The following is a 57,671-nucleotide window of genomic DNA, read 5'->3' as shown; positions in this document are numbered from 1 at the left end:
AGCTGGAAAGCAACGCTCAGTCCTACCAGGCGATGTATGACAACTTCCTCCAGCGCTACATGGAGAGCGTGCAGCAGCAGTCGTTCCCGATCACCGAGGCGCGTGTGATCAGTGCCGCGACGACGCCGTTGATCAAGAGCTATCCGAAGTCGCTCATCATTCTCGGTGCGGCCTTGTTCGGGGGCCTTCTTGTTAGCTTCGGTGTAGCGATGGCCCGTGAATTGACTGACAAGGTGTTTCGGACCACGGGGCAGGTTGAAGAGGAGCTCGGGACCAATTGTGTTGCCATCCTGCCGGCTCTAGCTGCGCCGGCTTCGGTCGCGTCTGGTCCCATCAAAGTTGGGAAGAAGAAGAGCAACCCCGAGCCAGATTTCCTGCGTTACGTGGTAGATAATCCGTTGTCGCGCTTCTCCGAGGCGGTGCGCTCGCTGAAGGTGGCGATCGATCTCAACTCCATAGTTCGCGAAAACCGGGTGTTGGCGGTGACGTCGACGCTGCCGAACGAGGGGAAGAGTACGCTCTCGACCAATCTCGCACAGCTGATTGCCCACGGCGGCGCTCGTGTGATCTTGGTCGATGCCGATCTGCGTAATCCTTCGCTGTCGCGCGCCCTGCGGCCAGACGCGAAGAGCGGCCTCGTCGATCTGGTGTCGAGCAAGGCTCAACTCGATGAAGTGGTTAGTGTCGATCCGCAGACCGGACTGACGATTCTGCCTGCGGGAATTACTTCGAAATTGCTTCACACGAATGAGGTGCTCGCGTCCAAGCCGATGCGTGATCTCGTCGCGCTACTGCGTTCCAAGTATGACTACGTCGTGTTGGACATGCCGCCCATGGCGCCGGTGGTGGATGTGCGTGTCACTTCGTCCTTCGTCGATTCTTTCGTGTTCGTCGTGGAGTGGGGCAAGACCAAGATCGACGTCGTTCGCCACAACCTGCGGGGCGCGCCAGAGATCCAGGACAAGCTTCTTGGCGTCGTCCTGAACAAGGCCGACACGAAGCTCTTGGCGCGCTATGAATCCTATCACGGTCGCTACTACTATCAGAAGTACTACGCCCGGTACGGGTATGTGGAGTAGTGTTAGGCTTCCGCTCTTTGCGCTCGGCATCGCCTGCACTGGCTGGTGCCTAACCGCTCTACCAATTCTCCGCTCCACCGCGCCGGTCCGTGAAGTGACCGAACGTATGATGGCTGACCGGCGGTTCAAATCCGGTGTGCTCGCCCAGGTGGCGGCGGGGTTGGAGCGAGAGCCGAGGAGACTGGTGGCGCAAGCGACCTTCATCCGTGCACAGGCGTTCGTGAATCTTGGAGTGGCCGAGGGAACGATTGGCCAGGGTGCTCTAGAAGAGGTGGATCATGATATGGCTACGGCCCAGGAAAGAGTACGCTCATCGCTGATGATGAATCCGCGAGACTCCTTCCTGTGGTTGATGCTGTACTCATTGGTGACGGCGCGAGAAGGGGTTGGGGCTGACGTGCTCAGATATTTCGATCAGTCGTATGCGACCGGCCCGTATGAAGGCGGGATTGCAATGCGACGGAACCGGCTCTCGCTTTCTGCGTTCCCGTTGCTCGACGAAAGTCAGAAGGATCGCGCGGTAGCGGAATTCGCGAGGATAGTGGATAGCGATCTTACCGTAGAGGCAGGATTGATCTTGACTGGAGTCGGCCGGCAGTACAGCTCCCAGCTTACAAACGGCTTGGAATCTGTCGACGTCGGTTCTCGGCAGGACTTGTCGAGGTGGTTGTCGGACAACGGCTACAAGATGCAAATTCCTGGTGTTGAACTACCCGATAGGCCTTGGTGATGACAGCCGTCGAACTCGTTAGATCAGTACTCCTGGCAGCAGGAGTATGTGCTGCCCTGAGCATTGCCGGTCCTGTGAGTGCTCAAGCGCCTGGAGGCGCCAGCTCCTCGTTTACTCTTCAAGGGCCGGCCGAATCGTCTTCAAGCCTCCCCGCCGCAAACGTGCGGGATTCGCTTGGTCGATTGTGTTATGAGACTTACGCAGTCGCCCGAGCTCATGTCGTAGAGCCAGACGTGTACGACCATATCATCAGTATCAAGAACAACTGCACCAAGCCATTGAAGTTGAAGGTCTGCTATTTCAATTCGGATAGATGCACGCCGGTTGATCTGCGGCCCTATATGCGCACGGAAGTTATTATCGGAACGATGAAGAACGTGAGGTTCTTCAGGTATGTTATACGTTGAGCTCGGCCTAATTCGCGGCTATCACCGCGCATAGTTCGGCGAACTCCGTCCTGCTGATCTCCGCGGCCCTTTCAAATTCGCGTCGTGACTCAATGGCTGCGCGAACGAGCAAGTCGAGATCATTGCAGTATCTGAGCAGCTCCCTTGTTAGTCGGTTACGGATTTCCCGATCGATTTGAACGATCGTTCCAGTGCGGCCAAGCATCTCTGGGATGTAGCCGGCATTCGTGGAGATCACGGGCAGTCCGTAGCTCAACGCTTCGTAGATTACGAGCGGTTGAGCTTCGTATCGATATGTGGTGGGAAATAAGAAGACTTGCACATATCTGAAGAAATGATCCTTTTTTGCCTTGTCGACAGGGCCCCAGACCTCCAGAGCTTCGCCCAAAATGCTAAACGCGCGGGCTACACATTCTTCTGACGCGGTTCCCATCAATGGGCCGGCAAGTACCAACTTCGCCTTTGCTCCCTTCTCGCGTGCGTCGATCACCGTATCGATCGCGAGTTGGAGGCCTTTTTCCGAATTGAGATTTGCGAGCAAGCCAACGACCAAGTCGTCGCATATCGGCACGGTTTCCGAGAGCGGAGGAGACGGAATGTGGCAGGCATTGCCACTGACGAGCGTTCGCCCCGTGAGGCCATAATGCTGTTCCATGTCACGAGCCATCTGGTCGGAAAGAGCGACGTGAGTAGTTCGTTGGCCACAGAGTCGAGCAAGCAAAGCGAACATCGGAAGACGTCGGAGTGTGTGCGCCGATGAATGATGATGTAGTACAATCGCAAAGCCCGTTAGCCGTGCGACAAGAGCTAAGAAAAGGTTGTAAACGATGCCGTGGCCAGCCTGAAACGGCATGTACAGTGTTTTTGCGTGCCGATGATTACATTTGGCCAGCGCTACGGCGGCTCTCAGGACGCCAGAGATCCTCCTAAAGTGATACGCAATGCTTTTCTTTGCTTTTCCTGGTGATGTATCGATAATGGAAAGGTAAGCCGGCAAGCATTTTAGGCCTTCGGCAACAGCGGCATTCACCGCGGCTTGACCGTGCATCGGTGGAGGAAGCGCGCCGACAACGACTACACTCGACTTTTCGGCTTCTGACACAGTACTATTCCTTCTCGACTCGCGAGAAGAGCATATCAGCTTGAATCGGCCGATCGGCACCGTCGTGAGCGACGTTGAAGACGCCCGCCAACTGATAACCTTTCGCATGAAGATAGCTGATCACTTCGGACGCCAGCGGCTGTCCTCGATAGAGTTCAATGAAAGAGAGCTCCGCATAAATGTGCTGAACTCGTCTGAGCAACTCTTCGCTTCCTTTGAGGACTTCCAGTTCAAAGCCTTGGGTGTCGATCTTCAGCAAGCATGAAGCTGGACACTCATCTGGAGCGATAAAGGCGCAGAGTCTGTCTGTTTTGATCGTAAGCGTTGACGCAATGCTGGAGCCGTAAAGGCGCTGGTGTTCCTCACCTAACGGAAGCAGCGAAGATGAATCGTCTTCCCTGGTGACGTTGATCGTCGAACTCCCGGTTTCGGTCGATACCGCAGCTTCAAACAGTTTAAAACGCTCGTCACCGACCATCGCCTTCCTGCAGATCGCATTGGGCCCAGGTAAGGGTTCAAACGACGTGATATAAGCAGCGGGCCAAAGATGGCGAGCGAGCAGGGCAAATTGCCCGCGGTTCGCGCCAATATCAATTACCAAGCCCGGCGTGAGGTGACGTAAAGCATACGTATGCTCGACGCCCGCCAGAACCCCAGTGCGTAGTGCTCGTCGGAAAAGTGGCACCCGCAAAGCGTAGCTGAGCTTTCGCGCGCGCAGTGCAAACAGATCGAAGCTCATTAGATTGTCATCCTGTAAAGAAAAATGTCGTCTAAGGAACGATGCTTGGAGCATCTTGCATATTTTCGGTGAATCGAGTTGGCGATGTGCGTCCAGCCCGCGAGCGGATCTCTTCGACAGCTTGCTGTATTTTCGTTGGCAAGCCGGACGAGGATTGTGTGGCTTTGCCAGAGATGATTTCGTTGTCCGCGAACACGTAGGATCGGTCGGTGCAGACACCGAAGAACGGAGGCGCGCGGTCTGATTCTAGGGAGTTGTTCTTGAATACGACAGATGAGCCCTTCGAAGGGCGCGTGCAGCGAACGCCGGCTTCTCCATAATCGAGAAGATAATTTCGCTCGAATAACAGGTCCGTCCCGTAATGGATATGAATGCCCGCGTGAGAAACGCTCATGACGACATTATTGCGAAACGAAAACCCAGCGGTTCCTGCATCCGCGTAGAGTCCGTGGCCGCCATACTTACGAGCCTTACCTCCAAGAATGAAGTTGCCTTCAACGAGCGAGTTGGCTTGACGTCCAAGTGTATAGATTCCGCCTAGATCGGAAAGCACTCCTTGTCCGAAGTCGGAGACCACATTGCCGACAATCCTGTTGTCGTGACTTAAGCTCGGGCCATACTCCCACGTCCATCCTACCGAGATTCCCGTATAGTAGAGGTCGCGAATCTCGTTTCGTTCCACCAGAATGTGGTCCGCTTGGCCAATCCATACACCTACCGCGGCGAAGTGAATTCGACCCACGGAAGCAATAAGATTGTCCGATACTCTCACGTCACGGGTCGGAGACAAGCTACTCTCGCCTTCGTTCCAGGGCGTTCCAGGAGCGGGTCTGCGTTGTTCGGAGCCGATTGCAATCCCCGTGCCGCCAAGATCCCGCAGTTCTCCCTGGCTGATTTCGACGTCGAAGCAATTTTCTCGAATGCGGATGCCAGTAGCGCCGGTATGAACCAATGCAAAGCGCCTGAACTTTATGGCATTCGCGTTCTGCATTTCGATCGCGCCGGGCAGGCCGACTTCCGCCTGCATGGCTGCCCAGCCATCATTAGGTAGGCGCCACGCCGTCGTCGAAAAATACAGGTCCTCGAAATGAAGATCATGAACGCTTTGTGTCTTGCTTCCTTCGATGGATATCAGCTTCGTAAGTCGCGGAACAACGGCTTCCTCGGCAGAAAACGCCTCATTGTTTGCCGGACGATATCTAATTTCAAGCTTGCCTGCATCGCACTGCCACGATCCCTCGGTAAGCGGTCGATCCCGATAATTCTCGATGAAGTAGGGGAGGCCCGGCGTCATGTCACGGTGGACTCCGTGACCCGCGAACTTGCCAGAAAGCCCGAGGATTTTCGATGATGGGTCGTAAGACGTTGGCCGCATGCGAGACGCGGTCCACGCATCGAAGATGACGATTTCAGTGTCTGTGAAACTCCTGAGATCCAGTGGCAGATCCCCTTCCCCTGCAATGAACCGATCGTTCAGCGGCCGCGCTTCCTTTGGAAGGCTCTTGATTTCTAGTGTGCCCGTCGCAGGCAGGCGCGGCCGATAGCGCCTTTCTCCTCCAACGAATAATTGCTGAGGGCAACCTGCCGGCGATAGTGACGAAGGGTACTTAACTGACCAAACCCCATCCTGTCCAAGATGCCAGCTTTTAAGGCGCGTGCTACCCTCGAGGCGAGCCAATTCGTTTGGATAAGAGCGATAAGTAGTCGGGGCATCAGAGGAACCGGAGTCCTCCGGTCGGAAAACCAGTGGACTCTCCAGCTCGTATTTACCCCCCCGGAGAAAAACGGTAATCGCCTTCTTTCCGACCTGAGGTTGATTGGCTCTCAATCCGCGAACGAGCGAGACTGCTTTTTCGATGGTCCGGAGTGGACCCTCTCTTCCCAAGGGATTCGGCTCGGGCCTCAGTCCATCTGCATCGTCTCGCCCCTCGGGGGATACGAATATATTGATGTCATCCCTGGGTCCGTTAGCCTCTACAGGCTGAGGAAGAAGGTAGACCCCAAGCAGCAATGATAAGGCAAAGTGCGTCCTACGCATGTGGCTTCTATGGAATTAGGTGAGAACGCAAATCAGGGATGGTATCGGCCAAGTTCGAAGCCACCAGCGCGGAGACCGCCTCCGCACCGCTTCGATTCAAATGAGTATAGTCTTGCGTATATCTTCGACGTGGGTCGTCCTGCGGAGTTTCAGGAGTGATCGGTGTTGATTTCGGAAGCCTGGGCTGCAGTGTGTTGCCAGCCTCTGCTGCTTTCCTTTCCGGTTCGGATGGCGCCACGGCCGAGAATTCGGCAGAAGCGACCGCTCCGAGACGCTGAATGAGTACTGCGCTGCTTCGGTTTAATTCGACAACCGGCGTGTTGAGCTCTTTTCCAACCTTCTCGACTTCTAGAGCCCAAGGTAGCAGCGTGTTGTTGATCTGCCCGCTCTTAAAGTGACGAGTTGCTAATGGGGTTACCAACACTGGTATGGCACCTAACGCACGAAGCTCCTGCACGAACCGGCGCAGATTACTCGGAAATTCGCCCTTGAGGTCGGTTCCGACTGCGGGATCCATAGATTTATCGTTGTGGCCCATCTGAACTAGTACAAAGGTCTTCTGGTAGCTAGAAATCTGAACTTCGCTTTTGACGATGTCCCAAAAGCCGTCCTCCCTGTACGTTCGGGTGCTGCGACCGCCTCGGGCCAGATTGAGGCAAGCGACATCTTCCTTCACGTGTAGTGCGCAAAAGAGCCCGCCCCATCCAGTCTGGGGGGCTACGGTTGAATCTCCAATTAGAATAATGCGCAAGGTTTCCCTGGCGAATGCCCCCGATGGAATATTGGCAGCTATAGCTGAGCCGGTGAGAAATAAATGTGCTGCCAAGAGTAAGGCACGTTTGATTGCAATAACCCCGGCTACTTTCGCCACGCTCATGTTGTGTCTTTCCCAAACTCCCAATCCACCGTTGCCGAAGGAGCAGCGCGGCGCTCTCTCCAGCGATCTGGATGATCGCGCAGGCTATCAACTCTCTGTGCGGGATTGCCAAACATGATGGAGTCCGACGGAACTCGTCCCCTCACCACACTGCCGGCACCAATAATTACATTGTCTCCAATTTCTGTTCCGGGCAAAATCACAGCATTCATTCCGATGAATACATTGGCGCCGATCTTTATCTCTCGCTTCACCGCAATATCTGTAGGAGGCGGTTCTCCAATTGCAATCAACGCGGTAGTCAACGAATAGTCGTGCGTCAGGAGAATCACGTATTTGGAGATGACGGTCCGTTCACCGAGCGTGATGTAGTTGAAGTCGTCAAATCTAGCTCGAAGAGAAATGTAGCGCGGGAAACCGTTCAGACGTATTCCGTATGCGGAAAGAAGCGGGACGTACAGCTTCATGTACGTCCGTGGGCTGAGGTTCTCGATCGGCGCAAGCGCAATCTTGAGCGCGTGAAGAACTATGCGTGAAATTGCCCGCCGTGTCCTGCTCATTCGATGTTCCTTACCATAGACCTAAAGGAATTGGCGTATGACGCCGCAATCTTCTCAGGAGTCATATTGGCAATTCTCGATATCGCGAATTCCATAGCATTGCTCGGCCCCGATAGAAGGGCCATTTCAACGATATCCGCACAAGCGATAGGGTCATCCCGGTTGCTAACGTAGAACGGGTAGTCAGGCCCAAGCAGCTCACGATGTTCGGGAATGTTCGAAGCCACGATCTTTGAACCCGCCGCGACACTCTCTAGCAACACGTTCGGCAGGCCTTCGTGATGGCTCAAGCTCACAACCACGGCCGCCTTCGACAGATAGGCGGATATGTCTTGGCGAAATCCGAGGAAATCTATCCGATCGCTCAATCCGGCGCGCAAGACTATGCCTTGGAGCTCGCTCCTAAGGCTGCCATCGCCAAGGATGGTAAACCTGAGGTCGGGACGACGTTTGGCCAACGCGCAGAAGGCTTGGACAACGATTGGCACATTCTTCTGAGGCTCAAGTCGGCCGGCATACACCACGGAATTAGAAGCAATCGAACTATCGATAAGGGCATGTGGTTGCACAATATTCGGTATCACGAAGCAAGGCCGTGCCGCACCTGCTTCAATCCAGTATAGTTTTCCTTTTTCAGAGTTTGCGATAATCCCATCAGCAAAGACTCCGAGACGGCGCCGAAGCCAATAGCGAAAGTCAGGCGGATACTTTGAGTCTCTTTCTGTCATGATCCACGTCAGCCCAGCCGTACCAAGCCGAACGAAGAAGCTGTAAGCATCGCACGCGTGTAGCCAAGAGAGAAGAATGTCTGGTTGTATCTTTCTGATCAGGGCGCGAAGGCTCAGGATGTTTCTCGGATCGTAGTTCGACCTAACGGGAATCCTATGAATCTTCAGGTTTATGTTCTGAAGTAGATGGTCATGCACACCAGTGTAGAAGTGGATGAGATGCAACTCGATGTCATCTCTTTTCTGAAGCTCGTTCAGCAAGTAGATGCATTGCTTTTGCGCCCCACCGTCTGACATGGCTTGTATGAGAAAGCAGACGCGAATCGGTCTCATAGTCAATCGGTGGCTAACGTTTACTGTTGAGAGGATTGCTCAAGCGAGCAACGGAATGCGACGCTGGATAACTTCTTGTTGCCCTCTTCTTCATGGGAATGGCTCGGCCCCGCATCCACATGAGCAAGTCGTAGGCTTTAAAAAGTATATAGGTCCACGTGAGCATCCTTACCGGAAAATCGAGGGTATACCGTGAGAGTTCGGCAAAGTTTCCGAGCACAAGGAGATAGAAGGTAATTGTGCGCGTCGAAAAGGGTGTCACTGCCGCGCGCCTTTGAACCGTCCCGGCAAATAGTCCAGCCAGCAAAATCAATCCCGGTATGCCGAGCGGCCCGAAGTCCATATACGCATCTGTCAGCAGATTTGATCCGACACTCCAGCCTGCGTTGGGGCCGAGCATATAGTTCGAGAGAACCTCAGCTGTGTTGGTCAAGTGAGCGTCGCTGCCCAGTAGGAAGCCTCGGACTAACGGAATGATTCCGGCGAATCCAATTAGCTTGTACTTACCGTATCCGTAGTCTAGCCGCTCGGGGACGATGTCGAAAGTCGCTCGTAAGGTGGCTGTCGTTATGCCGAAGCTGCTACTACGATTTGCTTCCTGGCTCGGCCGATCTTCAAACATCTTTTCGATCAGGCCAGAAAAAGACCGATCCTGCGACATTCGTACTGTTTCGATCGCAGTGTAAAGTGCCAGTGAAGCGAAGACGCAGGCTGCCAACGCGACCCATGACGTGCGTCGAATAAACGTGAAAAAGCCGCCTCCTGCAGCGATTGCAATCAGGAAGAATGAATTCCGGTCTCCATGGAGAAGTATTCGCGCAGACCAATAAGCTATAATCGGAAGGCAAAGTAGAATCGGAAACTCTAGAGCTTTCCTCTGTGCGATCAGGGCAATAGCGCGCGATCCTGCAACGATGCAGAGCATCGTGATGATTAGATAGATGCCGTCCGCAATTGCGCCGCCGCTCGTTACCTTTGTGTACCGCCCCTCGTCCGCGCTTTGGAGGCCTGCTCCTTCATAAATTAGAATGAATCCGGCGAGGAGGATCAGAGCGAGGTACCCAAAGGTGACATAGTATTGTCCTTCGTTCGCTGCGTTAGTTGCCGAGGGCAAGTTCGATTTTGATCCAGTGGCAATGCTCAACCCAAGATGAAATGCAACGAAGCCGAGCGCGGAAGCAACAAGGGCTTGGTTCGATCCATTCTCGTACACGAAGGGAAGGTACGAGTTGTTGCGGAGATCGGAAAGTCCGAGAAAGTGCAACTGATAAGGATTTATGAATAGCAAGAAATAGAACATCAAAAAGAGAGTTTCGATCGAAGTATAAACGGGGATGCCCGGTCGAATGCGGACTGGCGAAAGGAACGAGCGCGTGAAGTAAGCATAAAATAGAATGATGACAGGCCATGCGACGTAGGCGTCATTTCCCGTGGGCACAGCGTATAGAGCAAACGTCAAGCAGCCCAGTAGTAGCGCTTGGCCCAAGAGTGACATTTTGTGGGGAATTGGACGAGTAGGATTCATTGCGTCACCCTTTCGCGAACGGCGAAGGTTCGTCCAAAGATAAGCGATCGCGTCTCGCGAGAGACGATGAATGCAAGGGCAATTCCGGTTAGCACTACGAATGCCATTGCGGCTGTCAACAAAAGAGCAAGCCAGCCGTGTGGATTAACGAAAGGTGCGGCGAATATCGAAGCGGCAACAACCATGGCCAAGACTCCGATTCCGCGCCAATGATAGGCAGGTATCGGAACAAGACCGGAAACGAGCCGGGGCAGCAGTATAGAAGCGAGCAAACGGCCTATGATTAGGCCGAGATAGATGCTCTCGAGCGAGCCAAATACAAGGAAAAGCAGGCCCGCCAATAGCAGGCTCACCACTGTGGCCGCGAGTGCGACCAGAACCTTCTTCGAAATGTTCAGTCCGACGTCCTGAATCTGGGCTTCCAAGCGTATGTGTGAAAGTTGAAGAAACGCGATCACCATCAAGGCATTGAGTGCGTCACCCATATAGTACTCGGGTCCGATCCATACCGAGACAAATGCCTTGTTCAACAGCAGAATGCCCGCTCCACTCACGGTCATAACGGCAAGCAGGATCTCGCGGGTTTGACGAACCAGCTTTCCTGCTCCGGTGAAATCTGCGCTTCCTATCAGCGCGCCCAGACTTGGTGTGACTGCGCTGCCAGTCATCAGACAAATCGATAGAGCGAATTGAATCGAGTATGAGGTGAACGTGTATTCTGTGACGGCGACCGGACCTGACATGGCGCTGATCAGTAGAAGTTCGCTCGAAAGCAAAAGCAACTGAACGAGCGCCCAAACCAAGGTCCAATTACTGAAGCCAGCGAAGCGGCTAACATCGCTGCGCATCGGCTTGGCAATTCCCCACCATTTGACGCGCTTGCGGGCAACCCACCAAGTGAACGTACCGTTTAGAACCGTACTACCCAAGGTAATCAGACCCAAAGTAGGCAGTCCAAAGTCGGCACGCGCGGCAAGAAGCATCAGTCCGTTGCTGATGACTAGAAATGTAGTCGTCAGAACGATGGACCGGTAACCTTGGTTCGTGCCTATCAGAACCGCGTCCGGGATGCCGAGGAGGGCGCTCAGAATCACGTTGATTCCAAGCGCCAGCGCTGCCCATCTCGCCAGTGTAAGATGATCGGCGGTAACGCCATTGATGAGTGAGGGTAGGAGGTAGATGACTCCTGAAACTGCCAACAGAAGTACTGGAAGCCAAAAGAGCCACATCAGGATTGCTGCTGCGACTGCGCGCCGCAGGGTCAGGTCATCATCCTTTCTCGATCCGTGGGCGACGATCCATTTCAGGGCTTGCGTGGCTCTGCCGTCAGCAACCCCGGAGAGGTCGAGCAGGCGCAATAGAGATTTCCAAATTCCGAAGTCAGTCGCACCCAAGCTTTGGACAAGGAGCGGATTGATGGCAAGTCCCAGCAGCGCCATCACAACAAAGTTCGCATATAGCGCGATGGCATTTAATTTTGTTTCGTTCATAAGGAGTGGTTGTTAGCCAATGGATCACGCGCAGGGCGAATTGTTAATAGGCTTTATGCTGACGAAAGGCGGTGAACGCCGTTCCGACAACTATCTTGAGATCCAGCGCCACGCTCCAATTATTAATGTACCACAGATCATACTCCACGCGCTTCTGCATCAGGTCGAGCGTGCGGGTTTCTCCGCGATAACCATTAACCTGGGCCCAGCCGGTGATGCCGGGCTTGACGTGGTGGCGGAAGGCGTAGTTGCCGATGATCTGCTCATATTCGGTGTTGTGGGCGGCCGCGTGCGGGCGGGGGCCGACCAGCGACATGTCGCCCTTGAGCACGTTGAAGAGCTGCGGCAGCTCGTCGATCGAGGTCTTGCGCAGCCATTTGCCGATTCCCGTGACGCGCGGGTCGTTCTTCTCCGCCTGCACGATGGTCGGGCCGTCCTCCAGCACGCGCATGGTGCGAAACTTGAAGATCTTGAACGCGCGCCCGCCGAAGCCGTGGCGGGTCTGGCGGAAGAACACCGGGCCCTTCGAGCTCAGCTTGATCAGGAGTGCGGTCACCAGCATCACCGGCGCGAACACCAGCAGCGCCAGGCTCGCGCCGACGAGGTCGAGCGTCCGCTTGAGCGCGCGCTCGTTCCAGGACAGCGGCGCGCGGCGCAGCTCGGCGGTGAACGTGTTGCCGGTGCTCACCAGCGGATAGCGCAGGAACCGCGCGGCGTTGGGGTCCGGCACCAGATGCACGGGGATGGGCAGGATCTTCAGCGCGTCCAGAATGCTGTCGATCGCGTGCTGCCGGCTCCAGTTCATCAGCAGGAAGACGTGCTCGATCCGGTTCTCGCGCGCGAAAGCAATCAGCTCCTCGAAGCGCGGCGCCAGCTGTGACAGCAGCAGCGGCGAGGCGAGGTCCTTGGCCGGGATCTCCATCACCCGCATCAGGCGGTAGCCGTGCTGGCCGAGGTCCTCGACCGCGTTGGACGAGGTGGCAAGGCCGAACTCGGCGATCATGATCGCGCGGCCGTTGGCGAAGGCGCCGGTGCGCAAGGCATGCGCGGTCCAGCGCGCCGCCGCGATCTTCCAGGCGAGCAGGACGGCAAGGCCGACCAGATAGAACGAGATCGTGGTGCCGCGCGAGAACTCCTCGCTGACCTTCATCGTGAAGGCGATCGCCAGCAGCGCCCCGAACAGCCCGGTCCACGTCGTCAGCGTCAGCCGGAACGTGCGGGCCAAGTTGGTGAAGTTCTTCAGGCGGTAGCCGTGCTGCACCACCGTCAGCAGGACGAAATTGATCGCAACCAGCACGCTGGCCGCCGCATAGACATCCGCCTTGCCGAGCGTGCCCGCGGTGACGATGTGATAGCCGGCCGCGCAGCCAATCCCGCTGACAACGATCAGCGCCGCATCGATCACCGCCATCAACCGCTCGACAACCACAGGGCGCATCCAGCTCGGCGCAAACCCTGCAGCTGTGGCGGGAGCCTGCTCGACCACGCCAATTTTCGCCGTAGAATCAGCGACGGGCACCGGCCGTGTGGAAAGAATTGTCATCCTGCCAAACTCATTGACGCAAAATTCATTATCCGAAGCACGGCGTGCTATCGGTCAAAATCGCTGTTAAAACAAGGCGAAGGAAAAATTAACCTTACCCCACAAGCTGCATTGTAGCCCATCTCGCCTCGACTGATATGTTAAATTTCACAACCCGTTAGGAAGATCTCGTTGCCTCGAACCCAGTCCCGGCGGCGGACCCGGCCGAGAGGGAAGCGCACCCTCGCCATTGGCCTTGCTGCCCTGGCCTTGGTCGGAACGGTGCTTCTCCTTCTTCGCCCCGATGCAGCCCCCGTACGAGCTCCGACGACTTCGGCGGCCGTCGCAGTCAAGCTCCTCCTTGACGGGCCATTTGGCGCGCGGTTTGCCGGCGAGCTTGCTGCATCGAGGCAGGGGTATTTCTCCTCCCGCATTGAGGTGTCGGCCCACCCTGAAGACCCTGACTTCGTCCAGACGATTGCACGCCAACATGCCATCGGCGTGACGAGCGGCCAGAAGTTCTTGCTGGCGAGCTGGCGCGGCGTCGCCGTCACCGCCTTCGCGGCCAGCTTTCTCGATACCTCCGTCGCGATCTTCACACTCGAAAGCTCGGGATTGCGGCGGCCGGTTGACCTGGTCGGGAAGCGGGTCGGGTATCGCAGGGCGAGCGAGGGAGAGGTCGTCTTTGATGCCATGATGGCGCAGCTCGGGCTTCCCCGCAGCCAGATCACCAAGGTCCCGGACCGTGACAGCTTCGAGGCTCTGAAGGCCGGGGCGGTGGATGCGATCGTCGCCGCCATCGACGAGCAGCCCGGTCCCTCCAGTCCGAGTTTCGTGAAGCTGAACGTCATCAAGCCGCAGGACTACGGCATCCATGTCCCAGGCCAGGTCTATTTCGCGAGCAATGATCTCATCCATGACCAGCCGTCCGCAATCGCTGACGTTCTTCAGGGCCTCATCCGAGGATGGCAATTTGCCTACGCGGACTATGCACGGAGCGTGCCCGTTCTCGCCGGCGCCGCCCCGGCCAGGCTGAATTCCGAACGGCTGCAATTCGAGTTGCAGCAGCAGCGTCCCCTCGTGCTGCCGACGGGCGGCCGTATCGGCGACTACGACGAAAGCCGCTGGCGGACGCTCCGGGATATTCTCATCTTTGCCAAGCTCGGCGAGGAAGACGTGCCGCTGGCTCAGACCGTCAACTACCAGTTCCTTCGGGATGTGTACCGCCGTTCACCCGACCTCGCTGCCCCCGGCGCCTGGAGCGAGGAAAAATAGGACCAAGAAGCCACACTTGTGCGCCATGTCGTCCCAAAAGCCTCTAAGCAGCCCGGCATGAGTTGCATTTCGGCCGGTGGCCTTGGTAAACTTCGGTTCACTATTTGGGCTAGTCGCGGAGTGGCTTTACAGACTGTGACGTTGGTCGGCTGGGGTCTGACAAGCGCGGTCGGGGATCAAATCCGCAGGGGCGAGGAGCTTTTTGGATGTTTAAGACGTTGATGCGAGCGGGCTTTTTGGCCGCGACAGTCTCCCTCGGTGCTGCGAGCGGAGCAAGCGCCGCGATGCCAATGCCGGCGTCGGCGGCCTTGCTCGCGGGCGAGAGCCAAGTGACGCCCGTTACCTTCTGGGCGCAGCCTTATCCCTATCGGTATGTGCCGTCGCGCCGCTGCCCGCTGGTGCGGGTCGAGACGCCCTATGGCTGGTACATGGATCGCGTTTGCGTGCCTGTCGGTCCTGTCTTGCGCCGGGCGTACTGAGGTTGAGCTAACCGGCGGCGGCTGCCGTTTTCCAACGATGTTCAAAGGCAGCCGCGCAGCTCATGCGGCTGCCTTGCTCGTTTTTGTTTCATTTTCTGATGACCTTTTGTGCGCGCAGCGCAGGTTCACCATGAATATCTTTGGAGGGCCGGGACAGGCTATCGCATGGTGAAGATTGTGTTACCAGTTTGGCGGGGCTGCATCGGCAGCGTGATTGCGTAATGCGGCGGTAGCCGGATCTCGCGGGAGCGATGCTCCGGCGAACCGGACGCTGATAGAGGATACGATGACAGGGGTTTCAACCTTCGATCTTTCCGGCAAACGTGTCTTTGTCGCGGGTCACCGCGGCATGGTGGGATCAGCTGTCGTCCGCAGGCTTGCGTCAGAGAATTGCACCGTACTGACGGCCGACCGGCGCGAGCTGGACCTTACAAAGGAAGAGCCCACGCTGAAATGGCTCGAGGCCAATCGTCCAGAGGTCGTTGTTCACGCCGCTGCGAAGGTTGGCGGTATTGCAGCCAACAACAATTTTCCGGTCGACTTTCTCTGCGACAATCTTGCGCTGGAATTGAACGTGATCCGTGCAAGTCACACGGTTGGTGTGCGGCGCTTGCTGTTCCTCGGCTCGTCCTGCATCTATCCCAAGCACGCCAAGCAGCCGATCGCCGAAAGCGAGTTGTTGACCGGTCCCCTGGAGCCGACCAACGAGTGGTATGCAATCGCAAAGATTGCCGGCCTCAAGATGTGCCAGGCCTATCGTCGTCAGTATGGCGATGATTTTATCTCGGTCATGCCGACCAATCTCTACGGCCGCGGCGACAATTATCATCCGGACCACAGTCATGTGCCGGCGGCGTTGATCCGCCGCTTCCACGAAGCCAAGCTGGCCAAAGCACCGAGCGTTTCCGTGTGGGGCACCGGCACGCCGCTCCGCGAATTTCTCAATGTGGACGATTTTGCAGATGCCTGCGTCTTCCTTCTGAAGAGCTACTCGAGCGATCTTCCGATCAATGTCGGCAGTGGCGACGAATTGTCGATTGCCGAATTTGCGACGACAGTCGCGGACGTCGTGGGCTACGGGGGCAAGCTCGCTTTTGATACGTCCAAGCCTGATGGAACGCCGCGTAAGCTGCTCGATAGCTCAAGAATTCGAGAGCTTGGTTGGCGGCCGAACATCGCTCTGCAGGCCGGCCTGGCGGCCGCCTACTCGGATTTTTTAGAGGGCTACGGACGTCATCTGGAAGTCAGCGCAACGCGCTGAGCAGATAATTTAGATTGCAAGAAACTTTTTTATTCCGAACTTTGCGTTGGGCGGGGCTTTATGCGCGTTCTCCTGGTTGGCATCAACTATGCGCCCGATCTGATCGGCGTGGCGAAATACAACACCGAGCTCTGCGAAAGCTTGGCCGCCGAAGGTCATGAAGTTAAAGTCATCACGGCGCCTCCCTACTATCCGGCCTGGAAGATTCCCCCGGAGTTCAAATCGTCGTATTTCAGAGCGAGAGATATCAACGGCGTTCGAGTAAGACGTACGCCGATTTATGTGCCCGAACATCCCTCGGGCTCAAAACGGCTGGTCCACCACGCTTCATTCGCGCTCACGAGCGCCGCGCCGGTCCTCTTTGAGGCGCTGTCCTGGCGACCGGACGTTATGATCGCTGTGGCGCCATCGCTGATGTCAGCTGCCGTCGTCTCGTTTGTCGCTCGTCGCGTCGGTGCCAAATCATGGCTTCATGTGCAGGATTTCGAGGTGGACGCCGCATTCGATCTTGGTTTGCTGCGCAATCCGTCTCTACGTAAGTGGATGCTAAGGGCCGAGGCGGCGATCCTCAAATCGTTCGACCACGTTTCAACCATCTCTCAAGCGATGGTGGAACGGTTGAGGATCAAGGGGCTGGGTCTCGACAAAACAACGGAGGTGAGAAACTGGATTGACACCAAAGCGATCTGCCCCGGTTCGCGAACGACCAAATACCGTCAGGAGCTGAATCTGAGCGAGGGCGATATCGTTGCACTCTACTCCGGAACGATGTCCAACAAGCAAGGCCTTGAACTCGTGATCGAGGCCGCGATTGCGTTAGAGAAAAGCCATCCTCATATCCACTTCATCCTTGCAGGCGAGGGACCTCATAAACCGAGACTCGAGCAACTCGCGGCCGGATACTGCAATATCCATTTTCTGGGGCTTCAGCCCAACGATAGCTTCAATCAATTGATGGCCACGGCCGATTTTCATCTGATTCCGCAGAAAGCCGAGGCCGCCGATCTGGTGTTGCCTTCGAAACTTGGCGCGATCTTCGCGTCCGCTCGCCCGGTTATTGCGATGGCTGAAGAAGGTACGGGCCTCGCGGCAGAAGTCACGGGCGCGGGCTTTGTGATTCCACCGGGAGATTCGTCTGCTCTCGAGCTTGCAATTTGCCAGCTCAGTGAAACGCCGGCCCTCTGTGAGCAGTACGGGGAAGAAGGAAGAAGGCGGGCCCTTGACCGTTGGGACCGACGCACGATCGTGCACCGGTGGTCGGAAGCCATGGCAGGGCAGGGCAGTGCAACAGGGCAGAAGAATGTCGGCCTGAAGGACGCTACCAGCGACATTGGGCTTCCGGTCGAGGATGCCGTTCGGTTGCCGTGAGTCGCCCGATCTCAATTGATGCGGTGATGCCGTTCGGAAAAAATGAGCGCCGCGATGAGCGCTCATTTGCTTGGTCAGCTCGCCTTGCTGGGTGATCTACAAGGGCTACTCGTGCCGCGGGAAATATCTAAATCCGTGCTGCTTGATGAGCTCATCTCGCTTCGCAGACTCGAGGTCTTCCTTCATCATCTCGCGGACGAGGCTGTCGAAGGATGTCTGGGGTTGCCAGCCGAGCTTTTCCTTCGCCTTTGAAGGATCACCAAGCAAGGTGGCCACTTCTGTTGGGCGGAAATAGCGCGGGTCGACTGACACTACACATTTGCCATTTGCGACATTGTAGCCTTTCTCGTCGACGCCGGAGCCTTCCCATCGAATCTTCATGCCGACTTCGCTGGCGGCCACGTTAACGAAGTCGCGCACCGAATGCTGAACGCCTGTTGCGATGACGAAATCCTCTGGCTTTTCTTGTTGCAGCATCAACCACTGCATCTCGACATAATCGCGGGCGTGTCCCCAATCGCGCAATGCGTCGAGGTTGCCGAGGTAGAGTCGTTCCTGCAGGCCCAAATGGATCCGTGCTAGAGCGCGTGTGATCTTTCGAGTCACGAAGGTCTCTCCGCGGACGGGAGATTCGTGGTTAAAGAGGATTCCGTTGCAGGCATACATTCCGTAGGCTTCGCGGTAATTGACCGTGATCCAATAGGCATAGAGCTTGGCGACCGCATACGGCGAACGGGGGTAGAAGGGTGTGGTCTCCTTTTGAGGGATTTCCTGAACCAAGCCGTACAGTTCGGATGTCGATGCCTGGTAGAACCTGGTCGCCTTTTCCAGCCCGACAATCCGCATCGCCTCGAGAATTCGAAGGGTGCCGAGGCCGTCGGAGTTCGCTGTATACTCGGGTTGCTCGAATGAGACGGCTACGTGGCTCTGTGCGGCGAGATTGTAGATCTCATCCGGCTGAACCTGGCCGACGATACGGATCAGACTCGATGAGTCCGTAAGGTCGCCGTAATGCAAACGGAACGCTGGATTCGGCTCATGAGGGTCGAGGTAGAGATGATCGATACGATCGGTGTTGAATAGAGAGGTCCGGCGTTTAATGCCGTGGACTTCATATCCTTTTCCAAGGAGCAATTCAGCGAGATAGGCGCCGTCTTGACCGGTCACGCCAGTAATAAGTGCACGTTTCTTTGTCATAATAATCTCTAGGTTCGGTATCCCGTTCGTACTCGAAAACGGAAGGAATAGGGAGATGGGCCGGGCCAAAAAGGCAAGCTTAGATTAACGGCTTTTGAGGTCCGCGGAATAGGCAATGGATTGCTTTGCTAGGGTCAGTGCAGAGCATCTCGCCGCGATCGGCATCGAGCCGGGATCGGCATCGGGGCCGACGTGATCCTCGAGCCGATGCGACGTGATTCAGGACCTGCGATCGCCGCGGGCGCGGCGTTCGCGCAGAACCGCGCCAGTGAGGCCATTGTGCTCGCGCTCGCCGCCGATCACGTGGTGCAGGACAATGCCGCTTTCATCGCCGCCTGCCGGGAGGGCCTTAACGCCGCGAGCCACAGTTTTTCCCGGCCTAGCCCATTTGGGGGTGGCGCAGCCAACGGACTTTGGCATATCGCATTCCGCGGCTCTCCATTGCACGGCAGCGTTCTTGCCCCGTGTAGGACAAGGTGCCGGCAGGTCGTTAAGTCGCGAAATGACGTCAAACTCGTTGGGAGACAATGTCGTGGGCTTGGACGACTTCTCGTTCTTCGAGCTCGAGATGCGCAAACGTTCGCGGAGCTGGGAGTGGAGTATTGGCTCCCGCGACCGAAAAGCCATCATGCGAGGAAGAGCCAGGAAACGCGTGGTGGCGAGGTACGAGGCGAGCAGCGCGTTGTTTCTCTTGCTGATGAACGTGTCCGTGGCGGCTCGGATCCGAAAATGAAGGTGGAGCGCGAACCACTGAGGCCGCCACCCTTCAGCTGAAGGGCCGAAAAGGTCGAGGTTCTTTCGTGCTCGGGCGAAATCCGTAAGCTACTGCGGGCACAAACCAAATGCTTACCCCAACTGCGAAACCAGCGTGACCAGCTCCGACTGGCGGTGCGCTCCCGTCTTCGAGAAGATCGACTTGAGATGGTTGCGGGCGGTTTCGCGGGAGATGCGCAGGTGTTCGGCGGCGCTGGCGAGCGATGCGCCGGTTGCCAGCAGCGCGGCCAGTCGGGATTCCGCCGGGGTGAGATCGAAGGCCTGGCCAATCAGTACCGGGTCCGGCGCCACGCGCGGGACGAGGTTGGACAGGATCAGCATGGCGCGCGCGCCGAGGAAGACCGAGCGCGCCGCGCCGTCCACCGGCAATGTGCGCAAGACCACCGGTGGCTTTGTCGTCCGGCGGATAAGGATTGGAGAGGCGGGGATGGCGGCGGCGTCGGGGGTCGATCGGATCATGCTGATCAGCTGATCGAGTTTCGTCATCGCCTGCTTGTCGCGGAGGACGAGACGCCGGTCCCTGATGCGAATCTCATCGTCGAATCCACGGTCTGCGACCGCGTTCGTGCGCAGGACCATTCCGTCCCGATTGAGGACCAATGCCGGTTGTCGAACCCGGTCGAGGACGTCGGTCATCGAGGTCAGCGCGGCCCGTCCAATCGCTGTCGCGAGCGTGGCGGTCTCGGTCAGGCGCGGCGCCAATTGGGCGAGCAGTTGCTTGTCGCGCGCCTCGAATGCGCCTTCGCGGCCGGTGCGTTGCAGTGTCAGCGCCCACGCTGCGCTGTCCGCCCAGAAGCCGATGCCGGCAAACCACCGGTATCCGAATGGAAACAGCACCTCGTTGTACATGGGATCGGCGCGTATCTGCTCAGGGCTCATCACATCGAGGTCGGTCACGACCTCCCCCGCCATCATGCGCGGAAAGCCCTTGGCGCGCGGGTCCCTCAACTGCCAGTTGTTCCTGAAGTAAAAGTCGGTCGCTTCGGCGATCGATTCCGTACGTGGAACGTCAGGGGTCCTGATATCGCTCTGAAGGAGTAGGGCTGCTGACGCTCCGACCGCCTTGCAGATGTCATCCATGATGTCGTGCCAGGCTTCCGGGTTCACGGCAGCCTCGCCAAGCCGATTGAGGACCTTCGACAGTTCCTCGCCGTCGATTTGATTGGCCTTCACGAGCGGTCCCCCTCCGCTGAGCTGGTCATCGCTGCAAGCCAACGCGCGTTTGCGCTGAATGCCATGCAGACACCCCCCCTGACATTGGGGACTTTCCGACGCGTTTCCCTGACCGTGATGCTTCGCGAGCAGGCGGCGCGACGCAAGCCCCCTTTGCCTGTTTTTCCTGAAAAATGGCGCTCGACCAAAGTCTAACGACATAGTCCCGGCGGAGGGGGCTAGCTGGGCCCGGATGACCCATTCGGGTCATGCGTCAAAACGTGCCGGCGCTATTCCATGGAGGAGGAATAATCTTCCTTCCGGGAATCGAGATGACGTTGCTCTGCGCGAGCCAGGTGAGTTTCGGTGTTGGTTTTCTCCTCCCGATGTCGATCCGCGGGGAAATCTGGATGCGTCAGAGTGTCGCATGTGACTCAGCGCGACGAGCCTCAAATCCTGAACCGATGCTATCAGCGGTGGTAGCTCATTTGCTCGGCAGCTTGGGCGATCTCGTCGGGACGAGCCTCACGGCCAGGGCGATCGCTTCGTTCCAGCTCTTGTTGTGCTGCAGTCCGGCAGAGCACCGACTCCCCGGTTTGCTGAAATCGCGCCCGATCGCAGATCGGGGACATGCGCTTTCGCAGCTGCACCGTTCGGTTCACATCCAGCTTAAGGTTAGCAGCTGTGCTGCCTTGACGCAGTCGCGCAACAATGGAAACAATTTGCAATTATCAGAAAAGTTTTTCCGACGGTCGGAATTTCGTCTTCGAGAATTCAGGCGACGCCTGGCAACGGGGCAAGGCGTCGCACAATAACAAGACCACATCATTTCAAACTCGCGCCGTTGGGCTGACGGCGAACCTGAAAAATCGACAAGGTTACGGGAGGGGGCTCACCATGAGCGACCGCACGACGTCACGCGTCGCGTCCATATCGCGTTCCGCTTTCGACGATTGAAGATTTCTCCATCCGCACAACGCAAGCCGCTTCCGCGCGCTCGCGAGCAATGCCTGTTGCCATATCGAGAAAGATGAATCTCCATGATCATTAACGGCACCAATGCAAACGATCAAATCACCGGCACCGGTTCGGCTGACATCATCAATGCAAGGAATGGCAACGATACCGTCGGCGCCGGGGGAGGCAATGACCTCATTCAGGGCGGCAATGGCAACGACAGCGTAAATGCCGGTGCGGGCAACGACATCATCGACGCCGGCAACGGCAATGACACGGTAGATGGCGGCACCGGTAACGACATCATCCTCGGCGGCAACGGCAACGATACGCTGCTCGGTGGGGCGGGCAACGATCTGATCGCCGGCGAAAACGGCGACGATATCATCGATGGCGGCGCCGGCACCGACATCGTCAGCGGCGGCAATGGCAACGATATCCTGATCTACCGCGTTTCGGAGAACGTGGATTCTGTCGATATCTACGACGGCGGCAAGGGCCAGGACACGCTTCGCCTCGTCGTCACGCAGGAGTTCGCGAACTCGGCTTCGTTCAGGTCCGATCTTGCGGCAATCCAGGCACTTATCGCTCGATATGGCAGCGCAAACTACGCGTTCAGTAGCTTCGATCTGGCCGTCGTCTCGATCGAAAAGGTCGAGGTCGTCATCGAGGGCCCGACCAATCACGCGCCGGTTGCAGTCGCGGATATCGCCTCCCTCAAGGAGGACGTGACGACCGTTGCCAGCGGCAATCTGCTCGCAAACGACACGGACGCCGATGCCGGCGACACCCACACCGTGTCGGCCGTGGCGGGAGGCACGGACAACGGCACCACGATCACCGTGGTCGGCACCTATGGAACACTGGCGGTCACCAAGGCGACCGGCGCCTACACCTACACGCTCAACAATTCCAGCGCGTCCGTGCAAGCGCTCGCCGCAGGCCAGCAGGTGACGGAGCAGTTCACCTACACGAATGCCGACAACCACGGAGGAACGGGCTCGTCGACGCTCACCGTGACCATCACCGGCAGCAACGACTTGGCCACGATCACGGTGTCCGGGAGCCAGGATATCTCGGTGACCGAGGCCGGAACCGTGGTCGGCGATCCCAGCGCGTCGGGCCAGCTTGCGGTGCACGACGTCGACAATAACCAAAACCATTTCGCAGCTCCGGCCTCGCTGGCCGGCACCTATGGCAATTTCACGTTCAATGCGGCGACCGGCGCCTGGACCTATACGCTAGATCCCGTGAAATCGAATCCGCTCGCCGCAGGACAGCAGGTCACCGACACCCTGACGGTTGCCTCGGCCGACGGTACCGCTACCCGCGATATCGTGGTGAACATCACGGGTACCAACGACGCAGCCGTGATCGGCAATCCCGCCCAGCACGACGTCACCGAGGACGGCGTCCTGACGGCGTCGAGCACGCTGTCAATCAACGATGTCGACCAGAACCAGAATTCGTTCCAGACCGGCGTCGTCTCGGCGCCCGGCAATCTCGGGACGCTGACGATCGGCACCAACGGCGCCTACAGCTATTCGGTCGCCAACGGCCTCGTGCAATATCTCGGCCAGGGCGAGACCCGCGACGAGGTCTTCACCGTCAAGGCTCTGGACGGCACCGCCAAGGACGTGACGTTCACGATTCACGGCGTCAACGATGCCGCCGATATCGGCGGTCTCACCCAGCACGATGTCACGGAAGATGGTCAGCTCACCGCATCTGGCCAGCTCGCGATCAGCGATGCCGACCAGAATCAGGCGGCGTTTCAGGCGGGCCAGATCACGGCACCCGGGAACCTCGGCACGGTGACGCTGCTGGCCGATGGCCATTACAGCTATTCGGTCGACAACACCGCAATTCAGTATCTCGGCGCCAACGAGGTCAAGACGGAGACTTTCACGGTCAAGTCCGTCGATGGCACGACCAAGAACATCAGCTTTGACATCCATGGCGCGCAGGACGCGCCTCATCTGAGCGTTCAGGACTCATCGGGCGCCGCCGATCAAAACATCACCCTCCATATCGCGGCGAGTAAGATCGACCAAAGCAGCGCCTTGTCGCTGAAGATCGAGGGGGTGCCGTCGAGCTTTACGGTCCAGAATGGCGCGGCGATCGGAGAGGGCACCTGGCTGGTGACGGGCGACTCAATTCAGAACGTCGTCCTGATTCCGAACCATGCCGTCGGCAGCCCTGATCCGATCACACTGAAAATCACCGCGATTTCCGACGACGGCCTTCATCAGGCGGTGAGCTCGGCCGAGCTCTCGCTGGCCGTGACGCCCGGTGCCAACGAGATCAACGCGCTTGATATCGACGGCTATATCGGCGGCGCGACTGTTTTTGCCGACGCCAACAACAACGGAATGCTCGACGCAGGCGAGGCGTTCACGACGACGCGGGCTGACGGCAGTTTTACCTTAGCGGGCGGGTCCGGTCCGCTTGTGAGTATCGGCGGTGTCGACATCTCGACGGGATTGCAGGTCGCCGGCGTGCTCAGGGCGCCGGAGGGATCGACCGTCATCACGCCGCTGACGACGTTGATCGTCGCGCTGGTCGACAGCACGGCAAACGGTGCGACTCCCCTCACCGTGGAACAGGCCATCAGCGCCATTGCGGCCGCTTTCAACGTCGATCTCGCCGTTGATCCCCAAAACCCCATTGACCTGCTGTCGTACGATCCTGTGCCCGCTGCCGTAACCGGCAATGCGACGGCGACGGCGGTGCTTGCTGCGGCCATCCAGGTCCAAAGCACGGTCGCGCAGGTGTCAGCGGTCGGCGTGGAGCCGGATGCGGTCATTACAGCCATTGCAGGCGCGATTACCGCGTCTCAGACCGTTCCCAACGCGCCGACCTTCAATCTGGCGTCTTCCGATACCGTTCAGAGCGTTGTCACGCTCTCCGGCGTCAGCACTGCAGCTGTCGCGACGGTCGTGGGGGTCGTTGCTGCCGCGAACGACAGCATTCAGTCGGCCACGAACGTCACTGAACTGGCGCAGGCCGGTCAGGTCGCCCAGGGCGAGGCCGCCACCCAATTGGCCGCGACGGACTTCTCCGACCCGGATTCGGTGACTGAACTCACGACGCTCTACGTCGACAACCTCGACCAGCAGGTCCAGGATGCCGTGCTGACCCCGGTCGGTAACGCCTTGTTCGGCTCGCTTGGCGATGACGTGCTTTCGGGCGGAAGCGGCAACGATCTGATCGATGGGCAGGACGGCAACGATCGTCTCAGCGGCGGTGACGGAAACGACATCCTCTTTGGCGGAGCCGGCAAGGACTATCTCAGCGGCGGTTCCGGCAACGATATCCTCGACGGCGGCCCGGGCTTCGACCGCGCCGTCTATACCGACGCAACCGGCGGCGTCACGATCAACCTCGCAATGGGGACCGCGTCCGGCGCAGGCGTAGGGACGGACACGCTCGTCAACATCGAAGCGGCCATCGGCAGCGACTTTGCCGATACGTTCAACGGAGCCGGCTTCACCGGCGATGCCCATGTTCCGGGGAGCCCCGTCGGCTACAACGAGTTCGAAGGCAAGGGCGGCGACGACACCATCATCAGCAACACCAACAGCCAGGGCGCGGAGCTGACGCGCGTTTCCTATGTCAGCGCCACTGGGGCGGTGACGGTGGATCTCGCCGCTGGTTATGCGCAGGGTGATGCATCGGTGGGCCACGACACGCTCGTCGGGTCCGGCTTCAACGGCGTATGGGGCTCTGCGTATAACGACACGATTCTGGGCAGCAACAATCCGATGTTCACCGCGGAGGTGTATGCGGGTCTTGCGGGCAACGATTATATCGACGGTCGCGGCGGCTACGACCGGGTCGATTACAACGTCGATCCGAACACGACGACGGGCATTACCGTCAATCTCGCCGCCGGATCTGTGACGGGCGATTCGACCGTCGGGACGGACACGCTGCGCGGGATCGAGGCGATCCGCGGCACCAACTTCGCCGATACCTACAATGCCGCCGGTTTCGGCTCGGGCAGCGTCAACGCCGGCTCGAACGGGACTTTCAATGAGTTCACCGGCAATGGCGGCGACGACACCATTACCGGCAACGGCTTTACCCGGCTCGGTTTCAACAACGCAACGGCCGGAGTCCAGGTCGACCTCGTCACCGGCATTGCCACCGGCGATTCATCCGTCGGCACCGATCACTTCACCGGCGTCAACGCCGTCCAGGCGTCGATGTTCGACGACACGCTGCTCGGCGGCGCAACCAACGACACGTTCACCGGCCTTGCCGGCAACGATGATATCGACGGCCGCGGCGGCTTTGACGTGGCATCCTACAACAACATCTTCTTCACCACGGGAAGCATTACCGTCAATATGGCGGCCGGTATCGTCACCGGAGATGCGTCAAACGGCACGGATACGCTTCGTTCGATCGAGGGCATTCAGGGCACCAACTTCGACGATATTTACGATGCGACCGGTTACGGCGTGGCCGGGGCCAATGTCGGCAACAACGGCACGTTCAACCAGTTCGACGGCCTCGGCGGTGACGATGCCATTACCGGCAACGGCAATACGCGCCTCATCTTCGCCAACGCGACCAGCGGGGTGACCATCAATCTCGCGGGCGGCACTGCCAGCGGCAACGGCTCGACGGGTCACGATACCTTCACGGGTGTCAACAGCGCGATGGGCGGCAATTTCAACGATGTCTATGACGCAACGGGCTTCACCGGCCCCAACGCGAACTTCAACTCATTCCAGGGGCAGGGTGGCGACGACGTCATCAGCGGCAACGGAAACACGCAGATCCAGTTTGGCAACGCGACTGGTGGTGTGAATGTCAATCTCACTGCAGGCACGGCCGACGGCGACGGCTCGGTCGGCCACGACACCATCACCGGTGCCGTGTTCAACGTTCTGGGGTCGAATTTCAACGACACCATCATCGGCAGCGCCAGCAACGACAGCCTCTCCGGCAGCGTCGGTAACGACACTCTGGATGGTCGCGCCGGCAACGACTTCCTCAGCGGCGGCGCCGGCACGGACACTTTCGTCTACGCGACCGGTGGCGGATTCGACTTCATCCAGGACTTCGTCCATGGCCAGGACAAGATCGATCTGACCGGTGTGTACGGCATCTTCAGCCTTGCCGATCTGCAATCGCATGCGGCGCAGATCGGTTCCAATACCGTCATCACGTTCAATTCGGGCGACGGCCTCACACTTCAGAACGTCAATCTGAGCAGTCTGACGGCGAGCGATTTCCTGTTCGGGACGCCGGCGGCGCCGATCGTCGGCGACGACAACCCGAACGATCTCGTCGGAACCGCGAATGCCGAATCCATCAGCGGCCTCGGCGGCAACGACCGTCTCCAGGGCCTCGGCGGCAGCGATTTCCTGGATGGCGGTCTGGGCTTCGACCGCGCCATCTACACGGATGCGACGGGCGGCATCGCCGTCAACCTCGCGGCCGGCACCGCCTCGGGACCCGGCGTCGGGACGGACACGCTCGTCAACATCGAGGGGGTGATCGGCAGCAATTTTGCCGACACGTTCAATGCGGCCGGGTTTACCGGCTCGACCGGTCTGCCCGGCGCCGCCGCCGGACAGAGTGAGTTCGAAGGGCGTGGCGGCGACGATATTGTCATCGGCGATCTCAACGCCCTGGGGCAGGCCGTCACGCGGCTGTCCTATCTGAGCGCAACCAGCGCGGTCACGGTCGATATCGGGGCGGGGACCGCGGATGGCGACGCCTCCGTCGGCCACGACACCTTCTCCAACGTCTCGACGATCTGGGGTTCTGCCTCCAACGACACGTTCTACGGCAGCGACAATGCGTCCTTTACGTACGAGACCTATGAAGGCCGTGGCGGCGACGACTATATCGATGGCCGCGGCGGCTACGACCAGGTCACCTACAATTCGGACACGACGACCACGTCGGGCATCTATGTTCACCTGGCCGCGGGCACGGTGAACGGCGACGCGACGGTCGGCACGGATACGATTCGCAACGTCGAGGCCGCTCGCGGCACCAATTTCGACGATACGTTCGATGCGACCGGGTTCGGTCAGGTCGGCGCGACCAATGTCGGCTCCTCCGGCACCTTCAACGACTTCGCCGGCGCCGGCGGCAACGACACCATCATCGGCAACGGCTCGACCCGCTTGAACTACCAGATCGCCGCCTCGAGCGTCAGCGTCGACCTCGAGACCAGCGTCATCGGGACCACGAATGCGGTCACGGTGGTCGGCAGCGCCACGGGTGCGACCGAAGGCACCGACAGCTTCACCGGCGTCAATGCGGTGCAGGGGTCGACGTTCTCCGACACCCTGCTGGGCAGCAGCTTCAACAACAACTTCACCGGTCTTGGCGGCGACGATGACATCGACGGCCGCGGCGGCTTCGACGTTGCCATCTACAACAGCCTCAGCACGGTCACGAGCGGCGTGTCCGTGGACATGGCGGCGGGCACGGCAACCGGCGACGCTTCGATCGGCACGGATACGCTGCGCTCGATCGAGGGCATTCAGGGCACGAGCTATGCCGACACCTATGTGGCGACGGGCTACGGCCAGCTAGGTGCGCTCAACATCGGCAACAACGGCAGCTTCAACCAGTTCGAGGGCCTCGGCGGCGATGACCAGATCACCGGCAACGGTAACACGCGGCTGCTCTACACGAATGCAACCAGCGGCGTCACCATCAGCCTGAACGCCGGCTCAGTTACGGGTGACGCGTCGGCGGGGCACGACGCCTTCACCGGCGTCAACAGTGTTTATGGCAGCAATTTCGCCGACACTTATGACGCGACCGGCTTCATCGGTTTCAATTCCTTCCAGGGCCTTGCCGGCAACGACGTCATCACCGGCAACGGCAGCACGCAGATCCTGTTCGCCAACGCCACCGGCGGCGTTGTCGTCGATCTCGCTAGCGGCAGCGTCAGTGGGGATGCCTCGGTCGGGCATGACACCATCACCGGTGGCGTGCACGGCGTGTCCGGATCGGGCTTCAACGATACGCTGAAGGGAGGCAGCGGCGCCGACAATTTCCTCGGCAACGGCGGTGCGGACACCTTCATTTATGTCAGCGGCGGCGGGGCCGATTTCATCGGCGACTTCTCGCACGGGCAAGCCGACAAGATCGACCTTTCGGGCGCAGGTATCTATAACCTCGCCGACGTCCAGGCGATCGCCTCGCAGCAGGGATCGAACACGTTCATCAATTTCGGCAACGGCGACAGCCTGACACTGCAGAACGTGACTTTGGCGAACCTCACGGCTGCCGACTTCATCTTCGCCCCGGGCGTTCACCTGATCGGTGACGCCAGCGCGAATACGCTGGTCGGCACGGTTTATGCTGACAGCCTGAGCGGCCTCGGCGGCAACGACCGGCTGAAAGGCCTCGATGGCAACGATCTGCTCGATGGCGGCCTTGGCTTCGACCGCGCCGACTATATTGCTGCAACGGGAGGCATCACCGCCAATCTCGCAGCAGGCACTGTGACCGGTGCGGGCGTCGGCACCGATGCGCTGACCAATGTGGAAGGGATCGTGGGCAGCGACCATGCCGACACGTTCGACGCGACCGGCTTTGCGGGCGATACCGGCATTGCCGGCACCAATGTGGGCTTCAACGAGTTCGAAGGTCGCGGCGGTGACGACAATATCACGGGAGCTACCAACAGCCTGGGTGCGCTGTTGACCCGTATCTCTTATGTCAACGCGACGGGCAGCGTGACCGTAGATCTGGCCGCGCATTCGGCGACGGGCAATGGTTCGGTCGGCACCGATACCCTGGTGGGCTCTGGCTTTGCCGGCATCGTCGGCTCCGGATATGCCGACCAACTGCTCGGCAGCGCCAATGGCCCCGGGACCGTGGAAGTCTTCGAAGGCCGCGCGGGCGATGACTTCATCGATGGGCGGGCCGGCTTCGACCGCGCGGACTACGCGCTCGATTCGGCCGCCGTGGGCGGAATCAACGTTCAGCTGGCCTCGGGAATCGTAACGGGCGATGCTGCGACAGTCGGCACCGACACGCTGAAATCGATTGAATCCGTGCGCGGTTCGAACGCTGCGGACACGTTCAACGCCGCCGGTTTCGGTGGGGCCAGCACAAATGCCGGGTCGAACGGCACCTTCAACGAATTCGTCGGCATGGGGGGCGACGACAACATCCTTGGTAATGGCAACACGCGCATTGCGTTCACCAACGCGACTGGGGCGGTGGTCGTCGATCTGCTGGCGGGGACGGCCAGTGGTGACGCATCAACGGACAACGATACGTTCAGCGGCGTCAACGCCGTGATGGCTTCGATGTACAACGACACCATCCGCGGTAGCAATATCACCACGGCTACGGAGACGTTCACCGGCCTTGCCGGCGACGACTTCATCGACGGCCGCGGCGGCTTCGACGTCATCAGCTACAACAACCTCTACTTCTCGACCGGCGCTGTCACCATCGACTTCACAGCGGGCACCGCGACCGGTGACGGCTCGATCGGCAATGATACGTTCCGCGGGATCGAGGGTGCCCAGGGCACCACTTTCAACGATGTCTTCACGGCCACGAATTTCGGCGCCGTTGGCTTCCAGAACGGCGCAACCAACAACGTCGGCAACAACGGAAATTTCAACCAGTTCGAAGGCCTGGCTGGCAATGATACGATTACCGGCAACGGTAACACCCGTATCATCTATTCCAGCGCGACCGATGCCGTGATGGTCAACCTGCAGGCGGGGACGGCGACCGGCGGCAGCTCGATCGGCACCGACAGCTACGTCGGCGTCAATAGTGCGACCGGCAGCAGTCTGAACGACACCTACAATGCCGCGGGCTTCACCGGCGTGACGTCTGCCGGCTCGTTCGGCACCTTCAACCTGTTTGAAGGCCTGCTCGGCAACGATACCATCACCGGCAACGGCAATACGCGGGTCTCGTATTCTCAGGCGAGCGGCGGCGGCGTTTCCGTTGACCTATCGGCGGGAACGGTGAGCGGTGCGGCCGGCGCCGACATCATCACGGGCGGCGTCAACAGCGTGCAGGGTTCCAACCAGGTCGACACGCTGGTCGGCAGCTCGAATAACGAGTTCTTCTTCGGCGGCGGCGGTGGCGACACGATCAACGCCGCTGGTGGAAATGATGGCATCACCGGCCAGGGCGGCGATGATATGATCGACGGAGGCACCGGCACCGACATGGTGATCTTCTCCGGCACGCAATCGCAATACAACGTCACGACGTCTGGGACGATCCAGGTTCAAGACACTGTTGCGAATCGTGACGGCACGGACACCCTGACCAACGTCGAAGTGCTGCAGTTCAGCGATGGCATCGTTTTGCTGTCGTCGGGCACGTCCGGGAGTCCGATCGATCTCTCGACGCAACAGTTCTCCAACGCCGCACCCGTGCTCGGAACGGCCGGCGACGATTATCTTCGCGTCGGATCCAATATCTTCGGGCACGTTCTCAATTTGGGGGCGGGGACGGGCGACACCGTCTTGCTCAACAACTCTTTCGGCAACGGTTACACGCTCAATCTCTCTGGCGTCGAGAACCTGATCGGCAGCGGCAAGGACGAGTTCGTCAATCTCACGGCGAATGCCAACGGGCTGGTCGTCAACCTCGCCGGCGGCAACGATCAGCTTAGTCTCGCGGGTGGCGCCAACACGCTCAGCCTGATCGGCGTCGAGGGAATCAGCGGCTCCGATTTCGGTGCGACGCCCGGCGTCAACGACCTGCTCACGTTGACGACGACGGTCACGGGCCTGAATATCAGCCTCGGCAACGGCGACAACACGATGCATCTTGCTGCCGGCGCGAACTCGTTCGTGAACATCTACGATGTCAATCACGTGTACGGAACGGGCAGCGACGACACCCTGACCGTCACTGGCGCGATCGCAGCGGCGAACGGCGTCGCGATTGACCTCGGCGATGGCGATGACACCATCGTCTTCAACGGAAACTTCGCTTCCTTTGCCGCAACGGGTGTCGAGCACATCAACGGCAATTCGGGTGACAATTCGGTCAGTTTGACGAACAACGTCGGCGGTATCGCCATCGATATGGGCGGCGGAACCGATTGGGTGTCCCTCGCCAATGGCGTCAATTCGCTCAGCATCAATGGCGTCGAAAACCTCAACGGAAGTGATTTTACCGGCAATCTCCATCCGTCGGACGATACGGTTACGCTTCTGAACACCGTGTCCGGAGTGTCGGTCAATCTCGGAGAAGGAACGGCCAACGTCCTAAATCTCGCCGAGGGCAGCAATTCGTTCGATAATCTGTGGAACGTGAGCCTGCTCAACGGGAGCTCGTCGGACGACATTCTGACGTTGCAGGCCAGCCCGGCGAAAGTGATCGATCTCGGCAACGGCAACGACACCCTGAACTTCAACGCGAACGTCTACGACATCACCGTGACCAACGTCGAAACCGTCAATGCCGCCGCGAATTTCGACCGGATCACGATCGGCAACACGTCAGGTGACACGACGATTACCGCAGGCGCGGGTGCGGATGAGATCTTCGCCAGCGCGGGCCATGACAACTTCCGTTTCGTCGGCATCGCGGATTCAGCCGCCGGTGCTGCCGATACCATTCACAATTTCGATGCGGGCAACGATCGCTTCACGTTCTCGGGCATCAGCGTTGCCGGCGATCACATCGAGTACGTGGGAGGTGCGACGCTGCTCGGCAGCAACCAGGCTTCGGCGCACTTGCAGAATATCGGGCCGGGCAACGACTACCTCCAGATCGATATCGATGGCGACGGAGCGAGCGATATGGACGTTAGCCTGCAGAATGCGACGGGAACGCTGCACAATGGCAACTTCCTGGTGAGCTAGCCTGAGCTAGCTCCGGAGTCGCAATAGACCGTCTCCGGATGGGGGCGGCGGTGTTGCTGCCCGCCGAGCCTGAGCGACCGCCCTAACTATCCTTGCGCACAAGGCGGAATCGAGAGCTCGCGCTCGCTCGTTCTGCAAACTCGGTATCGAGGATGCTGTGCCGGATCATTCGGCGTTCTCGCGTGCCCGCAATGAGTGTGAGAGGCTGCCGAAAAAAGGCGTGACGGCAAGAATGATCTCAGATCTGGCGAACTGACGACCATCGACCTCATGTGCGCCTGCTTCAAGCGGCGGCAAGCGGCCAAACCCGATGGGGCGCGTATGACAGACCGCTGCCATGGAGTTTTGCGCTGCGATTATCGTCCTGCGAAGCTGCCAGGCGGCACCATGTGCGCATGATCACGGAAGATTCCTTGAACGCCTAGTATGACTCCGACATGCAGGGTCGAGCTTGCTCACCCGGATGTCACAAGGAGGCGTACATGGCTCAGATCTATTTCCATTGCACTAACGCTCGCGGCGTATTGATAGATCGTCGCGGCACATTCGTATCCGACCTGATCGAGGCGTGCGAGGAAGCTACCCGCAGGGTGCGATCGCTCGTGACAGGGACCGACCTGGAAGATTGGCGTCAATGGGTCTTGCATGTCAACGATGAGGCCGGCGACGAGATTTTCGTTCTGCCGTTCGCATTCGTGCTGGGCAAGCCACACTGAGGATGTCATGCGGTCAGCGCAGCCTTCATTCTTGGTTCTTCGTCGGGGCTTGAACGCGATCGCATCGGCGGTCATTCGCCGCGCCTTCGCCGGAGCGATGCTCACGCAGTCGAATTTCCGGCGCAACCCGCAGGCCATCTCAAGAGCACCGCGCGGCTCCAAATGGCATATTCGGGAAAGACCACTTAAAGGTCTTGCCTCCCAGGGTCGTGCAATTCCTCTCTAGCGGACTTTGTGGAGGTGGCGGAGGAACCGGCGCATCGGCAGGCGCCGGCATTGTTGTTGGCGCCGGCGTTGTAGCGGTCGTGGACAGTGGCAAAGCGATCGTATCGTCGGCCGAGGCGAGCGTCGGACCGAGCGGACTCGCTGCGTGGACCGACGCTAAAGCCAGAGCCGCGGCAGCAATCATCCTGTGCATGTGGTGTCTACCGTTTGACTGGCACGTAAGACTAGAAGAGGTGCGCTCAAACTCACGTGAAGTAAGTCACGCAGAACCTCTCCCGAGTGGCCTTTACGGTCGCGGCAAGCGAGAGGCGTGGTGGCGGCGCAATCGGCATGAGGCCGGTCACATCTTGTTTTGCAGGCCCAAGGCTTTCATCAGCTTGTCGAGCGTCTGTTGCGATTGCGGCGAGGCGCCTTTGCGGATCTGCCGGTAGACGTCTGCGTCGGTCGATGGCGGCTCACGATCGGCATCACCGTCGGCTGCGCCGGGCGCCGGCGGCGCATCTGGGCTTTTGCCGGCTTCGGCCTCGGTCGGATCGCTGGCGCCTGGCTTTGATCGCTGGATGATCATCGTCGAGTTGCCGCCGCTGTATTGCTCAATGCTGGTGTAACCCGGACCAGTCTTGATTTGCTTTTCGGTCTTGGAGGGATCGCCGCTCTGGGTGATCGTGGCAGAGTTGCTGCCATTGTTCACGGTCGTCGTCTCGGCCCGCGCGGACGCGCTCGCCAGCGCAACCATCAACACGGCAGCAAGCACAACCGATTGTCGCTGAATAAGCTTCATGTGTACCTCCTCGAGGATGGCATGCGTTGGGCGAGGTTGGAACCCGCCCAATCGCCGTACCGCTGGCCCGATAGGCCGGTGGCGTTACCATTGATGGACTCGGACGCGGTTGCCATCGCCGACCTGCATGGCGCCGGCGCTGTTGTTACGGCCATGCTGGCTGGTTCCGGCAGAGTTGCCGTTCCCGAGCTGGAGCTGGCTCGAGCTGTTGCTCGTTCCGGACTGTCGTGCAGACGCCGACATCCCGCTGCCGGCCTGCACCTGGCCGTTCATATTGTACTGGCAGTTCTGGCTGGCACTGTCACTCGAGCCGTTGCCGATCTGAGTCCTCGCGTGCACGCAGGCGGTGATGCCGCCAGCGAATGCCGGAGCGGAGACCAGGGTCAGCACGGCACTGGCAATCAACAGAAGCTTTCTCATGGAGCTTGTCCTTTCGGGGTTTGCTAGACGGAAAGGAGTGTGAGGGGGGTTCCCGGCACGACTCCTTTCCGCGCGATGTGAGATCGCTTAGCGGCGGCGCTGCCACACACCAGCATAGTTTCCGTCGCCGTTCTGGCCGATCCCGGCGTTGTTGTTGCGGCCGACCTGGTGGACGCCGGCGCCGTTGCCGTTACCGAACTGAACGATCTGGCTGTCGTTGTTGCGACCGCGCTGGAAGGTCTCGGCACCGTTGCCGTTGCCGTTCTGCACGATGGAGGACGAGTTGCCGGCATACGCCGAAGAAGCGAGCGAGAGCACGGCCGCCGAGACGAGGAGGATGGAGCGAAACATAATACTTTCCCTTTGGATGAAGTCGAACCGCGTGATTGCCGTTCGATGATTTGACGATAGGCCTCGCCGGCTCATAACTCTGTGCCGCAAATCACGTATGGCGGCTGCGATCGCTTGCATTCGCATCGCCCGCTGCATTCAACGCGCGGTACTCAAATGCGTCGGAACTCGTGCTTCAAGAAGAGCCGTGGCGTGCACGCAATCGTTCAGAGTTGTATCGCGCGTACTTCTTCACGCCGCTGTTGAAAGAGGGACATGAAATGCAACTGCTGAAAATCGATGTGCCTGGAGCTGGGCGGTAGCAACCTGGCTGCGCTCACAAGTACCTCGCGTGAATATCGATAGTCGAACGCGTACCGACATGACAAAAATTCGCCGTCAGCCACTTTTCGGCGCAGGAGCGACCTACATCGCGCAGATGGCTAAGGAAATTCCAGTCCGCGTTGTACTTGGAGGCGACTCCGAGGTCTTTCATGAACAATTCTGCCTCGATGGCATGAATCAGCATTGTCTTTACCTCGTCGCCCAGCGCGCCTCTGTTGACGAGCTTGTTGGCGAAGGCAATCGCCCGCATCTCTCGCATCAGCGACGAATTGAAACTGATCTCGTTTAGTCGATTCAGTATGTCGCTGGCCGTGCGAGGAATCGCCTCACGCAAGATCGGATTGATGTGGATGACTATGACGTCGGTGGACTGGCACTGATAAATGAGCGGGAAAATTGCCGGATTGCCCATGTAGCCGCCGTCCCAATAGGCTTCGCCATCGATTTCGATAGCCTGGAACAGCAACGGGAGGCACCCGGAAGCAAGAACGGCCGAGAGTGTCACTTCGTCGTTCTCGAAGATCTTCACTTTTCCGGTGCGGACATTCGTCGCACAAAGGAACAGCTTGACGACATTCTCCCTGCGAAGCCGTTCGAAATCGACAGTCTCCTCGAGCACGTCGCGCAGCGGGTTGTAGTTCAATGGGTTGAACTCATAAGGCGACAGAAGCCGCGTCATCATGTCGAAGAATATAAACGCTGGAGATATTTCGATCGAACCATATCCCATTAGGCGATCGAACGGGGACGGCTGCAGCGGTCCCCAGGCTGCCGCTTCACTGATGCGCCTCCAAAAGTCCGCAAGACTAAGTTTAGCCCCCTCTCGACCGCCGATTGTCAGGCCATGTGCCATGACCGTGGCGTTCATGGCGCCGGCGCTGGTCGCGCAGATTCCCTCGAAGGAGATCCGTTCTTCCTCGAGGAGGCGATCTAAAACGCCCCAGGTAAACGCGCCATGCGCGCCGCCGCCTTGTAGCGCGAGGTTGACGGTCTTGCTTGTCGTACTCATCAGCGCCTGCCAACCACGCTGTTGCGCGACAAAAACTCCAAATGGACTTGCCCGTAGCCCAAACGATCGGGCAATCGCGCCATCCTAATCTGGCTGCACGAAATCCCAAAGTGCAATCTGGTTGAAGCCGCTCGGCCACAATGCTGAGAGGTAAACGCTTCACAACGCGCCGATCGCAACTGCGGCGGCGAAGCGCTTTAGCTAGGAAAGAGCTTGGTGGCCTTCCGTACAGGAATTTGCGGATGCGGCGGTTCAGAAGCCGTATCGAAATCCCGCGTTCAACCCGAAACTGTTTGAGCCGTTGTTGGCGACAATTCCCTCGGCCGCGACGTTGACGCGTGCATTGGGTGTGAAGTTATACCCGAGGCCGCCTGACATTCGAACATAAACGTCCCTTATGGGACGCACCGGTGTGAAGATCGGCACATCGGGCGCCAGCGTGAACGCCGTTTGTAAGATGGGCATGGAATTGCGCAGGTCTTTCTCCACGGTCACGTCAAAGAAGGTATCGGCCCTACCGAACGCGGCGAATTGCGGCTTTAAGCGCAAGCCGCCACTGACCACCGCCGACTGAAGAAACTGATCTGCGACCCTCTGGGTCAGGAATGGATCGCCGGCTTCGGAATAGCCTTTGACGCGAGTGTCGGTGTAGGTGAACCCGCCGATCGGGCCGAGCCGCGCAGCGCCGAGATCAAACAAGTAGCCGGCCTTGATTGCAGCAACCGTTGTATTTGCGTCGGTGTTTGGCGTGATCGGTCCGAAGAACCCGGTGCGAGAGATGTCGAACTGGTTCCAGCCGTATGACGCGATCGCATGAACGAACAGCGAGGTCGTGTCGTAGGCCAGGAACCCGCCGAGATGGAAGGAGTCGAGATCCGTCGAGCCGAGCCCTTGCTTGAGTCCTGAAGCGATGTGCGTGTAGCCGAATGTCGGTCCCAACGTCAGATTCGGGGTCACATAGAACTTGCCGCCCGCGAGGACGCCGGCCGAATCATAGCTGTATTTGGTCGACCCGAAGGCGTCGGCATGGTCGCCGTGCCGATAATTGGCTTGCACGAACACTGAAGCTCGACAGGGGAGCGGCGGTGCCTTGACGGGCAGAGGCTGATCGACACAGGCCTCCCCACGGCCGGTATCGAGCTGCGACAGCAAGTCGCGCGAGAAGCCCTGCGCGCTGATTTGGGCCATGCTCGGCAGCGCAGCGGCGGTCTCCGGAGCGAACAGCAGGTTCGACGCAATGCGCTCGAGGTATCCCGTTCCGGCCGCAGTGATGGGGGATGCCGCGAGCTGAATGACGATCGCCGATGTTTTGTCACCGGTCTGCGCGACGGCGGAGGCGTTAGTCGGCCCAACCTGAATGACGTAGGCGTGGCTGAAATCGCCGACCTGGGTGATGTTTGCGGTGTTGGTGCCGTCGACCTGGATGATCGCGCTGCGGCTATAGAAGCCGTTCTGATTGACGGTCGCCGTCGGGTTCGGCGCCAGCTGGACAATCCCGGCAATGTTCTGCCCGTCCCCGAACGCCTGGTTCAGCACGATCGGTCCGTTCAGCGGGGAAAAGCCGAAGCCGGTCGTATCGACGAAGCCTGTTTGGGCGCTGGCCGATCCGTCGAACAAGAGGACGGCCGCCCAGACCGCACATCCAAGCCCTGCTCGCTTGGCTAACTTGCCATTCATTGCCCACCCCTGACGAGGATTGCGCCCAGCATCCAGTTGTTCGCATATTACCTGATCCGAGGGGACTGGCTGTTGCTGCCAAGTGACAGCAGTGAAATCTTATGCACGCGCGAACGGCGTGCCGGTAACCAGTTGCGGAATTTGCGCTGCACACAAAGCCGAGGCAATTGCCTCAAGGTGCGCGTCTTGCTTTCCGGTGAGAACGGCTGGAACCGTCACGCGCGTACTGCATGCGACGAGATTTTAGTAAGGCTTCGACTCACGCGAGCACGACGCCGTGCCCGCAACGCCACCTAGGCCGGTCACATCTTGTTTTGCAGGCCCAAGGCTTTCATCAGCTTGTCGAGCGTCTGTTGCGATTGCGGCGAGGCGCCTTTGCGGATCTGCCGGTAGACGTCTGCGTCGGTCGATGGCGGATCACGATCGGCATCACCGTCTGCTGCGCCGGGCGCCGGCGGCGCATCTGGGCTTTTGCCGGCTTCGGCCTCGGTCGGATCGCTGGCGCCTGGCTTTGATCGCTGGATGATCATCGCCGAGTTGCCGCCGCTGTGTTGCTCAATGCTGGTGTAACCCGGACCAGTCTTGACTTGCTTTTCGGTCTTGGAGGGATCGCCGCTCTGGGTGATCGTGGCAGAATTGCTGCCATTGTTCACGGTCGTCGTCTCGGCCCGCGCGGACGCGCTCGCCAGCGCAACCATCAACACGGCAGCAAGCACAAGCGATTGTCGCTGAATAAGCTTCATGTGTACCTCCTCGAGGATGGCATGCGTTGGGCGAGGTTGGAACCCGCCCAATCGCCGTACCGCTGGCCCGATAGGCCGGCGGCGTTACCATTGATGGACTCGGACGCGGTTGCCATCGCCGACCTGCATGGCGCCGGCGCTGTTGCTACGGCCATGCTGGCTGGTTCCGGCAGAGTTGCCGTTCCCGAGCTGGAGCTGGCTCGAGCTGTTGCTCGTTCCGGATTGTCGTGCAGACGCCGACATACCGCTGCCGGCCTGCACCTGGCCGTTCATATTGTACTGGCAGTTCTGGCTGGCACTGTCACTCGAGCCGTTGCCGATCTGAGTCCTCGCGTGCACGCAGGCGGTGATGCCGCCAGCGAATGCCGGAGCGGAGACCAGGGTCAGCACGGCACTGGCAATCAACAGAAGCTTTCTCATGGAGCTTGTCCTTTCGGGGTTTGCTGGACGGAAAGGAGTGTGAGGGAGGTTCCCGGCACGACTCCTTTCCGCGCGATGTGAGATCGCTTAGCGGCGGCGCTGCCACACACCAGCATAGTTTCCGTCGCCGTTCTGGCCGATCCCCGCGTTGTTGTTGCGGCCGACCTGGTGGACACCGGCGCCGTTGCCGTTACCGAACTGAACGATCTGGCTGTCGTTGTTGCGACCGCGCTGGAAGGTCTCGGCACCGTTGCCGTTGCCGTTCTGCACGATGGAGGACGAGTTGCCGGCATACGCCGAAGAAGCGAGCGAGAGCACGGCCGCCGAGACGAGGAGGATGGAGCGAAACATGATACTTTCCCTTTGGATGAAGTCGAACCGCGTGATTGCCGTTCGATGATTTGACGATAGGCCTCGCCGGCTCATAACTCTGTGCCGCAAATCACGTATGGCCCCGGCGATCGCTTGCATTCGCATCCGCTCGCTGCATTCAACGAGCGGTACTCAAATGCGTTGGAACTCGCGCTTCAAGAACCGTGGCGTGCACGCAATCGTTCAGAGCTGTATCGCGCGTACTTCTTCACGCCGCTGTTGAAAGAGGGGACATGAAATGCAACTGCCTGAAAGACCAAAACTGAACAACGGATCGCGGCGCTCCAAAGTTGATCAGCACACGCGATCAGGACTCGACGCACGGTCGACAATGATTTTTCTCGCGGACGATCGTCTTGCAACTTGTCTAGGGATTGCGGCCGACGCGATCAGACCTCTCGGTTTCGACGGCTTTCCCGATCAGGAGATTGATCGGAATGTCTTGTCCGCTGCGGCAGGTCAGCAGCCCCGAGCCTGATGATCCAGAAGCGACAATGCGGCATTCATCGTCGTCCATGATCAACGTGCCTTCCAGGCGCAGGGACCGAACTTTCAATTGGATGCGCGCCTGCTTCTGCTCGACGCCATTGATGCTACACAGGCCTATGTGCCGCAGCGTGACCGCCCCTGAATATTCCACTGCGGGGCGCATTGCCGCTTTCTCCACGCTTCCCGTGATCTCCCACTCCTGGAGATAGCCGATTTTGCCACTCGCTGGGTAGGATTGCGCCGAAGCGGTCGGAGTAGCGGCAGTCAACACGAGAAGCGCCGCAACGATCGTGCGCATCATTCCCGCGCGCGGCATGGTTACGGTAACTCCCGCACGACGCGAAAGCCGTTGGCGTAATAGCGGACGTCAACGTCGTAGCGAAACCTCGCCGACGATCTGACGTCGCCGGCCCTGCTGAGGAAGTTGCCCCCACGCAGTACCCGCAGGCGGCAGTCGCCCGACGTCCAGGGCAATCCATCCTTCGGCGCATTGCGATAGGACTCGTTCCAGCAATCCTCGACCCATTCCGCGGCATTACCTGATGTGTCGTAGAGCCCAAAGCCGTTTGGCCGGAACGAGCCCGCTGGCACGACCTGCTGCTTGACCGGACTGCCGCAGCCGTCGCACTGCGCATGACCGTCGCCGATGTCCTTGCCCCACCAGAACGGCGTTCGGGTTCCCGCCCGCGCGGCATATTCCCATTCCGCTTCGCTGGGCAGACGATATTTTTGTCCGGTCCTCTGCGACAGCCAGGCGACAAACAGCTTGGCATCCTCCCAACTGACATTGATCACCGGGCGGTCGCCACGTCCCCAGCCGTGATCCTCGGGACGCACCCTGCATGCGCCAATGTCAGCGCACTGATCCCATTCCGCGAATGTCACCTCGCGCCGGCCAATGGCGAATGGCTTGCGAATGCTGATCGTATGCTCGGGCTTCTCGTAGGGCGTGTCATTAGACCCCATCACGAACTCCCCCGGCGGCACGACCACAAGCTCGGGACAATTGTTGCAATCGCGAAATAGCTCACCCGGATCCGGACTGGCGGTTTGCTGAGCTATCCTGGTGTCGGATGACGCGGATGGCGGGTCGGCGGATGGGCCGGTGCTAAGCCCTCGCTGCGCGCTCGCTGCAGTGCTCGCAAGTTCAACGAGCGCCATGAGGAAAAACGCAGACAAAACGGCGGATTTCATATCGTGATCTCCGGTCGGCTAGAACGATCGGAAGTATGCACACGTCACATTCAATGTGACACAGCATGCTTCATTCGACCGCAACCGGCAAGGTGATGCTCGCGCCGCCGGATTTCGGTTTACATTGGGCGGCAAAGGAATATCGTTTCATCTCCCTTCGCTCTGCGCGGATGGGGATTTCTCGACGCTTGCAATTATTGCAGTTTCCCGCGGCTAGTGCGGTCCAGATTGTGGATCCATGTATTGGGAAGATTGCCGATGATTCACCGATTGCTGACATTGGTTCTGGTTCCATTTCTTGCTGGTTTGATGCATTGCCAGGCGGCACAGGCGCAGACGCAGACTGGCGGGCCGACGCCGTCGCCGGCGGGAGCAGCCGTCTATTTCATCGGATTGAAAGACGGCGATACGCTGCCAGCCAAGACTATTCTGCATTTCGGCCTGCGTGGCATGGGCGTCGCACCGGCTGGTTCGGACCGCGCCAACAGCGGTCACCATCATCTGATAATTGACTCGCCAACGCCGCCACTGAATTCCGAGATTCCCAACGACTTCCAGCACCTGCATTTCGGCGCGGGACAAACTGAGGCAGAGATTTCGCTGACGCCCGGCGAGCACACCTTGCAGCTTGTGTTCGGCGACAAGAACCACGTTCCGCATTCCCCGCCGGTGACCTCCGAGAGGATCAAGGTCAAGGTCACTGACCAGACCGCTCCCGCGGTAGCTCAAGCCCCTCCTGCGGCGGTTCAACCCACGGCCGGCGGACGTCGCCTTTCCCCGAAGGATGCCAAGGTTTATTTCATCTATCCGAAGAACGGCTCTTACATTTCCCCGAGCCCGGTTATCCGCTTCGGCCTGTTGAATATGGGCGTCGCACCGGCGGGCTACGATAAGCCCAACACCGGGCATCATCATTTACTTGTCGATGCCGAGCTGCCTCCGCTCGACCAGCCGATCCCGAACGACTTCAACCACCTGCACTTCGGCGCCGGCCAGACTGAAGCGAAGATCACGCTCCCGGTCGGCAAACACAAGTTGCGCCTGCTGTTCGCCGACTTCGCCCACGTGCCACAGGATCCGGCGGTGTTCTCCGACGTCATCAACGTCACCGTGACGGAGAGTGGCCAGCCGCCGAGAAAGCGCTCGAAGTACCGCCAACGCTCATGGCGGAGTTACGGATATTGATGCCACGATGAAGCTGCGCCAACTCTTGATCTACTGCCTTTGCCTTGTCGTCGGCGCGATGTTCGCCGATGCGGCAGCAGCGGAGCGTCGCGTCGCGCTCATTGTCGGAAACTCTGCCTATAAGAACGCATCTACGCTGTCCAATACCATCAACGACGCCACGGCAATCGGGGCTCTGTTCAAATCGATCGGCTTCGAAGTCGTCATTTCGCGCAACGATCTTGGTGTCGTCGAGTTCAAGCGCACTGTGCGGGAATTTCTCATCACCGCAGAGAACGCTGATATGGCGGTAGTTTATTACGCCGGCCACGGCATCGAGATCAGCGGCACTAACTATCTCATACCGGTGGATGCCAGGTTGAGCCGCGACTACGACGTCGACGATGAAGCTATCTCGCTCGACCGCATCATCTGGGCGTTGCAGCCAGTACGCCGCCTGCGCTTGATCCTGCTCGACGCCTGCCGCGACAACCCCTTTGCAGCCAAGCTGCGCTCGGCAGGCCGCACACCGGCTAGGGGCGGGCTCGCGAAGCTTGATGAAGTCGGGGCCGATACGCTGGTCGCCTACGCCGCAAAGGCCGGCTCGATTTCCTATGACGGCGACGGCGTTAACAGTCCCTATGCAATCGCACTACTCAGACACCTTGCCGAGCCCGACGTCGACATCCGGATCACGCTTGGCCGTGTTCGCGATGCAGTTATCGCCATGACCGGCGGACGGCAGGAGCCGTTCATCTATGGCTCCCTCGGCGGCGCAACCATCTCCTTGGTGCCGAATACAACAAGAGTTGCGCCGGCGCCGCCCGTCGCGGCCGCCCCGGCGCCCCCGCCAGCTTCGGTGCCCACCCCGCCGAAACCGGTCGTAGTCAGTCCAGCGCCGGCACCGCCAACCGTGAATGCAGCGGTCCCAAAGCCGCCGCTTCCGGCGCAGGCGGCGCCCCAGACCGTAGACCCCTGCGTCCGCGACGAAGCGAGGCTGGCGCGTCTTCGCGCCAACCCCACGCCGGAAGAGATCATCAACTTCCAGCGCGAGGTCGCGTGCACTCGACTGCGCCCCCAAGTGCAGCGCCTATTCGAAAGCTTTGCTGGCGATACCGCTCTGCCTTCTGGCGGAAATCCGGCGTCGCAAATGGTTCCGAAACAGCAGGCGCAGAATGAGTCTGTTCGATCCGAAGACACTTGTGCCCGCGACATGGCGCGTCTGCTGAGCATGCGTGCTGAGCCTACGCTTGCGGCAATCACCAAGTTCGAAAAGGAATTGGGCTGCGAGCGGCTCCGGTCTCAGCTCCGCCGACTGCGGGAGAGCGTCACTCCTTGATTGGTCCAGGGAGCTCGCGAGCAATCCGCCGGCTGCCAACGAGCAATGGAGACAAATGGGCGAGCAGCAAACGTACGTGCTCGGGCTGTGGGCTTATGCCGGTTTTCATGGTAATCCGTTGCAGGTGGGTTTTGAGAGCGGGCTCACAAAGGCCGATCAACCGGCTCAGCGGATCTCATTCAATTAGTGACGATGCGAGGTCGTCGCGCGGTGCTCGCTAAGGAGCGCTAATGCTCCGGTCTTGCGTGCGGACCGCTGGACCGTGCCCGAAGTGAACATTCCTCGGGCTCCGGTGTCCTATAGAACAGCCGGAGTGTTACACCTGAGCGGGGCGGCCCGAATACCTTGGCAAATAATGTGCTTGATGAGATCGCTCGCTGGGAGGGCGCCATCAAGGCTGCCGGTGTGAGGCAGACTGATGCTGGCTTCTGCCCGTCTGCCCACACGCGGAATGGCAGCCTGGGTCTTGGTTGCGTGAAAACGGATAACTGCGGTCGTGGTCGATAATCGGTGCAGGCCGCCGATGTTTTGGAGTCCGCGTCCTAGAACCGGGTTATAAATGAACTTCTCGGCCTCAGAGATCCTCGAACGCGACTCCAATTTGATTGCCACTCGACCAGACCAGGCGGCAACTTCGGATGACGCGATCTTTCTCGAGCATTAGCTTGAATGTGGAGTTCATGTACTGCTTCGACGGAAGCTCAATGGATGCCCCGTGTTCCGACATGTTGACCACGCGACAGCGTAAGCTGGCGCCGTCGCCTGAAATGTAGGCCACCTCGTCTACATCGATGCGCTCGAGCTTTCGACGGTCTATCATTTCATGACTGTCCGCAATGAAGCTCAGTCGCCCGATGTGCACCTTGCCTCTAGCAGCCGGAATTGTCGCGCGATTTGCGCTGCTAGGTCTGATCGTTCCTGGGCAAGGCTTCTTCTTTGCTCAATCATGTCGTGTCCGTCCCGTTCGAGCACTTCAATCAAGATGGTTTGGCTTTCAATATGAAGTTGCTTCGCTGAGATGTCTCGCGCGATAGTGGCTAATTCATCATCGCAATGTTGAGGCATAGCAGTCTCTTGGCTGGCCTGTCGGCGAGGACAGCTACATCCTAGCTCGCCTTAGCTGCCAAACCGTTACCTGACCGGTGCAGTCGCTCAGCATCACCAATACCGACACTCCTGGCGTCATGATGAAGCGCTTGCACAACCGCCCCCCCGAGCTAGCCGTCGGCGCGGCGAAGCGAGCGCATAAGCCATTTGGCATAGAGAAGCAGGCACCGACTTCGCCAAAACACATCATGTTGCCGACGACGCGTGTCGAGACACGCTCACGGCTACGTACCGCATTCTACTTGCCATCTGCGATCGGCCCGAGATTGCGGAACAGACCGCTTTGCCCTTGGAACGGTCGTCAAGGGTCACAGGACGCATCCGCACCGGGCCGATTGGGGATAGGCTGAAAGGCGCGGGTCGGCCGCAGAATGCGACTCGCAAAAGCCATCGACGATGTGGATGACCTTCTCGCTGTAGTCCCGCTGCCAGTGCCCAAGCCCGTGTAGAGCGCTTTCCTGGCACGCGATGGATTTGAGCTGAAGGATGCGCTCCATGGTATGCAGCGCGCGTGCATGGAGCGTTGGCAGGGCAGGATCCTCAGGTAGAGCCAAGCTCGGAAACGCGTCCCACCACATGTAGCAAACACCGTTCAGTGCGGTGGTATCGGCTTCGCTCAGGTGGGACAGGCGAGGAGCGCAACGAGGCTCAAACAATTTTGCAAATAAAGCAGCAATAGAAGCGACGCACCGAACACGGTCGTCGACCGATACATCTGGTGAGCAAAGCCATTGGTTATCGCCGCCTGCGTTCGTATTGACGAGGTAGGTCAAGCCTTGCGCGATTTGGCTATCTGCAAATCCCAGTAGCGCGGGCTCCGGGTCTTCAAACAGTCGAGTGAGATAAGACACGGCTTCGTCCGGAGGCGGGTCCCACCAATCATGCTCGGCATCGAGATACCAAGGTGCTTGCTGAAAGCGAACCTCGCGGCCAAAGGAGTGCTCAAGCCAATCGTCAAAAGTGAGGGTTTGAAGGCGCATCGCAACAGCCGCGGCTCATAGAACCTCATCGCTCTGCCAAACCGCCTGCGGTTTGGCGTCGCGCTCGCCAATGCTAGGCCGGGTACGGGATGAAGCCAAGTCGTGAAATTCTCAGGCAAATGCGGGGGCCGCTCGAACCGCGAAAGGCTTCATTAGCTTTCATGTGGCTAGCTGAGTGCGTGCCGATTACCGCCGATTGCGGCACATTGGAATGGGAATGCCGGCCCCGGCTGTTGACCCCATCCTGCGGCTGGGGCCGTTTTGAACTTTCGCAGCATCGTTCAAACCCGGGCCACAACCATGCTTAGAGGCGTTGCTATCGCGCTATTTGGAATGGGCATCTTTTCGCAGCTTGATCGCGCGCTGTTCTATGGCCGCCATACTGACGCCGCGCTCAGGCTGATGCGGGATATTGGCCGAGGCTTTGGACTGTAGGCCGGCCCGCGCCTAAATCGACGAAATCTCTCCGAGACTTCATTTTCTCAGGAGTAATCCGATTTCTCGCGCCGTCCGCTTGACCGAGACATGATGTCCGCCGTGCAAGTCGTCGAACGAGGTCACTCAATCACCGGCTTCCTTACGGTTGTTCGATCAACGGAGAATTGCACCGCCCATCGCAAACGCCACGGCCGACGCAACGGACTCGTCGCCTCATCGGTCATGGAGATGCTTCTGTTTTGTGAGCGAAGCTTCCGCTTCCGCGTCACGCCGCAGCAAGCTATCGTGCAAGTGGTTCAGTCCCGAGACTCCAACGAGAGATAGGCCTTTGTCGCACACAGCGACCTAGCCCAAGTCCAAATCCGGCCTTTCGGAGCGCCTGTCTTCGTCGTACGATGCACCTCCCAAAGCTCGGGTGAACACGAGACGGCGCGAATTCCTCGGGGTGCAACGGTGCCCTGTCTGTCCCACTGGTTCTGACGCAATCCGCGGGGATTGAACAGCGAGTCGGCCAGCTCCATCGCACGCGCCGTCTCCTAGTCCGCCAGCAGACTGCTGTGATCAATTCGATCTGAGCGCACCTGCCGTATCGACCTAGCGACTTGGATCCAAAAATCAAAAGTCAGTTTCGGTGGACGAACCAATTGCCTAATCCAGGACGTGGACGATGTCCAATCCTCGATCATTAGCTCCCGAGACAAATTCTAGCCGAGGCTTAAGCTACGTCGGTAGCCTGATCGCAATCGGGGCGATCTATCTCGTCTTGGCCAAAGGCGGGCTTGCTCTCGCGTCCATTCATCCCAGTGCAACGCCAATTTGGCCACCGACAGGTGTTGCGCTGGCGGCGGTGCTGTTGCAGGGATATGGGACCTGGCCAGCAATTTTTGCGGCAGCGTTGATCGCAAATGCGACGACGGCGGGTTCGGTTGCTACCGCAATCGCGATTGCGGCCGGTAACGCTCTTGAAGCGGTTGTAGGCGCTTATCTCATGAATCGGTGGTCGGGCGGATGTAACACGTTTTCAAGTCCCAATTCTGTTGCAAAGTTTGCTGTGATTTGCGTCGTAATCGCGACGCCAATCAGCGCCAGCATTGGACTGACCAGTCTGACAATCTTCGGGTACATCGAACAGAAGAGTTTCGCGGACGCGTGGATCACCTGGTGGCTGGGAGATGTGACAGGCGCACTGGTCATTGCTCCCGTTATCGTGCTTTGGGCATCAAGCCGCTATCATGACTTCGAGCGCCATGCGCTTCTGGAGACGGTCGGCGTCCTCACGACAGCGGCGGTTGTTGGACTCATTGCTTTCAGCCCTTTGATCGAGCAAACGCCCGGCCGAGATCCACTGGGTTTTCTGGCGATCTTGCCCATGTTGTGGGCGGCGCTGCGCCGCGGTCCACGCGATACCGCGACGGTCGCCCTGGTGCTTGCGGGCATCACGATCTGGGGCACGCTCACGGGCGGCGGCCCGTTCACAACTACGGACCTTAACGCATCGTTCCTGCTGGTGTTGATGTTCTTGATCAGCATTACCGTTCCAAGCTTGCTGCTGAGCGCCGATGTCGAGGTGCGCAAGAAGGCGCAGGAGCGTCTGCGTCGCGCGCGCGTCGAACTCGAGCGGAAGGTCGCAGAGCGGACGCAAGAACTGGAGCTCGCCAGTGCCGCAAAATCCCGCTTTTTTGCCATGGCAAGCCATGATTTGCGGCAACCGTTACATGCATTAGGGCTGTTTGTTGCCCAGCTGCGCACGCCGCTCGAACCGGGGGAGAGGGCAAGGACGATCGAGCGGGTCGACGCAACGCGCAAGGAAATGGACGAAATGTTCAATTCGCTGCTGGACATTTCGAGAATCGATGCCGGGATGCTTAACCCCAACGTTACGGAATTCCCGATCGGGCGCCTGTTGCAGAAAAGCGAGACGGCGTTTGATCAGGCGACGCGTGAAAAAGGCTTGCGCTTGCGCGTCAGGCCAAGTGACGCTTGGGTCCGGAGCGACGCCATGCTGCTCGAACGCATACTCCGGAATTTGGTATCCAATGCTGTACGCTATACGTTGCAGGGCGGGATCCTGGTCGGATGCCGTCGACGCGATGAAATGCTGCGCATCGAAGTATACGATACAGGTCCCGGCATTCCCGAGGATCAAAGGCAGAATATCTTTGGCGAGTTTTTTCAAGTTCCTGCTCCGGAGCAGAGCCGGTCCGGCGGACTGGGGCTCGGCCTTGCCATTGTCGACAGGCTTCGCTTGCTTCTGAACCATCCAATCGAGCTCGCCTCAACTGTGGGTCGCGGCTCGCGATTCACGATCCTGGTTCCGAAGGTCGACGAATGCGTCAGAGCCGCAGCGCCCGCCGACTTACCACACCCCGGCGCTTTTGCAGTCGACGGCAAGGCAATTCTTGTTATTGCCGATACTCCAATCGTGCAGGAGGGAACGGGCGGATTGCTCAGCAAATGGGGATGTTCGGTTCTTGCCGCCGGATCCGACGAAGCCGCACTGGTCCGACTTGCTGAGCGCGAACAACGCCCCGACCTCATAATCTCGGACTATCATCTCGCACGCGGGAAGACCGGAATCAGGGCAATTGAACAAATCAATGCGGCGTTTGGCTCGTCAATTCCTGCCATTCTCATCAGCGGCGATACCGCAGCTGAACCACTGCGGGACGCTAAGGATAGAGGATACGTTTTGCTGCATAAGCCGGTCGACCCAATGCAGCTCCGGGCTGTCATGCACACGCTGTTTAGGGATCACGATGGTGGGAGAGACGCTGGGGCGGTTTCATGATCCAAATTTCGGCGGCCACTCCCAGCCCATCTTTCCGACCTTTATGACGGCCTCGGTGCGCGTCGCTACGCCCAGCGCCTTGAGAACGACCGTGATGTGATTCTTCACTGTAGGCACTGCCATATTGAGCATCCCGGCAATGACCTTGTTGCTCTTTCCCTTCATCAGGAGCGCAAGTACTTCAATCTGCCGATCGGTCAACCCGAGCCCCTTGAGCGAGTCGGGCGCCATCGGCTCGTTTGCATGCCGTGGACACGCTGTCTTCTCCAGTATCTCCAACGGGATGTAAACTCCGCCGGAGAACACCAACTCAATAGCGTTGAGCATCACCTCGCGTTCCGTGGTTTTCGGAATGAAACCGAGCGCGCCGAGTTTGAAAGCGCGCCTGACCGTGTCTTGATCATCGGAGGACGAGAGAATGACGACAGCAGTCTTCGCATAGTGATCGCGCAGTTCGCAAAGGACAGAGAATCCGTCGCGATCAGGCAAATTGATATCAAGCAAAATGAGGCTGATATCGGGATGCTCCTCGACGATGTGCATGGCCTCTCGGCCGCTCGAAGCTTCGAATATGACGGCTTCTCGCTTTAGTTGCTTCAGGACAGCGTGCAACGCGGCCCGAATCAATGTGTGATCGTCAACAACAAGCACCTTCATAAAAAAGCTCTCCGTCTTCTGACCGCCCGGAGATCAATAGAAAATCATACACCCACCTTCGAAATGGTCCATCTTCCATCGCGGGTCCGGCCAGCGGTTCGCCGTCAGGTAAGAACGGAGCGGACTACGTGAAGCGGCCCCCTCGATCCCATGCGAGCGATGAATTGCTCATCATGTGTCTGACCGAGGCCAATGGACGGCAGGCCGGACGGTACCTTGGTCATAGGACCTAGGCACCTCTCTGTACCGACCTCCGGCCGATTTACAGGCTGCGGCACTTGCAAGATGATGACGACAGTCAGCCTCTCCACCAAGGTTGTGCGCAGCGCGGCCATACGGTCATTGTCGCAATTGCTGTCGTGGCCGGGTCGGTGGGAAGCAATTCTGGACTGCGGCGCTGTCAGAATCCCGCAGCGTGCTTTTTGTCACATTCGGTTCCTCTCAATCGTTCCTAATCGAAGCCTGCGCGTACCCTGGACGAGGCAAGCCAATGCAGGATCGGACCGCATCCCGGAAGCCATTTGCGGGCGCTCTGCCCGAGCTCAAAGTCAACAGCCGCGACCTGCGCATTGATGCCTGCCGCGGCATCGCGCTCTGGTGCATCTTTCTTGATCATGTCCCCAATAACATTGGAAGTTGGCTGACGCTACGGAACTACGGCTTCAGCGATGCCGCGGAAGTGTTTATGTTCGTCTCGGGAGTCACCTGCGCGCTGGCCTATGGCAAGGTACGGAGTTGCGAGGGGTGGACCAGCGTGATCCGCCGGACACTGCGGCGAAGCTGGGACATCTATGTCGCATTTCTACTGCTGACCCTCGCTTGCGCCATCTTGGTTCACCTCGCAGGCGGGGACCGTCTTGCTGATGAGAGCAATACGCGCATTCTGTTGGACCAGCCGGGCTCGGCGCTCGCGCACGCAGCGATCCTGCAATACCGTCCAGTCAATACCGACGTATTGCCGATCTTCGTGCTTCTCCACCTCTTTTTCGCGCCGTTGCTGTGGTTGCTGCTCCGAATGCCGAACGTGACGCTTGGCGCCTCGCTGGCGCTTTATGCGCTGGTGCAAATGTTCGGCTGGTCCATGCCGGCGTGGCCGAGCGGCCATTGGGCTTTCAATCCACTGGCCTGGCAGCTATTGGCGGTCCTTGGCGCGTGGATGGTAATCGAGGGTGAAAGAGTTCGCCCCTGGCTAACGTCTCGCACGGTGCTCGTGCCTGCCGCTCTCTATCTGGTCTTCAGCCTCGTCATCGCATTGAGCTGGAGAATCATGCCGTTGGAAGCGTTCATCCCGCAGGGGTTGACCAAGTTGGCTTACCCGCTGGACAAATCCAATCTCGATCCGTTGCGTCTATTGCATTTCTTGGCTCTTGCTGTTGTGGCGGTATGGTTCGTGCCGCCCAATCGGCAAGCATTGACGACCGCGGTGATGCGCAGCGCCATCCTCTGTGGCAAGCACTCGTTGCCAATCTTCTGCCTCGGCGTCCTGCTGACGCTCGCTAGCCTCCTGGCGCTGCTCGACATATCGGAGGGGCTTGCGATGCAGATCACGCTCAGCCTTGGTGGGATTCTCATGATGATCGCGGCGGCGACCCTGCTGGACTTGGTCAAGATCACGCCCACGCTTCAGCCGACCATTGCACTACCAATGGGCGTGCCCGTACAGCCGGACGCCGGGGGCACCGTTGGCTGGCGCCCCGTGGAGGCGTTTCGCCGAGGACTGCGCGAGTTCGGATGGGCCGGCGACCGGAATCCTGTCATCAATTGCTGGTTCGCGGATAGGCAATCCCACCGGATGTACCAGGTGTTTGGCCTCGCAGGCGCATTGGTACGGCCAAAGGCGAATGTCATCGCGGTGTCGCCGAAGCCTGCAACCGCGACCATTCCATCGGCGGAATATGGCTTTTGACACGTCGGCACGGAAACCGGCAGAACTTGAGCCGCTCTGAGAGATCACTCCCTATCTCAGGAAGAAGTCCGCTCAGCAACGGAAATCGTACGGTTCAGTCGCCATTCAGGCTGGAACGACTACTCAGCCTCTTTCAGAGGTTCCGCCGGAGAACTCATCGATCTTTTGATGATCTCGGCGCGAACGTCTTCGTAAAGTATCGATTCCGATCGATGTTGTGCATGCCATTGTCGCATTCGACCTAAACGAGCCTGATTAGAGTGCTGAGCTGCCGATGAACCAAAGCAAGTTGCCATACCTTGTGATCTCCGCCGCGATTATCGTCGTGCTTGTGGGCTGGTATGGTTGGCTTCTGGCGTTACAAGCAAGCCGGAGCCAAATGTGGGTCTTTTGAGCGTCAATCGGCCAGCGTCGAGATCGACGCCGGTGCGTGCCAAGGTCTGCTTCGCCAACCTGATCGGAGGTCGGTGCCACACGTTCCCGCCTCGCAGGAGCCGAAGGAAAAATATCTTCCGCCCGCGGGCATGAGGTGCGAGCCCTGCCTTGGTGACGGCGGCGGGCAGCGCCACACAGGCCTGACTGGTCTCATGAGGTAAAGCAGCCTGCAAGGCAAGCCGCCCCACGCATCCTTGATCAGCGGCGGTGCTGCAGTCACCGTGCGCCATCGCGTGCATTCCGATTTTTATTCTTCGGCGCTTGTGGGGCAGCCGTGATGCTGCTGTTCGCGTTCGCGGAGGCCAGCCCGTCCACGCGTGCGCTTACCGCTCCCAGCTGATCGGACAGAAGCTTGCGCTCACCTCCTTCTGACGCCAGCTTTCGGCGAAGGCCGTCTACTTGCTCGCCAATCTTCCGCTGATCGGACTGGACCTCTTGAACGGTCTGCTGAAGTGTGGTGAGCGCCTGCTTAACCTCTTGGGCATCGACGTCCTGGTGCGTGGCAGCCATCGCCTGGAGTGCTTCGACCTTTCGCTGCGTCCAAATGAACCCACCAATAGCAAGGACGGCGACCAGCGCCAGTACGATCCAAGGGAGCGCCTGTCGGCTAGAAAAGACAGAGTCTGACGTTGGAGGCATGACAACTCCTTGAGACTGGGGGGCTCAAGCCAACGCCACCAATCTGACTTAGTTTCAGCGGGAGTGATCGCTCACAACGTTCGCACCGAGTTTGCTCGAGGCTTCGCGAGATCAGGATGAACCTCTCGATGAGTGGACACCTGTAGGAGGCGCAGAGAGAAACGGAGGCGTCGAATGCAAAGACGTCAATGTGATTCACGAACGACTAAAGCTCGCAGTTGGACAGGCTAACGCGCGGTCGATCGATCGGACCGATCAGCAAGGACCGGTCTGCGCGACCCGGTGCTAACGCTGGGTGGATAAACTCGACGGGAGACGGCATCGGCGACGTGGCGCCCACGCAGGCGACGCCGATGCGGCGGGCCAGCAGTTCTCTGAGCGCTCCCGGCCCAGACGAGCGTTCGCGAACGCGGTGTCCCATCTCGCTCCCGTTCAAATTGTAGCTGGAGAGCAAGACTACATAGCGTTTTACGAAACTGCAGGAGACGTGGGCGAGACAATTGGGTGCTATGTTGCCTGCTTGGCGCGAGCACATTCCCTGATCATCAGCGGAATTTCCCTGTTCCGAATCTCATGCATCGCGCCGCAATGCCACGATTCCAGCGCTCATTTGGCCATTTCATGCCCGGTCGCGTCCCTGCAGCAGATACTTTTCCCTGCAAAATTCCCTGTAACCAGGGATTGAATGTCGACGACTTTCCGCAAGGTTAGGGCGCCTTCGGCCAGCGCGGTTGTGTGCGGGCGCTTTCGAGACGAGCGTGATCAGCTCCGGCTGGGCGGTGGCGTCCGGCTTGAGAATATCGACTTGAGGTGAATGCGAGCCGCTTCGCGCGAAATGCCCGGTGCTCGGAAGCGCCTTTGATCGATGCGACTGCTGCAAGGCGCGCGCCCGCCGCCCGTCTGGGGCTATTGGCGCGGCTCAAATGAAAACTGCCGCCACCCGGTTGCCCCGCGTGGCGGCGATGGTTAGTCGGGCCGAGCTCCGCTCAAGCCCAATCGCTCCGTCCCTTACCGGACGTACCAATATCCCCACCAGCGTTGGGATACGGGCCGCGCCTGCGCCTTCATGGCTGCGACTTCCTCGACCGGGCGAAGCTGGGGACCATAGATCGCTGGCGGGTAAACGTCATCCCACAGCACAACACCGCCCTGGACGGCGGCCGCCCGATGTGACGGAGCAAGCGCGAGCTCGGCGGCCGGCGCGACGGAGGCCGTCACGGTGAGGCCAAGGGCGGCCAAGGCAATGGATGGAATAAGGGCGCGGAAGTTCATTGGATTGAATCCCTCTGAAATGCGATGGGAAATAATGCGACGTCGGACGGACGGTTGCAAGGGCACGGCTCGACCGATCTACCCGAAATTCCTCGTCCTGGGACGAGGTCTGCTCGACGCATCTGCTCGGCCAAATGCGCGGCCGGGCCGCGACCCGTCCTTCACACATATATATAGAGAGTGGTCGCTACACGGACTATTCGGTGATCGTCACCGATCGAGACGAGATGTGGCAAGGGCCGGTAGGCTTGGCACGAGTGCTTCATGCGCACAAGGGATCGGGCCTTGAACAATCTTTCGGCGCTCATGAATCCTGAAGAACCATGATGTCGACACACTGCTCGCTCTTGATGCGAGCCGGACCATCCAGGGCGACTCCATGACTTCTACGTTTGTCTCCGCTTCCATTTTCGGCGCTGGCCTTATCCTTGGATACGCGCTGAGCGCTTGGCGCGTCCAACGAAGAGGTGCGAACGCATCCTACGGCGCGTCACACCAGGCGTCCCAACCCACCTCAACGTTCGGTCACGCCCGACGAGCCTTTTAGATGTCGTCCAATTCGTTGTCGGCATCCAGCTACACACTGAAACGACGGGGCATGATGACATGAGCGAGCCCAAGAAGGACGCTCCACGACGCTACTTCGTGGATGGCGCCGGACAGCGCGTGCTCGTTGGTCTGACGATCTCGGAAACCATCGAGTTCGAAGCGCTGGACAAGCCGGACACCGACTTGATCGGCGAAGCGGCGCGCGTCCGTCAGGCCCAGCACGGCGAGCGTTGGGTGGAACTCTACATCAAGCACGAACGAGCCTGGAGCGACTGGATGGCGCAGACGCGTGCGCGGCTAGAGAAGCCGCCGTTGCTCAACTAGGGTTTGGCCCGGAGTCGTGGATCAACCAGTCCATCCTTGTGAAGCCGTCTCGCATGTCAGTGGCAGGCGGCTGTCGCCACCTCACACCGCGAGCATGCGGCTGCCCTGGATGCTCATCAGGGTGAGGTTGCCGGTCGCATAGGCGCCGGTGTCGATGTTGACGCGGTTCGCCAGGAATTCGGCACTGCGGACCGGCGTATGTCCGTGCACGACATACTTGCCGAACTGTTCCTCGCTCCGCAGGAACTCTTCGCGAATCCAGAGCAGATCGCGCTCCGTCTGCTCGGCCAGCGGAACGCCCGGGCGAACGCCGGCGTGAACGAAGAAGAAGTCGCCACAACTGAAGCTCAGCCGCAAATTGTCCAGGAATTCCAGATGTTCGGTGGGCATTGCCCGAATCAAATCGCGCAATATCGATGCCGGCTCGTCGCGCTTTAGGTCCGGTGGGGCGAGCCCGTAGGACATCAACGTCTGGGTCCCGCCGACCGCAATCCAATCCTCGAACAGCGAAGGATCTTCGAACACCCTCACCAGAAATGCCTCGTGGTTTCCCTTGAGGAAAACTGCGTTGCCCCGGCGGCTCCGTTCGACCAGGACGTCGAGAGTGGCGCGCGTATCCGGGCCGCGATCGATGTAGTCACCCATGAAGACCTCGATCGCATAGCGCGGCCGGCTGCGGGCAACGTCGGCGTCGATCACCCGCAGCATGGGCTGGAGCAGATGGGCGCATCCGTGAATATCGGAGATCGCATAGATGCGAACTCCCTCCGGCAATTGCGGCTTGGGGGTGGGCGAGCGTGGTCGGGCGAGAGATATCATGGGGCTCAATCGATCGGGTCGTCGAAAAAATTTCCCCAAGTCGCCGGCACCGGAGAGCATCCAACGCGAACAACGTGAATTCGGTGAGGGAGCGTCCTTGTTCTCCAGCGCGATCACGCCAAAAGAAGGGCGGCATTTTTTGCCGACCTTGTTGTCGACGGACAGCGCGAACGAGCGGTCCGCACAAATGCATCGCTAAACGCGAGAGCGCGGCAAAGTTGCATGCCTGGGGCGATTCTTGCGACGCACGCCCAGATAGAAATCCGTCGAAATTCTCGCAACTGATTCATTTTGCTTCATTGGCGCATTTCATCGCTCGAAAGATGAGCGACGAGTCGTTCGCGCGACGACAAGTCATCGCGTTGCACGTGGAACTTGATTCAAAATAGGGCAACGCGTTCGCTCATATGTCATCACTGTGACGACTTTTTCAGCGCGTCGAATTTCGCTGCGCATTTCAACATCGCGCATGATCCTTGCGCCGCAAAAGTTTTGCGTGCAGCGCCACAATCTCGCTGCGATCAACCAACACTTTCCGCGCGGGGAATTGACGAGTCTTCAGCATCACGATGAGCGTCAGACACTCTCTCGATTGATAGAGGTACGAATGGCTGTTGCAACTTATGGTTCTGAAAACGCCCACGCGCTGTCATCGACGCGCGGCAGCTCTCTTCAGAGGCCATTTCAGATCGTCGTCATGGCTGCCGACTTTCTGCTGATCTTGTTGAGCTATGCCGCCGGTGCCTCGCTATACGGCGCCGCGGTCGCTTCGCCCGATGGCGCTTCGGTAGGCGCTGGGTTGTTTGTCGGCGTGGTGTTCGTCGCGGTCGCCTATTTCCGGGACGTCTACGCCACGCACCGTCTGCTCAATATCGTCTGGCAGCTGCGAAAGGCGGTGCTTATCTGGCTGACGTCACTGACGATCCTCGCCGTTGCGGCCTTCTTGCTGAAATCGACGGACAATCTCTCCCGTGGCACCGTCATCGTGTTCGCCGTGATCGGCGGACTTGGCTTGATCAGTCTCCGCTTCGCTTGGCAGGCGGTGTTCGGCACGAGTTTTGCGAGAAGCCGGCTGGTCGATCGCAAGGTGATCCTGCTCAGCCTCAAGCCGCTCGATTTCACCTCGAGCCGCTTCAAGGACCTGCGAAGGAATGGCTTCGATGTCACGCGCCATTTCGTGCTCGGCGCCGATCGGGATGACGGCCAATGGGAGCGGCAGATTCGCGACGTGATCCGGCAATCGCGCTCGGCTGATGTCGACGAATATCTGCTTGCGATCGACTGGAACGAATTGCCGATGCTCCGCAAGCTGGGACACCATTTGCGCGCCGTCCCACAGCCCATACGCCTGCTGCCGGATGATCCAGTCGCTGATCTGGTGGCCCGTCCCTTCCTGCCGGTCAGTGGAACCGTCGCGGTTGAAATCCAGCGGCCGCCTCTCAACATTTTCGAGCGGTTGCAAAAGCGCTGTCTCGACGTTGGCGTGGCCCTGTTTGCACTGGTGATGCTGACGCCGCTGCTGCTGACCGTCGCCGTGCTGATCAAGCTGGACTCCCCGGGGAACGTCATCTTCCGGCAGTCGCGGCGCGGCTTTAACGGCAGGCCGTTCGAGATCTGGAAGTTCCGAACCATGACCGTCAGTGAGAACGGCGAGACAGTTACGCAGGCAACCAAGAGGGATGCCCGGGTCACCAAGATCGGACGATTCCTTCGCATGACCAGCATCGACGAGCTGCCGCAGCTCTGGAATGTGCTGCGCGGGGATATGTCACTGGTTGGCCCGCGTCCGCACGCGCTGGCACATGACAATTACTATGACGAGCTCATCAGCAAATACGTCTACCGGCACCACATGAAGCCGGGCCTGACGGGCTGGGCGCAGGTGAACGGGTTCAGAGGGGAAACGCCGACAATCGACCTGATGGAGAAGAGGGTCGAGTACGACGTCTGGTACGTCAGCAACTGGAGTATCTGGCTCGATCTGAAGATCATGGCCCGCACCGCATCCGCAGTGATGTTCCAGGAGGCGTACTAGCCGCTCGACTTCCCGGTCTTCTGGAGCCACAGGCTCGAGGGATCAGGTTCCATCCCGCGACGACCTGCCG

At 59.2% G+C, this 57,671-nt stretch carries 42 protein-coding genes and 2 pseudogenes (2 of these 44 cut by a window edge); 16 read left to right on the top strand and 28 right to left on the bottom strand.

Going from position 1 to position 57,671, the window contains the following annotated elements:
- Together IVB26_RS31270 and IVB26_RS31265 are read left to right on the top strand one after the other, a co-directional pair.
- A protein-coding gene (locus IVB26_RS31270) for a polysaccharide biosynthesis tyrosine autokinase (RefSeq protein ID WP_247968880.1) crosses the window boundary here: on the top strand, positions 1 to 1,079 show its final stretch. Its footprint begins 1,177 nt before the window's first position; 1,079 of the gene's 2,256 nt are visible here — the last part of the coding sequence; its start codon lies off the left edge, out of view; its stop codon occupies positions 1,077 to 1,079.
- A 94-nt stretch (positions 1,080 to 1,173) separates the two neighbouring features.
- A complete protein-coding gene (locus IVB26_RS31265) occupies positions 1,174 to 1,809 on the top strand; it encodes a hypothetical protein (RefSeq protein WP_247968879.1) in 636 nt (211 codons plus the stop codon).
- Positions 1,810 to 2,223: 414 nt separating this feature from the next.
- Here the strand turns inward: IVB26_RS31265 and IVB26_RS31260 are convergent, their stop codons facing one another.
- From IVB26_RS31260 to IVB26_RS31220, 9 genes are all read right to left on the bottom strand, one after another.
- Positions 2,224 to 3,318, bottom strand: a complete 1,095-nt coding sequence (locus IVB26_RS31260; protein WP_247968878.1) for a glycosyltransferase family 4 protein — start codon at positions 3,316 to 3,318, stop codon at positions 2,224 to 2,226.
- Between the two features lie 4 nt (positions 3,319 to 3,322).
- Positions 3,323 to 4,057, bottom strand: a complete 735-nt coding sequence (locus tag IVB26_RS31255) for an FkbM family methyltransferase (protein ID WP_247968877.1) — start codon at positions 4,055 to 4,057, stop codon at positions 3,323 to 3,325.
- A gap of 31 nt (positions 4,058 to 4,088) precedes the next feature.
- Positions 4,089 to 5,351, bottom strand: coding sequence for a right-handed parallel beta-helix repeat-containing protein (locus IVB26_RS31250; protein ID WP_247968876.1), 1,263 nt, complete (start codon positions 5,349 to 5,351; stop codon positions 4,089 to 4,091).
- 751 nt (positions 5,352 to 6,102) lie between these two features.
- On the bottom strand, positions 6,103 to 6,972 hold the full coding sequence (locus tag IVB26_RS31245; RefSeq protein ID WP_247968875.1) for an SGNH/GDSL hydrolase family protein: 870 nt from the start codon (positions 6,970 to 6,972) through the stop codon (positions 6,103 to 6,105).
- Positions 6,969 to 7,532, bottom strand: a complete 564-nt coding sequence (locus IVB26_RS31240) for an acyltransferase (protein WP_247968874.1) — start codon at positions 7,530 to 7,532, stop codon at positions 6,969 to 6,971. Before IVB26_RS31240 ends, IVB26_RS31245 begins: the two co-directional genes overlap by 4 nt.
- A complete protein-coding gene (locus IVB26_RS31235) occupies positions 7,529 to 8,521 on the bottom strand; it encodes a glycosyltransferase (protein WP_247968873.1) in 993 nt (330 codons plus the stop codon). Before IVB26_RS31235 ends, IVB26_RS31240 begins: the two co-directional genes overlap by 4 nt.
- Positions 8,522 to 8,606: 85 nt before the next feature.
- Positions 8,607 to 10,118, bottom strand: a complete 1,512-nt coding sequence (gene wzy / locus IVB26_RS31230; RefSeq protein ID WP_247968872.1) for an O-antigen polysaccharide polymerase Wzy — start codon at positions 10,116 to 10,118, stop codon at positions 8,607 to 8,609.
- The gene (locus tag IVB26_RS31225) at positions 10,115 to 11,608 is read right to left on the bottom strand and encodes a polysaccharide biosynthesis protein (RefSeq protein WP_247968871.1); all 1,494 of its coding nucleotides are present in this window, start codon (positions 11,606 to 11,608) and stop codon (positions 10,115 to 10,117) included. Before IVB26_RS31225 ends, wzy begins: the two co-directional genes overlap by 4 nt.
- Positions 11,609 to 11,651: 43 nt before the next feature.
- Positions 11,652 to 13,151: an undecaprenyl-phosphate glucose phosphotransferase gene (locus IVB26_RS31220; RefSeq protein WP_247968870.1), complete on the bottom strand. Its 1,500-nt coding sequence runs from the start codon at positions 13,149 to 13,151 to the stop codon at positions 11,652 to 11,654.
- A 249-nt stretch (positions 13,152 to 13,400) separates the two neighbouring features.
- Here IVB26_RS31220 and IVB26_RS31215 point away from each other — a divergent pair, with 249 nt between their 5' ends.
- The 4 genes from IVB26_RS31215 to IVB26_RS31200 all read left to right on the top strand — a co-directional run bounded on the left by IVB26_RS31215 (position 13,401) and on the right by IVB26_RS31200 (position 17,513).
- Positions 13,401 to 14,405, top strand: coding sequence for an ABC transporter substrate-binding protein (locus IVB26_RS31215; protein WP_247968869.1), 1,005 nt, complete (start codon positions 13,401 to 13,403; stop codon positions 14,403 to 14,405).
- Between the two features lie 206 nt (positions 14,406 to 14,611).
- Complete coding sequence (locus tag IVB26_RS31210; protein ID WP_247968868.1) at positions 14,612 to 14,884, top strand: hypothetical protein; 273 nt, start codon at positions 14,612 to 14,614, stop codon at positions 14,882 to 14,884.
- A gap of 286 nt (positions 14,885 to 15,170) precedes the next feature.
- Entirely contained in the window at positions 15,171 to 16,145 is a 975-nt protein-coding gene (locus tag IVB26_RS31205) for a GDP-L-fucose synthase family protein (RefSeq protein ID WP_247973317.1), read from the top strand.
- Positions 16,146 to 16,205: 60 nt separating this feature from the next.
- Positions 16,206 to 17,513: a WcaI family glycosyltransferase gene (locus IVB26_RS31200; RefSeq protein ID WP_247968867.1), complete on the top strand. Its 1,308-nt coding sequence runs from the start codon at positions 16,206 to 16,208 to the stop codon at positions 17,511 to 17,513.
- A gap of 105 nt (positions 17,514 to 17,618) precedes the next feature.
- Here the strand turns inward: IVB26_RS31200 and gmd are convergent, their stop codons facing one another.
- Entirely contained in the window at positions 17,619 to 18,710 is a 1,092-nt protein-coding gene (gmd, locus tag IVB26_RS31195; protein WP_247968866.1) for a GDP-mannose 4,6-dehydratase, read from the bottom strand.
- 168 nt (positions 18,711 to 18,878) lie between these two features.
- Between gmd and cpsB the strand changes: the two are divergent.
- Positions 18,879 to 19,070: pseudogene (gene cpsB / locus IVB26_RS31190) on the top strand (mannose-1-phosphate guanylyltransferase/mannose-6-phosphate isomerase); the annotation flags it as partial.
- Positions 19,071 to 19,556: 486 nt separating this feature from the next.
- On the opposite strand, the gene IVB26_RS31185 reads toward cpsB, so the two are convergent.
- Positions 19,557 to 20,657, bottom strand: coding sequence for a helix-turn-helix transcriptional regulator (locus tag IVB26_RS31185; RefSeq protein ID WP_247968865.1), 1,101 nt, complete (start codon positions 20,655 to 20,657; stop codon positions 19,557 to 19,559).
- A gap of 1,019 nt (positions 20,658 to 21,676) precedes the next feature.
- Between IVB26_RS31185 and IVB26_RS31180 the strand changes: the two genes are divergently transcribed.
- The 3 genes and pseudogenes from IVB26_RS31180 to IVB26_RS31170 all read left to right on the top strand — a co-directional run bounded on the left by IVB26_RS31180 (position 21,677) and on the right by IVB26_RS31170 (position 33,144).
- On the top strand, positions 21,677 to 32,428 hold the full coding sequence (locus tag IVB26_RS31180; protein WP_247968864.1) for a VCBS domain-containing protein: 10,752 nt from the start codon (positions 21,677 to 21,679) through the stop codon (positions 32,426 to 32,428).
- A gap of 124 nt (positions 32,429 to 32,552) precedes the next feature.
- Positions 32,553 to 32,624, top strand: a pseudogene (locus tag IVB26_RS43560) (transposase); the annotation flags it as partial.
- A 286-nt stretch (positions 32,625 to 32,910) separates the two neighbouring features.
- Complete coding sequence (locus tag IVB26_RS31170; RefSeq protein WP_247968863.1) at positions 32,911 to 33,144, top strand: DUF6894 family protein; 234 nt, start codon at positions 32,911 to 32,913, stop codon at positions 33,142 to 33,144.
- Positions 33,145 to 33,709: 565 nt separating this feature from the next.
- Here IVB26_RS31170 and IVB26_RS31165 read toward each other — a convergent pair.
- From IVB26_RS31165 to IVB26_RS31120, 10 genes are all read right to left on the bottom strand, one after another.
- Positions 33,710 to 34,150 carry a hypothetical protein gene (locus tag IVB26_RS31165; protein ID WP_247968862.1) on the bottom strand — a complete coding sequence of 147 codons (441 nt, stop codon included), beginning with the start codon at positions 34,148 to 34,150 and terminating at the stop codon, positions 33,710 to 33,712.
- Positions 34,151 to 34,234: 84 nt separating this feature from the next.
- On the bottom strand, positions 34,235 to 34,570 hold the full coding sequence (locus tag IVB26_RS31160; RefSeq protein WP_247968861.1) for a hypothetical protein: 336 nt from the start codon (positions 34,568 to 34,570) through the stop codon (positions 34,235 to 34,237).
- Positions 34,571 to 34,657: 87 nt separating this feature from the next.
- On the bottom strand, positions 34,658 to 34,921 hold the full coding sequence (locus IVB26_RS31155; RefSeq protein WP_051058368.1) for a hypothetical protein: 264 nt from the start codon (positions 34,919 to 34,921) through the stop codon (positions 34,658 to 34,660).
- Between the two features lie 316 nt (positions 34,922 to 35,237).
- Positions 35,238 to 36,254 carry a patatin-like phospholipase family protein gene (locus IVB26_RS31150; protein WP_247968860.1) on the bottom strand — a complete coding sequence of 339 codons (1,017 nt, stop codon included), beginning with the start codon at positions 36,252 to 36,254 and terminating at the stop codon, positions 35,238 to 35,240.
- 252 nt (positions 36,255 to 36,506) lie between these two features.
- Entirely contained in the window at positions 36,507 to 37,931 is a 1,425-nt protein-coding gene (locus IVB26_RS31145; RefSeq protein WP_247968859.1) for an autotransporter domain-containing protein, read from the bottom strand.
- 302 nt (positions 37,932 to 38,233) lie between these two features.
- Positions 38,234 to 38,725, bottom strand: coding sequence for a hypothetical protein (locus IVB26_RS31140; RefSeq protein WP_247968858.1), 492 nt, complete (start codon positions 38,723 to 38,725; stop codon positions 38,234 to 38,236).
- A gap of 33 nt (positions 38,726 to 38,758) precedes the next feature.
- Positions 38,759 to 39,094, bottom strand: a complete 336-nt coding sequence (locus IVB26_RS31135; RefSeq protein ID WP_247968857.1) for a hypothetical protein — start codon at positions 39,092 to 39,094, stop codon at positions 38,759 to 38,761.
- Positions 39,095 to 39,181: 87 nt separating this feature from the next.
- Positions 39,182 to 39,445, bottom strand: a complete 264-nt coding sequence (locus IVB26_RS31130) for a hypothetical protein (protein ID WP_051058368.1) — start codon at positions 39,443 to 39,445, stop codon at positions 39,182 to 39,184.
- 388 nt (positions 39,446 to 39,833) lie between these two features.
- Positions 39,834 to 40,271 carry a hypothetical protein gene (locus IVB26_RS31125; protein ID WP_247968856.1) on the bottom strand — a complete coding sequence of 146 codons (438 nt, stop codon included), beginning with the start codon at positions 40,269 to 40,271 and terminating at the stop codon, positions 39,834 to 39,836.
- 2 nt (positions 40,272 to 40,273) lie between these two features.
- Complete coding sequence (locus tag IVB26_RS31120; protein WP_247968855.1) at positions 40,274 to 40,921, bottom strand: formylglycine-generating enzyme family protein; 648 nt, start codon at positions 40,919 to 40,921, stop codon at positions 40,274 to 40,276.
- A gap of 486 nt (positions 40,922 to 41,407) precedes the next feature.
- Here IVB26_RS31120 and IVB26_RS31115 point away from each other — a divergent pair, with 486 nt between their 5' ends.
- Both IVB26_RS31115 and IVB26_RS31110 read left to right on the top strand, forming a co-directional pair.
- Positions 41,408 to 42,334 (top strand): DUF4399 domain-containing protein, encoded by a 927-nt coding sequence (locus tag IVB26_RS31115; RefSeq protein ID WP_247968854.1) that lies wholly within the window; start codon positions 41,408 to 41,410, stop codon positions 42,332 to 42,334.
- A gap of 7 nt (positions 42,335 to 42,341) precedes the next feature.
- Positions 42,342 to 43,652 (top strand): caspase family protein, encoded by a 1,311-nt coding sequence (locus IVB26_RS31110; RefSeq protein WP_247968853.1) that lies wholly within the window; start codon positions 42,342 to 42,344, stop codon positions 43,650 to 43,652.
- A gap of 574 nt (positions 43,653 to 44,226) precedes the next feature.
- Here the strand turns inward: IVB26_RS31110 and IVB26_RS31105 are convergent.
- Positions 44,227 to 44,472 (bottom strand): PilZ domain-containing protein, encoded by a 246-nt coding sequence (locus IVB26_RS31105; protein WP_247973315.1) that lies wholly within the window; start codon positions 44,470 to 44,472, stop codon positions 44,227 to 44,229.
- Positions 44,473 to 45,067: 595 nt separating this feature from the next.
- Complete coding sequence (locus tag IVB26_RS31100) at positions 45,068 to 45,739, bottom strand: hypothetical protein (protein ID WP_247968852.1); 672 nt, start codon at positions 45,737 to 45,739, stop codon at positions 45,068 to 45,070.
- Between the two features lie 1,105 nt (positions 45,740 to 46,844).
- On the opposite strand from IVB26_RS31100, the gene IVB26_RS31095 reads away from it, so the two are divergent.
- Positions 46,845 to 48,965, top strand: a complete 2,121-nt coding sequence (locus IVB26_RS31095) for an MASE1 domain-containing protein (protein WP_247968851.1) — start codon at positions 46,845 to 46,847, stop codon at positions 48,963 to 48,965.
- On the opposite strand, the gene IVB26_RS31090 is transcribed toward IVB26_RS31095, so the two are convergent.
- Positions 48,960 to 49,622 carry a response regulator transcription factor gene (locus IVB26_RS31090; protein ID WP_247968850.1) on the bottom strand — a complete coding sequence of 221 codons (663 nt, stop codon included), beginning with the start codon at positions 49,620 to 49,622 and terminating at the stop codon, positions 48,960 to 48,962. The genes IVB26_RS31095 and IVB26_RS31090 overlap by 6 nt on opposite strands.
- 490 nt (positions 49,623 to 50,112) lie before the next feature.
- Between IVB26_RS31090 and IVB26_RS31085 the strand changes: the two genes are divergently transcribed.
- Positions 50,113 to 51,528, top strand: a complete 1,416-nt coding sequence (locus IVB26_RS31085) for an OpgC domain-containing protein (protein WP_247968849.1) — start codon at positions 50,113 to 50,115, stop codon at positions 51,526 to 51,528.
- Positions 51,529 to 52,179: 651 nt separating this feature from the next.
- Here the strand turns inward: IVB26_RS31085 and IVB26_RS31080 are convergent.
- Together IVB26_RS31080 and IVB26_RS31075 are read right to left on the bottom strand one after the other, a co-directional pair.
- On the bottom strand, positions 52,180 to 52,602 hold the full coding sequence (locus tag IVB26_RS31080) for a hypothetical protein (RefSeq protein ID WP_247968848.1): 423 nt from the start codon (positions 52,600 to 52,602) through the stop codon (positions 52,180 to 52,182).
- Positions 52,603 to 53,610: 1,008 nt separating this feature from the next.
- Positions 53,611 to 53,874 carry a hypothetical protein gene (locus tag IVB26_RS31075; protein ID WP_246918874.1) on the bottom strand — a complete coding sequence of 88 codons (264 nt, stop codon included), beginning with the start codon at positions 53,872 to 53,874 and terminating at the stop codon, positions 53,611 to 53,613.
- 606 nt (positions 53,875 to 54,480) lie between these two features.
- Here IVB26_RS31075 and IVB26_RS31070 point away from each other — a divergent pair.
- Positions 54,481 to 54,747 (top strand): hypothetical protein, encoded by a 267-nt coding sequence (locus IVB26_RS31070; RefSeq protein ID WP_247968847.1) that lies wholly within the window; start codon positions 54,481 to 54,483, stop codon positions 54,745 to 54,747.
- An 81-nt stretch (positions 54,748 to 54,828) separates the two neighbouring features.
- On the opposite strand, the gene IVB26_RS31065 is transcribed toward IVB26_RS31070, so the two are convergent.
- Positions 54,829 to 55,566, bottom strand: coding sequence for a metallophosphoesterase family protein (locus IVB26_RS31065; RefSeq protein WP_247973314.1), 738 nt, complete (start codon positions 55,564 to 55,566; stop codon positions 54,829 to 54,831).
- 607 nt (positions 55,567 to 56,173) lie between these two features.
- Here IVB26_RS31065 and IVB26_RS31060 point away from each other — a divergent pair.
- A complete protein-coding gene (locus tag IVB26_RS31060; RefSeq protein WP_346732843.1) occupies positions 56,174 to 57,601 on the top strand; it encodes an undecaprenyl-phosphate glucose phosphotransferase in 1,428 nt (475 codons plus the stop codon).
- 42 nt (positions 57,602 to 57,643) lie between these two features.
- Here IVB26_RS31060 and IVB26_RS31055 read toward each other — a convergent pair whose 3' ends face one another.
- Positions 57,644 to 57,671 carry the 3' portion of a hypothetical protein gene (locus IVB26_RS31055; RefSeq protein WP_247968845.1) on the bottom strand. 260 nt of this gene lie beyond the right edge of the window, so 28 of the gene's 288 nt are visible here — the last part of the coding sequence; its start codon lies beyond the right edge, outside the window; its stop codon occupies positions 57,644 to 57,646.

This window comes from Bradyrhizobium sp. 195 (genome assembly GCF_023101665.1).
Classification (GTDB): domain Bacteria; phylum Pseudomonadota; class Alphaproteobacteria; order Rhizobiales; family Xanthobacteraceae; genus Bradyrhizobium.
Note: the sequence above shows the minus strand (reverse complement) of the source record. Positions and strands in the feature narration are given on the sequence as shown.

What these genes read in the sequence shown, in the direction of transcription:
- IVB26_RS31255 (WP_247968877.1), bottom strand. Translation starts at nt 4,057, where the DNA reads ATGAGCTTCGATCTGTTTGCACTGCGCGCGCGAAAGCTCAGCTACGCT.
- IVB26_RS31250 (WP_247968876.1), bottom strand. Translation starts at nt 5,351, where the DNA reads ATGACGCCGGGCCTCCCCTACTTCATCGAGAATTATCGGGATCGACCG.
- IVB26_RS31245 (WP_247968875.1), bottom strand. Translation starts at nt 6,972, where the DNA reads ATGAGCGTGGCGAAAGTAGCCGGGGTTATTGCAATCAAACGTGCCTTA.
- IVB26_RS31240 (WP_247968874.1), bottom strand. Translation starts at nt 7,532, where the DNA reads ATGAGCAGGACACGGCGGGCAATTTCACGCATAGTTCTTCACGCGCTC.
- wzy (WP_247968872.1), bottom strand. Translation starts at nt 10,118, where the DNA reads ATGAATCCTACTCGTCCAATTCCCCACAAAATGTCACTCTTGGGCCAA.
- IVB26_RS31225 (WP_247968871.1), bottom strand. Translation starts at nt 11,608, where the DNA reads ATGAACGAAACAAAATTAAATGCCATCGCGCTATATGCGAACTTTGTT.
- IVB26_RS31220 (WP_247968870.1), bottom strand. Translation starts at nt 13,151, where the DNA reads ATGACAATTCTTTCCACACGGCCGGTGCCCGTCGCTGATTCTACGGCG.
- IVB26_RS31210 (WP_247968868.1), top strand. Translation starts at nt 14,612, where the DNA reads ATGTTTAAGACGTTGATGCGAGCGGGCTTTTTGGCCGCGACAGTCTCC.
- IVB26_RS31205 (WP_247973317.1), top strand. Translation starts at nt 15,171, where the DNA reads ATGACAGGGGTTTCAACCTTCGATCTTTCCGGCAAACGTGTCTTTGTC.
- IVB26_RS31200 (WP_247968867.1), top strand. Translation starts at nt 16,206, where the DNA reads ATGCGCGTTCTCCTGGTTGGCATCAACTATGCGCCCGATCTGATCGGC.
- gmd (WP_247968866.1), bottom strand. Translation starts at nt 18,710, where the DNA reads ATGACAAAGAAACGTGCACTTATTACTGGCGTGACCGGTCAAGACGGC.
- IVB26_RS31180 (WP_247968864.1), top strand. Translation starts at nt 21,677, where the DNA reads ATGATCATTAACGGCACCAATGCAAACGATCAAATCACCGGCACCGGT.
- IVB26_RS31170 (WP_247968863.1), top strand. Translation starts at nt 32,911, where the DNA reads ATGGCTCAGATCTATTTCCATTGCACTAACGCTCGCGGCGTATTGATA.
- IVB26_RS31165 (WP_247968862.1), bottom strand. Translation starts at nt 34,150, where the DNA reads ATGAAGCTTATTCAGCGACAATCGGTTGTGCTTGCTGCCGTGTTGATG.
- IVB26_RS31160 (WP_247968861.1), bottom strand. Translation starts at nt 34,570, where the DNA reads ATGAGAAAGCTTCTGTTGATTGCCAGTGCCGTGCTGACCCTGGTCTCC.
- IVB26_RS31155 (WP_051058368.1), bottom strand. Translation starts at nt 34,921, where the DNA reads ATGTTTCGCTCCATCCTCCTCGTCTCGGCGGCCGTGCTCTCGCTCGCT.
- IVB26_RS31150 (WP_247968860.1), bottom strand. Translation starts at nt 36,254, where the DNA reads ATGAGTACGACAAGCAAGACCGTCAACCTCGCGCTACAAGGCGGCGGC.
- IVB26_RS31145 (WP_247968859.1), bottom strand. Translation starts at nt 37,931, where the DNA reads ATGAATGGCAAGTTAGCCAAGCGAGCAGGGCTTGGATGTGCGGTCTGG.
- IVB26_RS31135 (WP_247968857.1), bottom strand. Translation starts at nt 39,094, where the DNA reads ATGAGAAAGCTTCTGTTGATTGCCAGTGCCGTGCTGACCCTGGTCTCC.
- IVB26_RS31130 (WP_051058368.1), bottom strand. Translation starts at nt 39,445, where the DNA reads ATGTTTCGCTCCATCCTCCTCGTCTCGGCGGCCGTGCTCTCGCTCGCT.
- IVB26_RS31125 (WP_247968856.1), bottom strand. Translation starts at nt 40,271, where the DNA reads ATGCCGCGCGCGGGAATGATGCGCACGATCGTTGCGGCGCTTCTCGTG.
- IVB26_RS31120 (WP_247968855.1), bottom strand. Translation starts at nt 40,921, where the DNA reads ATGGGGTCTAATGACACGCCCTACGAGAAGCCCGAGCATACGATCAGC.
- IVB26_RS31115 (WP_247968854.1), top strand. Translation starts at nt 41,408, where the DNA reads ATGATTCACCGATTGCTGACATTGGTTCTGGTTCCATTTCTTGCTGGT.
- IVB26_RS31110 (WP_247968853.1), top strand. Translation starts at nt 42,342, where the DNA reads ATGAAGCTGCGCCAACTCTTGATCTACTGCCTTTGCCTTGTCGTCGGC.
- IVB26_RS31105 (WP_247973315.1), bottom strand. Translation starts at nt 44,472, where the DNA reads ATGATAGACCGTCGAAAGCTCGAGCGCATCGATGTAGACGAGGTGGCC.
- IVB26_RS31100 (WP_247968852.1), bottom strand. Translation starts at nt 45,739, where the DNA reads ATGCGCCTTCAAACCCTCACTTTTGACGATTGGCTTGAGCACTCCTTT.
- IVB26_RS31095 (WP_247968851.1), top strand. Translation starts at nt 46,845, where the DNA reads ATGTCCAATCCTCGATCATTAGCTCCCGAGACAAATTCTAGCCGAGGC.
- IVB26_RS31090 (WP_247968850.1), bottom strand. Translation starts at nt 49,622, where the DNA reads ATGAAGGTGCTTGTTGTTGACGATCACACATTGATTCGGGCCGCGTTG.
- IVB26_RS31085 (WP_247968849.1), top strand. Translation starts at nt 50,113, where the DNA reads ATGCAGGATCGGACCGCATCCCGGAAGCCATTTGCGGGCGCTCTGCCC.
- IVB26_RS31080 (WP_247968848.1), bottom strand. Translation starts at nt 52,602, where the DNA reads ATGCCTCCAACGTCAGACTCTGTCTTTTCTAGCCGACAGGCGCTCCCT.
- IVB26_RS31075 (WP_246918874.1), bottom strand. Translation starts at nt 53,874, where the DNA reads ATGAACTTCCGCGCCCTTATTCCATCCATTGCCTTGGCCGCCCTTGGC.
- IVB26_RS31070 (WP_247968847.1), top strand. Translation starts at nt 54,481, where the DNA reads ATGAGCGAGCCCAAGAAGGACGCTCCACGACGCTACTTCGTGGATGGC.
- IVB26_RS31065 (WP_247973314.1), bottom strand. Translation starts at nt 55,566, where the DNA reads ATGATATCTCTCGCCCGACCACGCTCGCCCACCCCCAAGCCGCAATTG.
- IVB26_RS31060 (WP_346732843.1), top strand. Translation starts at nt 56,174, where the DNA reads ATGGCTGTTGCAACTTATGGTTCTGAAAACGCCCACGCGCTGTCATCG.